This window comes from Picrophilus oshimae DSM 9789 (assembly GCF_900176435.1).
GTDB classification, from domain to species: domain Archaea; phylum Thermoplasmatota; class Thermoplasmata; order Thermoplasmatales; family Thermoplasmataceae; genus Picrophilus; species Picrophilus oshimae.
Genome location: NZ_FWYE01000001.1, coordinates 1 through 57,671, shown reverse-complemented (window position 1 = coordinate 57,671; position 57,671 = coordinate 1). Strand labels below are relative to the sequence as shown.

Below are 57,671 nucleotides of genomic sequence, written 5' to 3'. Positions count from 1 at the left end.
CTGGATTCTGTCAGACTCCATTGATTCATAGCTCAGCGGATAATTTGCTATCTCTGGATACGCGAATATTAGTATCTGACCAGCATATGATGGATCGGTTATGGTCTCTAAATATCCGGACATGGATGTTGTAAAAACAAGCTCACCGTGGGTCTCGCCCTCATAGCCATAGGCAGTTCCTTTATATACAGTGCCGTCCTCAAGTATTAAATATCTATACATATAAACCTTAAAAAGGCTAATTTCTATATTGAATATATTATTTTCCATTTTTAAAATTTTTATATCATTAATGGTAATAATATGTAAATATCAATAATTAAAATAATTTATTACATCAATGATGTTTAATATTTATATGATATTTTATATCTTATTTAATAGTATTATAATTAAATAATTTAATAACTTATATTTATTAAATTTAAATATTGCTACAAAATTCTTTTATAATATATTTTGTTTTTATTATCATGGGATACGAGTTTAAATGCAGGGATGTTGGCATGAACTGTGGTTTTGAGGTCAGGGCCGATAGGATGGAGGATCTAATGCCTGTGCTTGAGGCCCATGCAAAGCACTCACACGGCATGGAAAAGATACCGCCTGACATGATGGAAAAGGCAAAGGCCGCAATAAAACAATTTTAAAAATTTTATATAAATTTTATATTTTACAAAAAGTAAATTATATAACATATACATAAACGTTTATGCTGATTGATTATGATACCATTGTTTTAATTCTTGACAGAATTAAATACATCGTGGTCTCGGCATCGGCAGTAATAATATCTCTGCTATGGATACCTGTTGCGGTATCGTTTTTTACAGACGATGAGAATATTAAATATAAGGCAATGCAGAGATTAAAGAATGCTGCAATAGGGACAATAATATATTTAATGGCAGCCACCGGAACAATATACATAATATTCATGTACATTGTCACTGGGAGGCCATGACATCGATAATAAATATTATAGATAATATACTAAGATCATCACTGGCCGGCGCATGGTATTTAATGGTTTACTATGGCTTAAACCCAAAGATGTCATATGATATTATAATATCAGGCAGATACGTTGAATTTTTAAGTTCAATATACAATATATACTATGATCTCTTTTCGATATCAATAATAATATCGTCTATTATCTATTTATTTTACTACTCACTTGGCATATCAAAAAAGGTTACAGGTCAGGTCATGAGGTATATAATATCTGTTATACTAATAATATCATCATACATGATCTTTCATTATATATTGATAATATCAAAATATATATTCATGTATCTATGGAACGGCACTGACTGGTATTCAATATTTAATGCATCAAAAATCTCAGGATACTCAGGTTTAACACTTCTGTTTTTAAATGGTTCCTATTTTACAGGTATAGTAATACTGGCATTTTCGCTTGTTGTAAGACAGGCAATTCTAATAATCATGGCCTTTATAATGCCAGTATCGCCAATTTTCATTCTGTTTCCTGGTGCGGAGAAATATTTTACAAGGATAATAAAGATAGTCACAGAGCTGTCATTAATGCCTGTTTTAACAATACTCTCACTGTATCTAATGCGATTCTTTCCAGGTGATCTGCCATTACAGATTGGTTTTATCTACGCCTCATTTATACTGCCAGGCCTTCTTTTTAGAACGATTTCAGGCTTTTTAAGGCAAGCATCGCTTTTTGGCATGGACGCATCGATCATGGATTATAATTATTATTCTTTAATTGATTATATCGAGGATAGAATACCTGTTGATTTAAATAACGTCTCAGGTGATGAACCATTTAATGATTACATGGCGGGAAGATGAGGATACCTGTAAATGTCCATAATTTTAAACTGAAAATATTTAGACTAGATGCCCAGGATTTTATCATTTTATTCCTTTCATTGTGCCTTTTGATCTTCATGGTATCAATAAGTGTGAATCTTTTAATACCAGGACTGGCCATATTTTTGATAATAATATTTTTACTAAAGAGCAGGAAATTAATCTCGGTAATTATATCAAGAACAGAAAATAATGATCTTTTATATTTTTATATTGAATACAATAACTCATTCTATAACATTGACAAGAATGAAAAGTTCATTGAGATCTCAAGGGAGCTGAACACTATTGACTGCATATCATTTATCCTAGAGCCATACATTGATGGCGATAGCTATTATTACAGGTTAATAATTGGCCTGCGTAAGGACGATCTTAAAAAGATCAGCTCATTTAAAATATTACAGGAAAAAAGCATAAAAATTAGATCCCCAGATCTTATTAAAAGGCGGTATTATGTAAATGACAGTTACAGATCTGTATTTTATTTATATGATGCAAACTACGGCAGCGACCTGCTCTATGCATCTTTTATATATTCATTGAACATACCTGTTGAGATCTTTATAAATGCCGTTCCCGTTGAAAAAGACACGATTAAAAAAATGCTTGTAACAAGGAAGGCCGAGCTTAAAAGGTTAAGGCACCATGGTATTATATCCAGGCAGATCAATGATTTAAACAATTTTATAAATTCAGATAATAAAATCTTCGACGTTTCATTAAAGTTTATTGTTTCCGGCAGGGATCCACTGGATCTAAGGAAAAACTCCGATAAATTTAAGAATGTTATGGAAAGGCTTGGATTTAATATTAAAAATCTTGATTATTACAATAAAAGATCGGTCTCACCTAATTATATACCATATAGATACATGATGGATTCGATAAGCCTTGCATCAATTATACCAAATAATATTTCAAAGGGTTCCGGGGTTTTAATAGGCACGGACAAATTAAACAACAGGCCATTTTTCCTTGACGTTTTTAATGGCATATCATATAATACAATCATAGCCGGGCAAACAGGTTCAGGGAAAACATTCCTTGCATCAAGGTTCATAGAATACTATAAAAACAGTGCATTTATTTATATAATAGATCCTCTCGATGAATACCATTTTGATGGTTCTGCTGTCTTTGCCGTGAATGATATAAAAGGTTTATCAAAAAGTTACAATCATATAAATATAATAAAAACAGGATATAATATAAACGATGAACTATTAAATAATATATTAAATTATCTCGAAGATCTATGCAGGGACAGATCTGGCAAAAAGATTATAATAATAGACGAGGCATACAATATTATAAAATCAGAGATAAAAGCTGTTGATAATTTAATAAGAAATGCAAGGCACTACAGCACATCAATTATAAATATAAGCCAGAACTTTTCAGATTTTTCAAAAAGATTCTCAATAGTAAACAACAGCGATAATATATTTTTGTTCAGGCAGAAGGAGAAAATAGAACTGATGAACATGACAATTGACTGCTCTGGTCTGGCAGGCGGAAATAACAATAATTACTCTGAGTGCATACTGGTAAAGAACCGGGAGATCATAAAATTAACCATCTAGGCACGGCCGTGGCTTTCACCCCTTATTATCGCCGTGGATATTATATGGGCCAGCCTTACAGGCTCTGGCAGCCTGCCCATGAACGTAAATCTCCTTATTAAGATCCCTGCTTCAGTCAATGAGATTCCGGCAGAGTTTATATAAATATTATCAAGCCTTACCGGCCCATTTGAAAGGGCCTTTAATGCCCGGTCAACCTTCTCAGGGAAGTACCTTGAAACAGCAGATATTATCCTTTGTATGTTTGGCTCCCTTCTTGTTATTGATATTACAGGCACACCCGTGGCCTCATTTATATTTTTTATATCAACAATGTTAAAACCACCAAAGGTTATTCCATCGGTCATGACCGCGCTTATCTCATTTTTAAAACGGCCTTTTATCATGGATATTATAACATCCTCGGCATCAGAGCCGTCCACATCTATGTATTTTATTGATATGCCCTCAATATAAAGGTTTGATTTTAAAATAACGCCCGTGATAACGGTTCTTTTATCACTGTTCTTTATGAACGGGCCGTCATCAATACCAAGGACTCTTATTCCGTGCTTCATCAAACCTTTATCTTCTTTTCAAGGGCATTCTTGATATCATTTGATACAGTTATCCTGCTGTAACTAGTCTCAATAGTATCAGAAACGGATAAATCATCGACGTTTTCCATTATATTCGCCGCACTGTTAAGTGAAAAGACGCCATGAACAGCAGAAACGTAGATTTTTTTTGCGCCAGAGTCTTTAAGTATCCTTGAAGCCTTTATAACCGTGCCACCCGTTGATATCATGTCATCAACTATTAGTATGTTCCTGTTGCGTGAATCTATATCGGGCATCTTCATTTCAACGGTTCTTGAATCTATACGCTTCTTTTCTATGTAATACGCATCAACTTTAAGGTACTTTGCTATTGATTTTGCCCTTTCATAGCCGCCATCATCAGGGCTTATAACATAGTCTATATCGTGGTTTTTATGATAATCGGCAATGGAATCATATACCTTTACATTTGTAAATGGCTTTGCCGAGAACTTTAATGTTTCTTCATCATGTATCTCAACGGCCATTATTGAGTCTGCAAAATTTTCTATTGCCCTTGTAAATACCTTTGATGATACGGGCTCTCCTGGATTATACCTCATATGCTGCCTCGCGTATCCAAAGTACGGTATAACGGCGTTCAATGTGGCAGGCTTTTCCTCGTATGCTGCATTCAAAAGCAATAGATATTCTATTAAATCACTGTCATGGCTTGTGTTTCCAAGGACAATAACGTCCCTGTCCTTTAGATCTGTTTCAATTCTAACATACATCTCGCCGTCAGGGAAGCGCTTCCTTGTTACATTTGCTATCTCCGCGTTCAATTTTGAGGCAAGCGATGATGTCAGCTTCATGCTTGATGATGATGGAACTATTATATACATTAAATATGTATAATTTACTTTTTAAAAAATATTTTGTATCATGGAATGTATCTATTTAATTCAACGCCTCTGGAATCGGTATCAATTATAAAAGGAATACCGCCAGTTCCATCGTAGGCAGATGTTACAAAGAGCTTATCCATGTTAACCGAGCCAAATGTGCATGATGTTACCTTTTTAGCAGCTATTTTTACCTCGTTTAATATTTCATTTTTAGCCGGATCTATAACTGATATTAATGAGCTGCCATGAATGGCAACCCAGAGATTATTATTAATATCAATGGCCATACCGTCTGGAACACCAGAATAATTTTTCAGATCAATGTCATAAAGATGCCTTGTAATCCTTCCCATGGATAGATCATAATCAAATACCTGTACGCTCTTTCTCGGGCTATCAATATAATACATAAATCTTGAATCAAGGGACCATGCAATGCCATTGGATATTGTTACATTGTCAAGAACCCTTTCAAGCTTTCTGCCGGAGAATTTATAAAGCGCCCCCAAAGGCTCCTTTTCGTTCATGTCCATGGTTCCTATGAAAAATCTACCTCTGGCATCGCATCTACCGTCATTGAATCTAATATTCTCAGGGAAATCAAGCTTTAAAAGCGTATTTGTTATTTTATTTTTCCAGTCTATTATTGCTATCCTGTCCCTAAGGGATGCTATTACCTCCGTACCCTTATATGGTGATATCGATGTTATCATATCGTTTACATGCATCTCCATTTTTGCATTACCGTTGTATGAAAATATATCTCCATTGAGTATATCCACCCATAGAAAGGTATCAAGCTCCCTTATGTATATCGGTGACTCGCCAAGCCTCTGCGGCTCAATATTTAACTCCATAATAATGAAATAAAATATTGTTAATATTTTTATTGTATGTTATAAAATTGTTATGGCCTTTACACCAGAAACCCTCTTTATATCATTTAGAAGCGATGATGGTATTAACCCCTGTGTTATAATAAATGCCTTTGGGTTCTCAATAAGATCAGGATCATCGGTTACAACCTGCCTTATGCTTATACCATGATCTGATATTATTCTTATAACACCACTGATTATTCCTGGCCTATTTGCATCCTCAGGTGTGATCTCTATGACACCCATGCCCAGCCTGCTTCCGGTCTCAGATAAATTTGCCATGGATTTTAAATTACTGAAAAATGAGTACAGTGTCTCATCATCAATAATCCTTTTCAGCATGTTGACAACAACGCGCCTGTCGACATGATAGGCCTTGGCAATGGCGTTCGGCTTAATTTCTATGTCATCACAAAAGATCTTTGGCTCGCCGTCTATTAATCTAACGCTAAGTCCGACATTTAGCATCTTTTGTATGACACGTCTTTCAGCAGGATATGCGTAAAACACATTATCTATGTAATTCCACATTAAAACCACATAATAAAAATATAGTTAATATTTTTTATTCAGAGTATTTCCTTACTATCTCTGAGAACTTTTTATAATCATCGGGTTTATGCACATTTAATTCTGAATTTCTCATTGTTTCTATGATGAACTCCCTTGGGAATTTCATTGGCAGCTTTGATAATATGTAATCAGCTGTTTTTTCAGGATCATTTTTTATTAAATCTATGCCATGGTTGTAAGCCTTTATAAAATCATCGCTGTTGTTAAAGACTGCGGCACCACAGCTGCCTGGAACATAAACACCAACGCTGCCCAGATAACTTTCAAGTGTCTCACCACCGCTCATCATTGCCGGGGCAACAACGGTATCTATCTCCCTGCTGTTCAATGCGTCCATCATTGATGACATATCGTTATAATACTTTATCTCGACCGTTTTGCCGGAGATGTCTATGTAGGCCCTGAAAATAACGTCCGCGGCACCGCCTTTTCTTGTCATTCCTATTTTATATCCAATCTTTGGATATACCCTTGAAAGGCCTTTTATTGTTACATAGTCTATGTTAAGATTCCTTTTTACAAGGGAAACCGTGGAATCAAGAACCACATCTGCCATTCCTTCCTTTGAGAATTCTATATCTATGTCCTTTATATCCATCGTGGCCGCTATTATTGGATATGATACCGGTCCGGGTGCAGCTATAACCTTCATATTTCAATATTATTTATATATTAATTAATGTATTGTATTAATAAAAAAACGAAAAGTCTAAATGGTAAATTATTTAGTTATTGTCATAAATCTTTCAATAATCTTCGATGTTCTTTCGCTATTAAATACGCCATTAATGTAAAGGTTTCTTACCATATCGTTTATTATTCTTGATTCATCCCTGTAGCCAAGGTATTCAAGAAGCATTGAGCCTGCCATTATTGATGCGGCAGGATTTGCCATATCTCTTCCGGCAATATCAGGTGCACTGCCATGAACAGGCTCAAAGAGGGCATTTTTATCGCCAATGTTTGCTGATGGTGCATATCCAAGACCGCCCACAAGTGCGGCCCCCATATCAGATATTATATCACCATAAAGGTTTGGTGCAATGATATACCTGTATTTTTTAGGATTTAATATCATATTATATGCAAGTGCATCGGCATACTCAAATGATATATTTATGTTTTTTTCAATTGCGGTTTCCATTGCCGTTGATCTCCAGAGATTGTACATTTTTACAGCGTTTGCCTTGTCGGTTACAGTAACTGTTGAATCACAAATTGAAAATGCTTTGTTAAAGAATTTCTTTAGGTATCTGTATGATAGCATGCCCATCGTGTAGTAAACCTCATCACATGAGGAACCATCTATTTCTATTCTTGTACCGTTTACATTAAATGATCTTTTGCCCGGTATTATTCCACTTATATCTGTGTAAAAATCCTGCGTATTCTCCCTTAATATTGTTATTTTTATTTTATCATCGAAGGATCTTACAGGCCTTATATTCATGTATAATTCAAGCTCCCTCCTGAGCCTTAATATCACGCCCTGCTCCATTATACCGGGTCTTACCCTTGGATCACCTATTGCACCAAATAATATTGCCCTGTAATTTTTTAATTCCTCAAGCTCGTCGTCCTTTATTATAATTCCTGTTTTTATGTATCTTTCTGATGATATATCAAAGGTTACAAAGTTTATACCGGTTATTGATGAAATTGCCGCCGCAACGCCTGGCATGATCTCCCTTCCTATGCCGTCCCCTGGTATTAGTGCAACATCTACCATTTTGATGACCTCACATAGTTTATTAACCCGCCTGCATTTACTATGTTCATTATAAAATCAGGGTAACTTCTAAACCTGTATGATGAATCCTCTGTTTTTATTATGCCGTTTTCCATATCTATTGATATTATTGAACCATTTTTTGCGTTTACCTTTGCCTCTATGAGAAGTAAACCATTATTTATAGCATTCCTGAAAAAGATCCTTGCAAAACTCTCGGCAATTACACAGGATACGCCAAGCGCCTTTATTGTTATAACAGCATGCTCCCTGCTTGAACCTGAACCAAAGTTTTTGCCAGCAACTATAATATCTCCCTTATTTATCATTGATGCCAGTTCTGGATTTGTGTATTCCATAAAATGCGGTGCCAGCTTTTCAGGCTCTGATGTATTTAAATACCTTGCAGGTATTATCTGATCTGTATCTATATTATCACCAAGAATCCATGCTTTTCCTGTTATCATTGTATCTCCTCCGGTGATGCTATTCTTCCCATTATTGCAGATGCGGCAACAACCTCTGGATTTGCCAGGTAGACTCTCGATGTCCTGTCACCCATCCTTCCTATAAAGTTTCTGTTTGTTGTTGATATGCATGTTTCTCCAGGGCCAAGAACGCCCATGTAGCCTCCAAGGCATGCACCGCATGTTGTCCCTGCAAAATATCCACCGGCATCAGTTATAATATCAACAAGCCCCTCTTTTAATGCCTGGTTATACACCTCCTGACTGGCGGGAACGACCATTAACCTTACATTTTTATCTATCTTTTTATCCTTTAATATCAGGGCCGCCCTTCTTATATCCTCTATCCTGCCATTGGTGCATGAACCTATATATGCCTGGTCAATTCTTTCAGATACCTTTGATACGGGTCTTACATTATCCGGTGAGTTTGGAATCGCAACAGATGGCTCTATTTCCGAGGCATCTATATCTATTATCCTTGAGTACTCTGCGTTTTCATCATCTTTATATATTTTGTAATCATCTGTTTTATTTCTTATATAATCCAGTGTTTTTTCATCGGCATTAAAAAATGAGCATTTTGCACCGGCCTCAGTGGTCATATTTGCCATGGTCATTCTTTCATTTATATCAAGGTAATCAATGGTGCTGCCTGTGAACTCCATGCATTTGTATGCAGAGCCACCGTTGCCTATCCTTGAAAGCACGTTTAATATTATATCCTTGCCATAGACGCCCTTTTTTGGTCTTCCATTTATTCTTATTAAATCTGTCTCAGGAACCTTAAACCACATCCTGCCTGTTCCAAAGATGACACCGGCCTCCGTGCTGCCTATGCCAACTGAAACGCATGATAGTGCACCATAGGTGTTTGTATGTGAATCCGCGCCTGCTATTAATCTGCCCGGTGCAGCAAAGCCCTTTTCCATCATGACCTGATGGCACACACCTCCACGGCCAAGATCATAAAAATGTGTGTTATGCTTTAATGCAAAATCCTTTACCTTTTTATACTGTATTGCAGAATTTATATCCTTTGGTGGTACAAAGTGATCAGGTATAACAACGATTCTATCGCTTAATGGTTTATAACCAAGTTCATTGAATGCGTCAATTGCTATTGGGCCTGTTATATCATTTACCATAACATAATCTAAATTGGCTATAACATAATCGCCGGCCCTTGCATCATTGCCTGATTTATCACTAAATATCTTCTCAACTGCCGTTTTCATCATCTCACCATTTTTAATATTTCATTTTCGTCGTAAATATTCATATCCTTTATCCTTACTAATATCCCTGAGATCTCATCATCACTCTTTTTTATGCCATGACTTTCCAGAATATATTTTAAGGATGTTGTCCCGGAGTGCTTTCCAAGCACTATTCTTCTATTTAAACCAAGGATGCCTGGATCTATTGGCTCATATGTCTCCGGATTGTTTATCAGGCCGTGAACATGTATTCCTGATTCATGTGAGAATGCATTCTCACCAACAATGGCCTTGTTTTTTTGTATATACATTTTTGATGCCATTGATACATATTTAGAGATTTTTGGTATCATCCTCATGTTTATTCCGGTTGAGCAATCTGTAAATGCATGTACTGATAGAACAACCTCCTCAAGTGCTGCGTTGCCGGCCCTTTCACCTATACCATTTACTGTTACCTGGGCACCATCTGCACCTGCCATAATGGCTGCAAGGGTATTCGCCGTTGCCATGCCAAAATCATTGTGACAGTGAACACTTATACATGATTTCGTTCTATTTTTTATTTCATGAATAAAATTGTACATGGATATTGGATTCATTATTCCTATTGTGTCAGGTATGTTTATTTCATATGCGCCTGATGAGATGGCTGTATTTATAACATCAATAAGAAAATTCATATCAGTTCTTGTTGCATCCTCAGGTGAGAATAAAACATTTAATCCATGAGATCTTGCATAATCTATCGAGTCAACGATTTTTTCCATTATGTTTTCCCTGGATGTTTTTAGCTTGTACTTTATATGAATATCCGACGTGGCGATAAATAGATGTATATTATCTATTCCAGTATCTATTACACTGTCTATGTCATATCTATTGCATCTTGCTAATGATATGAAATTTCCATCCATTTCATGTATCTTCCTTATTGCCATTGATTCCTCTGATGATACTGCGGCGAAGCCTGTTTCTATCATATCCACGCCAAGGTCAACTAACATACCTGCAATCCTTATCTTTTGATTTATATTAAATGAAACACCGGGTGACTGCTCCCCGTCCCTTAAAGTTGTGTCAAATATCCTTATTCTCTTTTTTACACTGTTTAAGCCAAGCCTGCTGTGCATCCCCGTATGGAAAAATCTGGCATAGCCTCCTCCAAAACAACCCATAATAACTACCTCCAAAAACCAAAAAAATGGAGATAGTATTCACTCAGCCAACAAGAACAGGAGCTGTGTGAATACCATACCATTCATTAGATAGATATTATCAAGCTATTATATAAATATTTTGGAAACCGGTTAATAATTAAAAAATCTTTAAATAACACTTAACAATAATGGTTTAATGCCTCGGTGGTGTAGCGGCCTATCATACAGGCCTGTCGAGCCTGTGACTCGGGTTCAAATCCCGGCCGAGGCGAAAAATAATCATTCATAAATTTAAATTATCATTTTATAATATACAAGATTTATAATTCCAATATTAAACAAATTTTATAAAATCCAGTTTAAATGGTCATTAAAGATCATTTTTGATCATCTTTATAATAATTTAAATCTGTCGAATAGATCGATGTATTTATTATAAAATTCCCTGCCCTTATCTGTTATCTGATATACCAGCCTTGGGCCATTAAGTGTTATTACGTTCCTGCCCTTTATAAAGTCCTCGGTTTCAAGAACATCAAGATGATTCTTCAGGCTGCCCTTACCAATCCTCAATGATCTTTGAAGATCTGTAAATGTAAGCGGCCCATTTATTCCAAGAAGTACAATGATTGCAATCCTTAACGTGGACTTAAAAGTTCTGGAGCTGATCAGATCAACGAAATCGTTAACCAGATCCCTTTTCTGATTGTTAAATTCGTCTATTCTTTTATTCTCCAGATTAATCATCCCCTGTATGTGGGCGCATGGTTATTCCTGATATTATCCAGAGCATTCCCGTAACTGCCCAGGCAATGGCGTAAAGATCTCCAGGACTTTGATACAATAAATAACCTGTTATATAAAAAATTGAAGGGATGATAACCGAGACCAGAAATGAAATTGATGATACGTATCCCTGAACCGGTATCCTAAGAAATGCAGCCTTCATTATTATAAGAAGATACAGTGGTATTATTGCCAGTGCAAGATCTATAAGATTGAATGCAATTTCCACAGGATAATTGATATTATGCATAAATGCCGTGTATGCACTGATAAATAAGATAAGAACTATTAGTGAGCCATAGATTGATAGCCCGGCAACTGTTGAAAATCTCCTTATGGATATGCCAAGAACCCTGTAGCTGAAACGCCTGAATCCGTTAAGTGGTCTGAAGTATCTTGTGCTAAGCACGCCACCAATGATTATTAATATTAAATAAAAGGGCCCAACAACGAAGCCCAGGAGATATGGTGGCCTTATATTAACGTTCATTGAGAAAAAATAAATAGATACAAAAGCCTCAAAGATAAGGCCCCATGAAACAAAATATCTAAAAAACGTATTTTTTAGAATTATCTTCTCTGCATTTTGGACGTATTCAACCGCCTCAATCAGTTCTTCTACAGCAAAGTCATTGCCTTCAGAGTTCATATCTGCCTGGCCTCTTCAACATAGGATGCCTTGATGCTTTTTATTAGTAACAATGCAGCGAATATAAATATAACCATCCAGATTAAAACACTAACCGAGCACAGTAAAATTGAGGCATGCGTGGAGGCATGGTTTAAAATATTACTAAATGGTACCCTGCCAGTAAATGACATCATATATAAATACTCATAAGGTGAAACAAAGTTTGAATAAAGAAGCCAGTGCGGTAATGAACCATAAAGAGCGGAATAGCCAAATCCATATCCAAGAAACAGTGGTATAAAGGCTACAAAGTTTATGTTTTTCAGGCCAAGCCAGTTATTAAATATAACCACGAGGGCCGCAGACAGAGAATAAAAGAAAAGACCGGAGGAAAAGAACAGAATTAATGCAAGCCAGAAAATATGCGGGTATACAATTACATGGAATCTTATGTAGAATAATAATGCCATAAACATCATAAGTACCGTGCCTGTACCTGTAAAAAATAATCCAGTGGCCACAGATGATTCAAGATAATATCTGTATGAAGACAGTTTGCTATTATGGAAAAGATATGCAAGGGAGCTGCTTGAATAGTATATTGAAAATGATATTGAAACGCCTATTGCGGCCACTGAAAGTATTGATGTTAGTGAGTACCACAACGATGCATAATTAATAATATCAAATGAGCTGTTATTAATATCCTGAGGAAAAACGAATACCCCAAGGAAGAGCCAGAATATAATGAAGCCAACAGACCAGAACCATATTGTCCTGCTGGAGAATAATGATTTAATGTATGACTTTAATATCATTATATCACCCCTCAATAACCTGAATAAGCTCATCCATTGAATGGAACGACATGATTGGATAATCGCCAGCGTCCTTATTAATATAAAAGTTCCTTCCCATAACGCTAAATGAAAGAATGGCCCTGCCATTATCTTCCCTGCTTAAATAAAGGTTTTCAAGATCGGCCCTTGGAAGCGGTCCTGCCATTGATCCATTCACCATTAAATACATATCTGAAAAATTTAATTTGTTCAGAACCTGGATATCGTGTGTAACAATTAACAGATCTCTATTAAGATCATTTATCATCTTTATGGCCTCCTCCCTTCTTGAAATATCAAGATTTTCAAAGGGCTCATCAAGCATGGTAAACCAGCCATTAAGGCCGATGGCCATTGCTAATGAAAATAACCTTGCCTCTCCTGTACTTAGCCTTGTTATCCTCCTTTTAAGTATGTATTTTATTTTAAATCTCTCAAGAATGCTGATTATCCTTTCAGGATCAGATTCCATGGCCCTGGCGTATATCTTTATAAGGTCCAGTGCACTGACATTGAGTATTTTATAAACATCTATCAGATTTGTGGTAAAACGTTGACTATTTTTTGGTATATCAATCCTGCCTGTATGGTTTATAATGCCAAGCATTGCCTTGATAAGTGTGGTCTTGCCGGCACCATTATGCCCTATGACAATGGTTTTGCCGTTAAAAGATGCATTCAACCCATTAATTATATTTTTTCCTGAAGATCTTATTGTTAAATTCTCCAATTTTATCATAAATTTATATTATAATGCGATATTTATAATACCATTAAAGTTCAATTTTTGAACTGTTTTTATTACATGATTTAAATATTTTTGTTTAAATTTATGGTTTTTTAATATCTGTGGTTATAATTTTTCAATTGTATGCAAACGATCCGGATAAATATCAATAATAATTTAAATTCATTCTTCATGGATTTTCAAAATGAACTTTATGTAATAATTATATTGTTTGTTAATCCTTTATATTATAAAATCAATCGCTGCGGAACCTAATTTATTAATGATCTAATAATCGTTTTTACTTTTATCCATGCATTTATTAAAATGATATATGAAAAATTTTATAAGGATGATTCATTTTCATAATTATAAATGATTTAAGAAAGTTTATTTATCAATATTTTATATCTATAATGATTATCATGATTCCGATTTATGCAATTACATGGAACTTTAGGGATACCCCGGAGGGGTTTGATAAAATAGTAAACAATGATTATAACTATTTTGAGTCCCTGTGCAAAAAGTCATCAATTGATGAATTCGTTATTTTAATTACATGCAACCGGGTTGAAATTTATGCATACACCAGAAATGAAATAAATAAAGATTTATTCAAGGATTCATTAATATACAATTATCCTGAATCCACAATGCATTTATTAAGGGTTGCTTCAGGACTTGAGTCCATGTCCATAGGCGAAAATGATATCATGAGGCAGGTCAAAGAAGCCTATGAATTATCAATAAAGAGGAAAACCTCTGGAAAGATTTTATCATACATCTTTAAAAAGGCATTGAACGTTGGCAAGGGGGTAAGAACGCAGACTTCAATATCACGTGGCAAGACATCGATACCTGCAATATCCCTTGATATATGCGATAATGAATACGGAATTAATAATAAATCAATATTAATAATAGGAAACGGCAAGATGGCAACAGATTTCTCAAGATATTTAAAAGAGTACAGGCCAGGGAACGTTACCATAGCCGGTAGATCAATAGATCATGCAAGAAATCTTGCCGTTCTTTATGGCTATTCCTATGATTCAATAAAAAATCTTAATAATTTAATTAAAAACTCTGATATAATAATTGCGGCAACATCTGCAGGTAATTATATAGTTAAAGATCTTGGAGATCTTGCAAGGAACAAATATTTTATTGATATATCAAAGCCTGAAAACATTGATCCGGAAATTTCAAAATATGCAAGGTTATTGTCAATAAATGAAATAGGAAAGATATTAAAAAGAAACGAGGATGAAAAGAAAGGCGAGGTTGAGATTGCCGAGGTAATAATAAACCAGGAGCAGAAAACAATAGATGAAAAATTAAAGGAAATGATGCTTGATGACGTAATAGCAATGTTTTATAAATTTGCAAACAATGTTAAAAAGGATGAACTGGAAGAGCTCTTTTTAATTCAGGATTTTAATGATGAGCAGAAAAAGGATATAGATGCAATGACAAGCTCACTTATAAATAAAATACTTGCGCCTTACACAAACTCTGTTAAGCAGTTTATAAAGGAAAATAAGAACTTTGATTACATATTAAATGAATATAAAAAGATGCTGGAGCAGTTTATGGAAAACATTGTTAAAAAATTATAATTAAAAACTTATGTTCATATCCTTTATAATAATGCCAAGGTTCCTGAAATCCTCCTCTATCAACGGCATGTTCTGCAGAACATGCAGTGCTGATGCAGGATGCAATGTTATATAAAATTTCATCCTATCATTTATTAGCTTCCCATGATATAAGGTCACAGAATGCTTTGGAAGAAATGCGTTTACCGCGGTGGAACCCATTAATACAATGAGCTTTGGTCTTATTATATCTATCTCCTTTAAAAGGTATGGCATTGCATTTTCTATCTCATGTTTGTTTGGTGGTCTGTTCTTATACGTCATGAATTTTAACACGTTTGTGAGATAAACCCTGTTCCTTTCAAGGCCCGCCATCTTTAGCAGGGAATTTAGAAAAAGACCTGCCCTTCCGGTAAAAGGCCTCCTTGTTTCATCCTCGTTGAATCCAGGTGACTGCCCTATAAAGATTACCTCTGAATTTAAATTACCCTCACCGGGAACATAATTTCTGCTCATACTCCAGTTATGATCCTTTCTTGGCAATCTTGAATATTCATAGTTTAATTTATTCATAAGATTCTTTTTATTTATGTAATCATTGGCGTACTTAAGCATGCTTTTTTGATTTTCAAATTCAAGCTCCCTGCATGCCTCCTCGTATGATAACCACCTGTATGATACGTGCTCCTCAGAGATCTTTACAACGGAATCATATGGTACAGATGCTATGTACAATGTTATAACCCTTAAAACATCAATATTGTATCTCTTTACATTGTAATACATATCATGTTTAAAGAAGGGATCTATAAATTCAGGCATTATTCCTGTTTCCTCATAGGTTTCACGTTTTGCAGCCTCGATGCAGTTCTCAAATTTTTCAACATGTCCCTTTGGAAAGTCTATCCATCCCCTGGCCCTTTCTAGGAAAAGGTATCTTACCTCATTATTATAATATGAATAAAGTATTATACCACAGCTTTTTTCCTGGATTTCCTCCATGGTAACTCTATCTTTTCAACGTTTTTAAATTTCCCTATTAAAATATTATAAATATCTTATATTTATTATATAAATATTTTAAATAATATCTTCTTTTTTATCTCGCTTCTTGCATCAAGCGTTATTATTATTAAAAGTACTATTGTAAACACATATGTTATTGTTAATGCCACTGAGAATATATTGAATCCATATGATAATATTTTATTGAAATATGAAATTATATAGCCTAATAAATCAACGGTTATCAAGGATATTGAATAGTAATCTATGAATATTGAAAGATAGTTAAACCCCTCCTTAAATCTTTCATATTCACTTTTAAGCTGGTTTTTTAACTGAATATTCATGTATATATTTTTTATATCCATCTCCATTTCTTCTATTGATCTGTCAATGGCATTTTCTATATCATTTTCGTTCATTGTTTTTATTGCCTTAAAGAATTTGCCTGTGTTTGACTTTGCCATAAATGCCATAAAATCCCTGAGAAACTCATAGTCATATGCATTTTTATTCCTTTCAATGATATTTTTTAAATCATTGTAGGGCTTAATGAAAAAGATTCTTAACAAATTGTAAACAAACATTATTAAAACTGGTATTAATATAATGTATATCATAAATTATTATCATTTATATCGCGCAATTTCTTTAAATACTTCGTGCCAAGATCCGTAAGCCTGTATTTTATAATGCTATTGGAGTTCTCGCTTACCTCTATAAATTTATTCCTTATTAGATCCTCTATAATTGATGAGCAGTACTGGTAATTCAGGTTGCATGCATAAACTATTTTTGTTATGTTCATATCACCATTTGTCTCAAGTGATTCAAGCATGCTCATAACTATATTTGTCCTGCTCCTCTTGCTCTTTTTAATAATCTTTTCATTTCTGCTGGAATCAAGATTATCAATAACAAGCGATGAATTATAAACCTTTAGGACCATTATTATCTTCTCCTGCGGGCCTATTATTTCTATATGTTTTGTTAAATCTATGCCGTTTATTGATGCAAGGTCCTTTATTGTATTATCAACCGCACCTGAATATATGCCAATTGTTCTCTTTACCCTTAAATCGGTATTTAGAAATCTATAGGATTTTATAATTGATATCTTCTGCGCTATGTTACCGTAGATTGGTATCACCGGTATTATTGTTTCACTGTTATTTGAAACAAGGCAAACTGATATCTGGTTATTATTCAAAGACTTATTAAACTTCAATTCCCATTCATTATGCTCGAATACAAACTTTTTTGTGTTATTATCCACCGCCATATTTAATCAACCTTCATTGTTATATTAATATTTATTACATTAAATTGTAATTTAATGTCTGTAATTATAACAAAATAATTTTTTATTACATAAAAAATAAAAATATATTTTAATTTAGATCCTTAGTTTTACGGGTCTGAAACCACATTTACTGTTACTGTGAAGCTAAAGTCAGATCCCTGGTAGTGGTTTACATCAGCTCCCGCTGAGTTTCCAAGTCCAACCCATATATCCATTATTGCTGTTCCCTCAGGGCTCAGTGAAGCTCCAAAGCCACTGTTGCTTGTTGGCGTCTGATATGATACGTTGTATATATAGCCTGTTGCACTTTCAAGGTCTGCCATAAATGAGCTTGCTGGAACATTCATATACTTTATTGACTTACCTGATGGGTTGTATGTTGCGTTTGATGATGTGTGGAATCCACCAACTGATGGTGTTGCAACAAAACCAACAGTACCGTTGTTTGTAAGTACCATTTCTATCTCAACGTATTCACCGGGTGCAAAATTCGTTACGTTTATTGTGTATTCCTCTGTTTTCAATGTGTTATAGTACTGGCTTCCAAGCTTCAGGTTATATACTCCATTTGCATGATGATATGGCTCTGCGACGCCTATTTCATATATCATTCCATTGGGTCCTTCAACTGTTATTGGTGTGTTTGTTGCGTTTGTTGCTATCAAATGTCCGTCGAGCTCCCATGTCATATGCCCGGCGGTGCTATTCACTGTTATGCTTGATGAGCCGGAGAATGCTGAAAAGGCAAAGGTGCCTCCCATCGCAATCAGTATCGGCACAACAAGCAATACCGCTATCTTTTTATTCAGGTTTATCACCTATTTATATTATTATTTACATGATAATTAACATGGAATGAAAAAATACTAAAAATTTAATATAATTATTATTGTTACTTAGAATCTATAATTATAATATAAAAGTAAAAGTCATTTTTATGTCTATTAATTAAATTTTATAAATATAAATATTAAGTATAAATTATACTTATATAATTTATTTACTAGTGTTTCCATTTTTTTTAAAATGACATAATTATAATCAATTATGAAAATGATTTATAAGGCAATGGCAATAGCATTAACATTACTACTTGTATTTGGCATATTCACAGTTGTACAGCCACATCAAAAAACACTGGAAACAAAAAACTTTCAGTGCGACGTATCGTCATACTACTATGTTGTGGCCCATTATGATAAAAACTGTCTTTATAATAATAACGTTGCCTACTATCCTGAAATACTATATACAAATATAACCAAGAATCTAACAATATATGACTATGTTTCAATGAATTCAAGGGTAAACACAAGCGTTGAAATAATGCAGCAGGTTTTAATAATATCAAACTCACCAAAATGGGAAAAGATCGTTTATGAAAACATAACAAGGATAAGTTTCAATGGCACATATAATAAGGAAATATATCTTCCTGTAAACTTTACAGAATACCAAAATGTAGAAAATCATATAGATGCTGAGCTTGGCTATCCGGACCCTGGATCAGTTTCAATTGTAATAAACTCCACGATAAATTCTGCCTCTGGCAGCAGTGAGACCGGCATAGGCATATCAAGCTCATCAAGGGAGTACTCATTTAATTACGGCTCACCGGCATACGTTGATTCATATAGTATCAAAACATCAAGGATAGGGTATCCTTATATAAATATTCAGTTAATATACTCTTATATAATCGTTGCCGGATCCGCGGTATCATTAATACTTCTTGTTTCACTGTCAACGCCAAAAAGCGCAGGAGCATCCTTGAAAAAAACACTCTCCGAGAATGATATAATAGAGGTTGATTACGAGGTGAATGGAAGCATGAAGAGATTATCAACGTTTGACGATCTTGCCAAACTGGCAGAGATATATGAGGATCCCATATTTTACAGCAAGCCACAGAACATATTCTTTATAGAGCATGATAATATGTATTATTTTTCAGAGGTTAAGGATGAGGATTAAACCAGAATACATATCAATAATAATTTTTATTGCGGTTTATCAATTAGAGGTTATTATAATACATAATAGCTGGCTTCTGGCATTATTTCCTTTAATTGCACTTATCTATTTTGTTAAAAATATAAAAATAAGCTTTAAAGATTCATACAAGGGTGTTTTATATGCATTGATACTCATATTTATAATACTTGAGCCTGCTATAGCATTCAAAAAGATAAAACTGATATTTATTATAAATGCAATACCAAATATATTATTATATTCACTTATACTTGCCTTTTCATTCTCAATGTTATTTCTTGTTATAACAAGGTCAAACAAAAAGGCCGCGGTAAGGAATATTTTTTTTATCATCGGTAATATTTGCACTATCCTCCGTGCCATACAGTGCATACATGGATGTAAAAAATTTGTTTTCTTTAATACTCTTTGAGCTGCTTTTTTTGATCCTTGCTGGATTTCTATCAGAATTTATATATTATAAAAGTGATTTTAACTTTTTATTATTGTTTCTGTTTTTATTTGTATTCTATTTTTACAGTAATTTAACAATATTAATCTACGTTTCAAAGTATTTTCAGCTTGTTTACAGTGTAATTGCCATATCTGCGGTGCTGTTAATTGTACAATACACATTGAAGGGCAATGTATATATAAATAAAATATTAAAGGAAAAAAGAAAGCCAAGGATAAAGGTAAACAAAAGGATGGAAAAGGGCACAGTCATATTGATTGCATCGATGCTGGCATTTGCCGGCATTGCATATATTATTAACAGTGAGCACTACGTTGTTGCAGATCCAACAGGAAGCATGTACCCTGTTATAAAACCCGGGTCACTTTTATTTGTTGAACCGGTAAATCCTAAAACCGTTAAAATAGGCGATATAATAGAATTCAATGCCCCATGGAAGAACGGTGTTTATTACGCCCATGAGATTATAAGAATATGCTATATAAACGGATCAGAGTACGTGAGAACAAAAGGGGTCGCAAATCCATCGGAGGATCCAATGCCGGTTCCATTGAAAAACATCGTTGGAATAGTGGTTTTTAATTTACCATATGCGGGATATCCGATAATATACAGCAAGCTAACCCTCGCCATAATAATATCAATTCTTATAGTTTTTATATCAATTCCAGAAAAAAGGCGTTATAAACACCATTTTAAATCCCGGTTAAAGTAGGCATTGAAATTTGTCATTAACATAAAGTTATCAAGTGTTTTTGAACTTATTTTTATTATATCGTCCACCTCAGATTTTGTATCTGCAATGAGTTTCATTGAAAAGCCACTGTAAAACTGCCTGTAAACAAGATACCTTTGATTTAGAAAATCTATCTTTTTTAGTTTATTTATTGTTTCATTTATCCTGCCATCAGGACAGAAAACAGTCAATGCTTATTATATTTGATTTTACCATTCTTACGTTAAAGAACAGGGTATAATAAAAGTACTCATTTTTTACAAAGTAGTCCAGGGCACGCTTTGCTGTTGCAGGATTTATATTAAGTGCCTCTGCCACACTCTTTGCTGTAAGGTTAAATGGTTCTTTGTATGATATATAATTTAGTATTTTTCTATGTATATCGTTGATTCTTGCCTTTTTTATATCCATTGGCACATTGTTTATATATATGTAAACAGGGTCTATCACAGCCTTTATTACCTTCATCTCCTCTATGGCCATTTCATAGGAATTGGCTATGATTATTATTGTTGCAGTTTTATCAGGTATTTCTATTCCTGAACTGCTCTCGACCCTTCCATAGTATATTGATTCTATAAAATAAAGATCCATCAATTTTTTAATATCATTATCATTTTCATATGATGACATAACAATGTATCTGTAAAATCCAAGAAGTGAGGATCTAACATTTATTCTTACTGTATTTACAATGCCGTTGTTGCCAAAAACCTTGTTCCATGCATAATATGTACTCGATGGTGATATATTAAGACTCCTTGATATATTATACGGTGTCGGCCTCTCAGAATAGGATCCGGAATTTTCCGGCCAGTTAAATCTTCTTATTATTTCTATGTTTATATCATTTTTAATGGTTCTATGCAAGACTACTCACCGTGCTCAAACTGTCCACCTTCAAGAGCGTCCTCCTCGGCAGCCGCAGCATCCTCCGCTATATCATCGCTTTTTATGCTATTCTTTCTTAACTTCTTTAAAAATTCCTTCTCCTTCTTTTTGTCTTCCTTATCTGCCATAAAAACACCGTATTATAGTATTAATTTTATTCTTCTATATAAATATTTCATTTCCTTTAATATAATAAAAATGCAAAAATGTTTTATATATGGTAATAAATATATATTATGGATGAAATTACAAGAACCATTTTTAGATCCTGGAACTGGCCTAACGAGGAATTTAATACATTTTCAACAAGGCCAACACCATATAATATATCAAAATATAATTATATAAATCCTGGTGCCGTTTACAAATCATGGCATATTCTGGTCGATTCAGGCTATATAAAAAAGCTTGCATTGATTCCTTCGAATGAGATCGTGGCAAGGCAGGTAATTTTAATTCCCGGGAATAGTATAAAAATTTCAAAAATATTTGACCGGTTATCAGGAATATATTTCATAGAGTCAATGCATCTTGGCCATATCTATGAATCATCCGGCATTTTTTCCATTAATGCAAGCTGGGTCTTCATTATTGAGATTTTGAACTCCCCACTGAACATACTGGACAAAAATATAAGAATAATAAATGACATGCTTAATAATGAATACAATATATTAAAAATCACAAATTATGATTATAATTTTTCCATGCCGGATTATCTTAAGGATCTATACAATTCCATAGCATACAAGGATATATACGATATAAATCTAAAGGTGATTTCAGACAGGATAAAAAAATCTGTAAAAACAGTGAACAGATAGATAAATTTCATGCTTCAAAACAAATACTTTTATTTAATGCCTGTAATTGATCAAAGAATGCTTTCAAAAAATCTTTCACAGAATATCTTTGTTGTTACATTAAAAATTGAGGATTCAGAGAAAAATTTAAAGAGAACAATTAATTCAATGCCACTGGTATCACAGAGGTATCTATTATTCAGGTTCTTTGGTGATATTGCCGTGATGCTTTTTTACTATGAAAACGTAGATGAGCTGGATCTATGCCTCTCTGAAATATCAAAAAAATTTAATGATTTTTCCATAGTAACAAGGTTTAATTCATACTTTAACAGAGATTTAATATAAAATTATGGATCAATCCTTTTATTAATGTACTCCGGGTATCTAATATTATACCTGCTTATTGAATATAAAAACACGTTAATGATTGAATCAATGTATTCATTTTTGTTCTCCACGTATTTTATCGATCTTATGTTAAGATCCTTTAAACTTTTAATAAAATCATCGATGCCTATCTCGCCCCTTATCATGAGCTCCATGCATCTGAAAAGTTTTATCTGTGCCTGGTTTCTGTTTTTTTCTGCGATTGACCTTCCCTTAAGTATCATTTTATACGCATTTTCAACATCACCGTAAAGCATGGATCCCTTTATTATATCTATTATATTATTTACATACATAAAAATCACCTAGATTTTCATGGCATAAAGATGCATAATTCCAAAAACCGGTTCCGGATAGATGCCGAAAAATATGGATACAAGGAGCATGGTTAATAAAATCAGGAGTTCGTATCCATTTAAATCATTTAATTTACCAAGGTTTTCATTGTAAATGCCATAGAGTGAACGCTGTACCGCCCATAGAAAGTATCCGGTGGCTATCATTAGTCCTGCAACAATAATTAACGTTAAAAGACCTATCGAATAATAGGATCCAACTATTATTGAAAACTCACCGATGAAACCTGCAAGTGCCGGAACACCAAAAGATGCAAGCATTGAGATCATAAAGAACGACGATGCCATGGGAATATTTCTTTGAATACCACCAAGGCCGTATATCTGAAGCGTACCGGTTCTTTTATAAATGTAGAAAAGCGATGCAAAGGCAAGTGATATTACAAAACTATGCGCTACTGTTTGATACATGCCTCCAGAGAGGTCAAGAACCCTTGGATAACCGCTTGATATTACTGATGTACCAAATGATACAAGAACAAAGGACATCTCTGCAGCGCTTGAATATGCTATCATTCTTTTAAGGTTTGTCTGAAACATTGATGTTAATGAAAAATAAACAATACCAATGATTCCAGTGGATATTAATATGTATATCAAGATTTTTGGGAAAAGGCCTGATACAGGATACAAAATACCAAGAAGACCATAGCCGCCCATGGAGAGCAGGCCACCTGAGAGCATTATGCTTCCAGGAAACGGTGCAGTGTAATGTGCATTTGGCAGCCACTCGTGAAGGGGAAAGGCTGGTAGCTTTATAAGAAATGCAGCAAGGAAGCCGAAGATTATAAAATAGTATCCTGCCCTTGGTATTGTTCTCTGAAAGTACGGATTCATTAAAGTATGTATCTGAAACGTTAATACATTTGTATCAATGAAATAGTAGCCGGACAATGTAAAGATGCTTAAAAGCAAAAATAATGAACCAAGATGCGTATATATAAAAAACTTTAATGATATAAGCCTTTTATTATTGCCGCCGTACCTTGAGATAATTATAAACATTGGAATTATGACGACCTCCCAGAAAACGTAGAAAAACAGAAAATTCATCGATGCAAAGAATCCTGATAATCCAAAGCCTGTTATCATGATCAGACCATAGAATGATGGATTATTATAATCAGAGATCATTAATGCAAATAACGTTACAACCATGGACATTATTATCAGGGCATCCGTGAAACCGGTCAGCCCAAATGATAATGTTATATAAAATGAGAGCCCAGAATTTGAATATGAAACAATATTGTAATTAAATACCGATATTAATGAGCCGTTGTAGTTTATGAATTTAAATATCGAATATAATATAAAAACAAACGTTATGATTAATGTATACAATATTGAAAAGATCCTGGCATTATCCTTGATGAAAAATGCGGCGATTGAACCTGTTAAAAATGATAATAATAATATCTCAAGAATCATAGCATCACCATAAACTCAACAATTGTAAATATTGCAGCAAGGCCACCAAGCAGGAAGATTATATAATATTCTAATGAACCATTTTGAATCCTTTTTAGCATGGTACCGGTTTTAACAATTTTTCCTGCCATATTATCAAGAAAATTATCATATATTCTATCAAAAATGCCCGTAACAAAAGATATTTCAATAAAAACATTGGCTATATAATTATAGAATCTATCAATATAGAACCTGTTTCTTATTATATTGTATAAACCTGAGTTGAAATTTATATTATATATAATGTATGCAATGTAAATACCAGAAAGCGCGGCAATTACCGTTACTACCTCAATGTAGGCAGGTGGTGTATATATATAAACATGCGGATCTATAAATTTATAGAAATTATACCTGAATGGGCCAAGGAACAGTGATAGAAATGCTAATATTATCAACGGTATTAAATATATAAATTTTGGATCTTTGGCATTTTCAGCAGCCTTTGTTTTTGTCTTACCAAGAAAAATATTAAAGTACATTCTAAATATATAAATGGACGTAACAGCCTCGGTTATTAATAAAAGCATGAAGGGTACAATATTCCCGGTTCTTTCAAAGTATGCATAACCAAGGAAAACTATCTCATCCTTTGAATAGAAGCCTGCAGTCGGCGGAATGCCTGCAAGCGTTATGGAGCCTATAAGCATTAATATTGCGGTTGCCGGCATTTTTCTGAACAGGCCACCAAGGGATCTTATATCCCTTGTTTCAAGCGTGTACATCATTACAACGGCCGCGGACATGAATAGCAATGCCTTAAAAACGGCATGGACAAGCAGCTGGTACATTGCAAATGAAACACCGGAATAGAAAAATATTCCGGACATGCCAAGTGCCGAGAACATGTATCCAAGCTGGCTCATGGTTGAATATGCAAGTATCCTTTTCATATCATTTACAGCGATGCCCATTAATGCACCAAGTATGGCTGTAACAGAGCCAATAATGGCTATTGTATACATTGAATATGAATAATAAAACAATGGGAACAGCCTTGCTATTATATATACACCTGCAGTAACCATTGTTGCAGCATGTATCAGCGCGGATACCGTTGTTGGCCCCTCCATGGCATCAGGAAGCCAGACATGCAATGGAAACTGTGCAGATTTTGATAATGCACCTATAAATATAAACATCAATGAAAGTGTCAATGTGTATTTTCCAATTATTTTTGATATATAACCTGAATTTGATATTAGGTATGGTATACTTAAAGGACTGGCCGGATCTATTCTGTTAAGTGATACATATATAATCGATAGGCCAATAATAAAGGATAGATCACCAAGCCTTGTTATTAATAATGATTTCTTTGCAGCATATGCTGCATTAGGCTTAAAGTACCAGAAACCTATTAAAAGATATGACATTATGCCGACAAGCTCCCAGAACAAAAAAGTAAATACAAGATTTGATGAAAGAACAAGGCCAAGCATTGAGGCAACAAATATGCTTATCTCTGAAAAATAGGTTCTATTCCTTGGGTCTTTACCCATGTAAAATACTGAAAAAACGTTTATTATTAATGATACTGACAAGACAATAAAAGCCATTATTAAGGATAGATGATCAATATAAATTCCAAAATCTATGTTATAAAACCATGTGTAATGAACATATATATTCCCTCCATAAATATATGCATCAATTAATATTAACAATGATGCGAGAATTGCCAATGAACTGTAAAGACCTGTAAATCTTTTTAACAGGTATTCTAATGGAAATCCTGCAGCTGGAATGATTATAATCAATAGATAAAGGCTGATCATTATTTCACCATTAATTTTGTTTCAAGCTATAACCTTAAATATTATTAAATATAAATCTTTTTTTATTATATTGAATAAAGGATAAATTTAACCCTATAATATATAATATGATATATTTTTATTTAAAATCAAAAAAATAAAGGTTATATAATAAATAAACATAACATTTTTAATTAAGAAATAATGATACTATATAACATTATTTATTGATAAATATATTTAATACTGGTATTAAACAATCATGGATAAATTTATATTATCGGTACCGATATTATATCGGTACCGATGAAGTTTATCTTTGGCCGTGAGCTTGATTTAAATGAATTATACGACAGAAAGGATGAAATTTCAGATATATTAAAATCATATAAAACCAGGCAGCCTCTGGCAGTTACAGGTTACAGAAGAATGGGAAAATCATCAATATTAAATGCCGCAAGATCAATTCTTGAGAAGAATGACGTCCTGGTTGTAAAATTTAACATAGAGGGCATAACAAGTGTAAATGACTATTCATCAAGGCTGCTGAACGCACTTATTGATTCAATATCAAAAAGATACAGGTTGAAGTATTACAGGGAAGAAATAAAAAGGAAGATAAACCTTTTTCTTGGCGGTATTGAACAGATAGGAATAAGATTTGATAATTTTGAATTTATATTAAAGAGATACAATGATTATCTTGATAATAGATTAAAGGCATCAGAGATTATTGAAAATATTATTGATATGCCTGAAAAATTTGCCGAGGACCTTGGAACAAAAATGGTTTTAATGATCGATGAGTTCCAGTACATAAGAATGCTAAAGGAGCCTTTTCCAGAAATATTAAGAACAATGCGCTCAAGATTTAATGAACATAAAAATGTAAATTATATTATATCAGGATCTGAAACAGGAATACTTGATGAAATGCTTAATAACCATGACGAACCGTTCTATGCCTTTTTTAAAAACATTGAAATAGGCCCATTCAACCATGATCAATCCATTGATTTTCTGTCAGCTGGATTTAAAGATATGAATTTAACATGTGATATAGAAACACTTGAAAAGATATATATTATAACAGGTGGCATACCTGCCTGGCTTAACCTTGCAGGCATCGATCTCTCATGGAATAAATGTTCAATAGATTCATTCCTTCAGGATCCAACGTATAAAAATATTATAAATCATGAACTATCAATGCTTACAAGGAATGAACTATCATTAATCAAAATGTTATCATCAGGCAAGGGCTTTAACGAAATAAAAATTTCAAACAAATATCGTGTTGTAAAATCACTTATAAGGCATGGCCTCGTGAGGAAAATAAATAATGAGTATAAAATATCTGATAACCTTATTAATTATTATCTAAGAATTCAATAATAAAATCAAAGCAATCATCTTAATGAAAGGGCAATGCCTATTAAAAATACGATGCCTATAAATGAATTCAATCTAAAAAAGGTCATTATTTTATTTATATCATTCCTTATAATTAAATGCTCTTTAATCATTATTGTATATATTATTAAAAGAGCTGTATAATAGTATAAAGAATTTATTATTATACCGGAGATAAAAAACAAAACAGCGGATGAAATATGAAATAAATCTGATGCATAAACCCCGTTTTTTATTCCGTAGGTATTAACAATGGTTTTAAGCCCATTTATTTTATCGTATTCAATGTCCTGTATGGTATATATAATATCAAAACCGGCAACCCATAATGCAACTGAAACCGATATTATATATATTAATGGATTGTATGTAAAAGCCGGTTTTACCGCGAGATAACCACCGATGACCCCAAGGCCTATGATTCCACCCATGAAAATATGCCTGATTGCTGTATACCTTTTCAAAAATGGATCAATTATAAACATTATAACAACAAAAAATGAAAGATAGAAAACAAGGTAATTTAAAAGAAATGTGCATATTTCAAATATAACAATGAAGATTAATGTAAATAAAATTGCATCCTTCATTTTTATGTTACCTGAAACAAGGGCCCAGTCTTTTTTTCTTGGATTGATCATATCGTATTTTTTTCCAATTATCCTGTTTATTGACATTGCAGAGGTTCTTGCAGATGCACCTGCAATTAAAATTAAAAGAAATTTTATATAATGAATATAATGGGATGCTATTAGCATGCCTGCCAGAATGAATGGAAGATCAAATAACATGTTTTCAATTTTTATATAATCCAAATATTTCTTTAGCACAGTATGTCATTAAAAAAACAATAAAAATAAATATTCATTTCATTAAAAATGTTCATTTAAGATCTTAATTGATAAATAAATATATGTATAATTATAAGGCATAAATATGGCCGTATTAAAATTATAATAAATGTGCAGTCACTGTATGTTTAAACCCATCATTTTATGACTTTTTATCAATCAATTTAAATTATGCAATAGAAAAAGCTTTTTAAAAATTTAATTTTACCATTAATAAATGAACCTTTATAATAATGCGGAGGGTCGGATTTGAACCGGCGAACCCCTTCGGGAACAGATCTTGAGTCTGTCACCTTTAACCTGACTCGGTAACCTCCGCTCAATAGTGTATTAAATACTTTCTTATAAACATTTAACATTGACAGGCATTGTACATCAATTTTAATATTTTGCATGTCAATTTCAAATAAAAATCATTTATAACATTTATAAAAACATTGATAAGGCAGTATTATATATTTTCCTATTCTATACTATTATTACTGATAAATAAATTTTTATACATGTAATATTTTAAAAGATTATGGAGGACAATTTAAAAAAATCAGGCCTAAAAAGGGGATTCTCTTTGCATGATGCCGCCATGTTTGGCATCGGTGGGGCCATAGGTTCAGGTATATTATTTGCAGTTGCCGGTGGAACAACGTATGCAGGTCCTGCAATAATAATATCATGGATCATTGCGGCCATCATGATCGTCATTGTAACAATACCATATGCGGAGTTTTCGGCGATGGCCCCCAGGGGAGGGATCAGCGCCAGGATCTCATACTATTCATATGGCAGTTACGGCGGCTTTATGTCCGGCTGGTCCCTCTTTCTCTGGGCAGTTTTAATTCCACCCATAGAGGCCGTTGCCGTTTCAGAATATGCATCATATTATATAAAGGGGCTTTACAGCTCTGTTACCGGTTTTCTTACACCAGAGGGCATTGCACTTTCGATAGCGCTTACAATACTATTTGTCTTCATAAATCTGTTTGGCATAAGAAAATTCGGAATTGTAAATAATGTATTAACGTGGTTCAAGATTCTGGTTGTTGTTGCAATAATTGTTATAGTGCCACTGTTTGTTTTTAGGCCATCAAATTTTACAACACCATCATTCATGCCATCAAACGCATCCGGAATATTAATAGCAATACCTGCCACAGGCATATTGTTCTCATTTGGCGGCTACAGGCAGGTGGCAGATATGGCAGGCGAGATAAAAAATCCAAAGAGGAACCTTCCAAGGGCAATAGGCATAACACTGGCCGTGCAGAGCATATTCTATATATTAATGACAATAATTGTTGTTGGTTCTGTCAACTGGACAGGTCTTAAAACGGCTCCTGGAAGCTGGTCTGTTGTTGGCAGCCTTGGATCACCAATAGTTACAATAATACATTCAAATATAGCATATTTACATGGTTATGCGGTTCCGGTTCTATCAGGATTGATAATACTTGCACTTATATTTGCTATTTTTTCACCAATGGGCACATTTGGCGTCTATCTTACAGGAAGCTCAAGAATCATATTCGGCCTTTCAAGGGAGGGCGCAATACCATCATTCTTTGGGAGCACAACAAAGAAGGGCACTCCATTATATGCAATAATACTTGTTGCCGTCATTGGGGACCTGTTTTTAATACCATTTCCGAGCTGGTACACATTAACAGACTTCGTTGTTGTTGCGGCAGTGGTAAACTTTGCAATAGTTGCAGCCTCTTTACCTGTTATAAGGAAATTATACCCGGAAATAGAAAGGCCATTTAAGGTGCCATTTGCCACTGCCTGGTCATTTGTTGCATTTATAGCATCATCAATATTAATTTACTTTGCAACATATCCGGATACGCTTTATGCATTGGGTGCAACCCTTGCCGGCAGCGTTGTCTTTATTTACCAGGCCTATAAAAAGCATTTTCAGGAGCTTTCAATAAAAAATTCACTGTGGATCCCTGTTTATATAATAGTTATGATTATAATATCATACCTTGGCAGCAGTTCAACCGGCGGTATAAACTTAATAAAGTATCCATATGACATAGTATCTGTCATAATAGTAGGCATTGTTTTCTGGTTTGTATCACAGGCATCAGCTCCAAGGTCCGTTAAGGGCGATATGGAATCATTAATAAAAAATGCTCCTGAGGACGTTTAAAAATCAATTTTTTCTTTTAACTATGTATTTTGTTATTGTTTTATAAGATTCCTCTGTGAAAAACGCCCTGCCACAATTTGGGCATACATAGGCCTCATAATCCCCAAGAGATGTTCCCTTATATATAAATGGCGCATTTTTTAACTCCATGTTAATATTGCAGTGCGGGCAAACCTTTACATCCATGTATTATGATTGCGAATATGCATATAATGATTTTCCAATAAAAATTTTACCTGATAACAAAGTTAAAATTAATTTATTATATGCTTGTTCATGGAAATCAGAAGAGAGAAGGTAACAATAAATAGAAATGAATACATATACTATCCATTAAGCCAGCTTGGTCCTGAGGTTAATAATCTTCCATACTCAATAAAAATATTATTAGAAAACGTGCTAAAAAACTACGATAATTCAGAAATTAACGATAAAACAATAGAGAATATATTAAAATTAAGGTATGGTTCAGATATAGCGTTTAAGCCCTCAAGAGTTGTCCTTCAGGACTATACCGGCATACCATTAATTGTTGATCTTGCAGCATTAAGGGAGTATTACAAGAAGAAATCACTTGATCCAGAAAAAATAAATCCTGTAACAAAATCAGATTTAATTATAGATCATTCAATAATAGTTGATTCATTCGGAAACGGCGATTCCATAGTAATAAACATGAAGGATGAGTTCTCAAGGAACATAGAAAGGTACAAATTTTTAAAATGGGCAATGGAATCATTTAAAAACCTTAGCATTGTACCTCCAGGTCACGGAATAATACACCAGATAAACCTTGAATATCTTTCAAGAGTTGCATTTTCAGAGAACAATGTAATGACAGCTGAAAGTTTAATAGGAACGGATTCGCATACAACAATGATAGGCGGCATAGGCGTCCTTGGCTGGGGCGTTGGCGGCCTTGAGGCAGAAGCCTCCATGCTTGGAGAGCCATATTACATGGTGCTTCCGGAGGTAATCGGTGTAAAAATTATTGGAGATATTAAAGAGGGTGTAACCACAACAGACATTGTTCTTTACATAACAAATAAGTTAAGGGCAAGAAACGTTGTTGGCAAATTCGTTGAGTTCTTCGGGGATATTAATAAATTAACAGTTCAGGATCGTGCAACGATATCAAACATGGCACCTGAATACGGTGCAACAATAGGCTATTTCCCTGTTGATGACGAAACCATAAAATATATAAATAATACAAACCGCGACGGTGAAACTGTTAAGGAATTCTTTAAACTTCAGGGGCTATTCTACGATGGCCCAAAAAATTACAGCGATGTTGTTGAAATAGACCTTGGTGACATTGTTCCATCCATGGCCGGTCCAAAGAATCCTGATGAGCTTGTTACACTGGATCATTTAAAGGAAAATGTGGAAAAGATTATCGAGGGCGGGCATGACGGCGACGTTGTAAAAAATGGTTCTGTTGTAATCTCTGCAATAACAAGCTGCACAAACACATCCAATCCAACGGTTTTGCTTGGCGCAGGCATACTTGCAAAGAAGGCATACAATCTCGGGCTTTTCCCGCTGGATTATGTTAAGACAAGCCTGGCCCCTGGATCACAGGTTGTCACAGAGTATTTAAAAAATACCGGCCTGCTTGAATACCTTGAAAAATTAAACTTCTACGTTGTTGGCTATGGCTGCACAACATGCATAGGCAACGCCGGTCCCTTAATACCTGCAGTTGAGAACGATATAAAAAAGAACAATGTAAAGACATTCGCGGTGTTAAGCGGAAACAGGAACTTTGAAGGCAGGATAAATCCATACATAGCGGGCGCCTACCTGGCATCTCCAATACTTGTTGCGGCCATGGCAATTGCAGGAAGATTAAATTTCGATCCATATAAAGAGCCAATAGCAAAGGATAAAAATGGAAATAATGTATATTTAAAGGATATATGGCCAACACTGGATGAGATCAAGGAATACATAAACATGGCAAACGATCCAAAGCTTTATAAAGAACGCTATAAGGATGTCTTCTCAGGGGATAGTAACTGGAACTCATTGTCTTCAGTAAATGACGTTTTATACAATTTTGATGATAAATCCACATATATAAAGATACCCCCATGGCTCTACCTTGAGCCCGTAAAGGATATAAAAAATGGCAGAATTCTTGCAATCTTCGGCGACAAGGTAACAACGGATCATATATCACCGGCAGGCCCAATATTAAAGGAATCCGTTGCGGGAAAATATTTAATGAGCCTTGGTGCAACTGAAATGAACACCTTTGGTGCCAGACGTGGAAATCATGAGGTTATGCTCCGTGGTGGTTTCTCAAACCCAAAGCTCAGAAATTTAATGAGCGATGAGAACGGTTATACAATACATTATCCGGATGGCAAAAAGATGACAATATACGATGCCGCAATGAAATACAGGGATGAAAATGTACCACTTGTAATCTTTGCAGGAAAACAGTACGGTTCTGGCAGTTCCAGGGACTGGGCGGCCAAGGTTACAGCATTAATGAATATAAAGGCCGTTATAGCAGAGAGCTTTGAAAGGATACACCGCAGCAACCTCGTTGACATGGGCGTTGTTCCAATACAAATAGATAAAAAGCCCGAGCTTAAGGGCGATGAAATCATAGAAATAAATGGCCTTGAGGATCTAAAACCAGGAATGGATATAACAATAAAAATAAATGGAATGGCATTAAACGGGAAGGTCCGTGTTGATACCGAGCAGGAGGTAAAGTACATTAAAAGCGGTAATATTTTGAAATATATAGCAGAAAAAAATTAATTAATAAACATTTTGATATTTTAAATAAATACTAACTTAACATTTATCAGTTTATTATCTGTATTTTTTGCTTTCTTTTTAAATAAGTTCAATAATGTAAGTTTTATCAAATATTTGATTTGATTGCTAATTAAACCTTAAATATTTCGAAAATATATTATTATTATGAATTCCGTAATTCTCACATCGGATCGTGGAACATTTACAAATTTTGGTGGGATGTCCACATTGGGATATGTTGCCTGCCTGCCTTACAGGGTGGTTCCAAGACCGCTGATGAATTACATATTCGCACCAGAGGTAAGGATGAAAAACGGCGAGCCTGAATACGTTCCATACGCACTCAGAAAGGTCGAGGCGGCATTGCACGCAAATGGAATAACCGATGTATCAATAATACCACCGCAGCTGCTTGAAAAATATGTAAATGAAAATACAAAGGTTCTTGGAATAAACGTTCATGACCCTTACGGACTAAGCCCGGTAACATTTAAATTAACGATGCTCTTCGGCGGTGGTGAGAGCTGGACGGCTAAATTCTTCGATGAGCTTTCTGAAACTGTGTCCAGATTGAAATCAAAATATCATTTTAAGGTCATAATAGGCGGGCCGGCTGCATGGCAGATAGGTCTTAAAAAACCAGACTGGGTTGATACAGTATTCAATGGTGAGGCCGAGCTTGATTTTCCATTAATTGTTAAAAAGGCACTTAATGGCGAGGAATTGCCAGGAAGCATAACCGGAAGGATGCCAAAGGTAAATGAAATACCGACAATAATAAAGCCCGCAAGATTCGGCGAGGTTCAGGTTACAAGGGGCTGTCCCAGGGGATGCCAGTTCTGTTCAATAACACCTGAGACATTTAGGAGCATACCATACGAGGACATAGAAAAGGAGGTAAAATTAAACCTTTCAACAGGCTACAGGGATATAGAGCTTGTATCAGACGATATACTTCTTTATGGCCAGAAAAAGCTGCAGGCAAACGAGGAGGCGCTTGTAAAGCTTTTCACAATGGTGAAAAACCTTGGTGCAAGGTACATAACATTTCCGCACATATCTGCACCCGGGGTTTTAAGTGCTCCAAAGGTCGTTAATGAAATATCAGAAATAGCAGGTTTAAAGGAATACATGGCGGAGGCGCCCGTGGTTGGTCTTGAAACCGGCAGCGTAAAAATCATGAGGCATTACATGAATGCAAAGCCATTCCCGTGGAAACCGGAGGACTGGAAATATGTTATAACAAATGCAACACCGATAATGAACGATGCTGCAATATTCCCATGCTATACAATGACCATAGGATATCCCGAGGAAACAGATGATGACCTTGACCAGAGTATAGATATAGCCTTATCAATAATAGATAATAAATTCAAGGCATGGGTCTTTCCATTGCCGGTTATACCAATGACATCATCGCATATAAAGGACAATCCATTTCCATACATGGATAAATTACCATCAAAGTACTGGGATCTTTTATACATATCATGGAAATACGACCTTTACATAACAAGAATCATGATGCCGCACATGAGCAAAAAGATGAATCCTGTGCTAAGCGGCATAGTAAACATGATGACAAGCAGCATATTCTCGCACATAGAGGACGTCTTCAGGGAGCTTGCCGAAACACACGGACACAAGGCCGAGGACTTTGCAAACATAAACCTTAACACTGTTACCGGTTTTATAAAATCCATGTACTGGCTTACCAGGGCAACCGTATCAACATCGGCCAGCAGGAATCCAAAAAAGATAAGTTCATGAATTTTTTAAAGCATTTTTTATTATAATAAATGTGTTTTTTAATGAATATATGTAAAGCCCGTAAACACCGATGCTTATTATTAATATTGAATACTTGAATAACTGAAGTCCAGTTTCAATGTAAAGTAAATAGTTTGCAAATGTTGATATGCCGCTTGGAAAGACATAGGCCCAGGTCGCAACTGATGGTTTGTTCCTGAAATGGAAAATGGCCATGACCAGACCGGTTAAAAACGAAAGAACCTCAAAGCCCCAGAGCATTGTTGAAACATCAACAGCAAGGTACTCTGGAACATAGAATATTTTCAGCTTATTAAAGATCGGCATAAATAATAAATTTATCGCAATCATGCTGGATGCACCCAGCGGTATCATTGTTGCCGGGGCCTTCTGCCTGCCATTGTTCATGTGTGCCATTATTGATATGTTCCCTATAAAGATAAATTGAAGCACGGCTATGCCGGTTCCGGCCATTATTAACATGTACATTGAAATTAATATATCCCTGTAATTTATAAAATAATCAAGTGTTGGCGGCATTAAAATAGAACTTAAAATGATGTTTCCGGCAAGTGATATAATTGGTATCAAACTGGTGTATGCTATATTTTCATATTTTATTGCGCCAGTATAAATCCTGTATGATAAAAGCAAATTGAGTATTACCATATATGCATAAAAAAAGTAATAAAGGTATAGCATTATAAATGCTATGTCTCTATTAATTCCAATGTATGCATAGAAAAAGAACGCCAGTGCAAAGTAAAGTATGCCTATAAAACCAAAGAATGGAAACTTCTGTATATTAAACGAATCATCTATTATATTTCCGTTTCCAGATATGTAATAATAAAATAAAGATACTAAAACAAAGAAGAATATGAATAAATCCAGGTAATAAACGTAGCTGCCTATTCTAAATATTATGCTATTATTATAGACAAGCGAGATCAAATATAATGTAAGCGAAACCGACAGAGTTCCAACGACAGGCCCAAACCATTCAGGGCCGGCTCCCCTATATTTCATGGATCGTTATTAAAAATTATTATTTATTTTTTTAATTTTGAGGATCTTTTAAAGAATTTCCAAGAAAAGCCCTTAAACCTTTCCTCGTTTTCTATCTTCCCGCGCTCATGGTATCCGTACATTTCCCAGTATCCATCCTCGTAATCATGCATTAATCTTATGCCCGTAAGCCACTTTGCGCTCTTCCAGCCATATAATGACGGTATAAACGGCCTTGCCGGGAATCCCTGCTCAACACTTAAATATTCGTCGTTCATTTTTATTGCTATTATCGATTTTTCATCAAGTGCATCCTCCAGTGGCACCGGCGTGTCATATCCATCAGCGCATTCAAACATAACCCATGTGCATTCATCATCAGGCATGGATGCCTCTATTATCCTTTTTAATGATGGCCCCTGCCATTTAACATCCCTTATACTCCACTTTGTAACGCAGTTAAAATCGGCAATGTAATTTTCCTGCGGCATGCTTTCAAGATCATTAAATTTGTAGATTATCTCTTTTTTAACATGACCGTAAACTTTTAAATCCCAATCATCCTTTTTTATTACAGGCTCCCCGAGTGCCTCGTATATAATAAAATTCCTTGCATAGACCTGGCCCGGGTTTTTTATCTCAATCTTCTCCATATTAAAATATTAAAAACACAGAATTAAATGTTTATCAAAAATTGTTTTAATATTAATCAAAGCATGATTTATCAATGGTTTTTATGCTCATGTCCTCTGGATAATTTATAACGCATATGAACTCCAGATCAGTATCGCCAGGATTCATTATCTCATGTTTTTCCATGGTATCTACAAAGATGTAATCTCCACGTTTTAGATCCATCTTTTTATTTTCAACACATATTCTGCAGGTTCCATTTAATATTATAAGTGTTTCAACGTATTTATGATAATGATGCGATATCAGACCATTTGGTTTCACAGTAAATTTTCTTACTGCATAATCTTTTACATCATCTTTTGTCACAAGCCATCTTATCTTTACATCATGCGATGTGCCGAATTTAACATCGTCAGCCTTAACATCTTCAATTGCTCCACTGCGCATGATTTTATATTTTTATTATAATAATAAAGTTTTCTAGATTATAAGAAGTATGCCGGCAATACCGCATAGCAGCGGCCCTATTACAAAGCCCCCGCCCAGAACAAATACAAGGACCGCAAGGACTATAATTGCAAAGCCATTTGCAGCCCTGCCATGTGAACCACCGGTGCTTGCTATTCTATAAATTATGTATGCAAGAACTATCCATATTACCGGTATTATCGCGGAGATTATACCTGCACCTATCAGTGGAAAACCTGCAGGATTAAACGTTATTAACTGGGCAAAGCCTGCGAATCCGGCAATGAATATGCCAAGAAGTGTTATCAAAGCCGATATAATGATTATCAATGAACCAAGTATTGCAATACCGTATCTTAACCTGGCGTCTGCCACGATGGTGTATTTATAATAATATTATAATCTTTGGCTTTTTCACCATTAAAAAAATTATTTATTCAATATATTTAATATACGTTATGGATTACATAAGATTTGGTGACAGCGGTTTAAGGGTTTCAAGGCTATGCCTTGGCACCTGGCATCTTCCGGTAAAAAATGAGAATTTTAAGTACAACGTTGACAGGGACTTATCAATAAAAATAATAAAGAGGGCATACGATCTTGGCATAAACTTCTTTGATACGGCAAACGTTTACAATGGATCAATATACCCTGAGAATGCAGGCCTGTCTGAGGATATACTTGGTGATGCACTTTCCGGTTATGAACGTGAGAGCCTTGTAATATCAACAAAATTTATGGGCAAAATGGGTAGTTTCCAGAATGCATCAGGATTATCAAAGAAGTATCTATTATGGCAGATACATGAATCATTAAAGAGGTTGAAGACTGATTATATAGATATACTGCACATGCACAGGCCGGATCCTGAGACGCCAGTAGAGGAAACAATATCGGCATTTAAGATTATAAATGATGATTCCATGGCCCTTTACTTCGGGGAAAGCTATTTCCATTTTAATGATATTGAGGATATTGCCCGGATGTTCAAATCATTAAACATGAAGCTGCTATCAATGCAGGAGCCTTACAATTTAATAGAACGCGACATAGAATCTGAAAAATTTGATATATCAAGAAACTACGGTATGGGCATAATGGCATACATACCAATTGCCCAGGGCATATTAACAGATAAATATTTAAAAGAAGGCGGTGAAAATTCCAGGGCTTCATTTGTACCTGAATTGAGGCAGAGGTATTTATCAGATAAAAACAATATTAAGGTATTATCAGAGCTGAATGAATATGCAGTGGGAAAGGGCGTTAAGCTTGCACAGCTTGCCCTTGCCTGGATGATTAAAAAATCAGAGATGAAGAACATATCGCTGGTACCAATAATAGGTGCAACAAAGATCGAGCAGCTTGAGGATGATGTATCCGCCCTTGATATAAAATTAACTGAAGATGAGGTTATTGAAATTGAAAACATTGCTTCAGGGTTTGTTATAAACTGGAACTCACCATATACCAGGATAAGGCATTCAATATTTTAATTTTTTAAATTAGAAATAGATAAATATTATTATTGAATTAGGTAGTATCTAATATCTCAGGGATCAACATGGCTAGTATTGGAATAATCGGCGGCAGCGGTCTTTACAACATCATGGAAAATGTTAAAACGATTGATGTTGAAACACCATATGGAAAACCCTCGGATAAGCTCGAAATTGGTGAGATATCCGGTGTTGAGGTTGCCTTCCTTCCAAGGCATGGTAAAAGGCATACAATACCGCCGCATAATGTAAATTACCATGCAAACATATGGGCGTTGAAAAGCCTTGGTGTTGAAAGGATAATCGGCCTAAATGCCGTTGGCTCATTACGTGATGATTATAAACCAGGTGATATTGTAATACCGGATCAGTTTATAGATTTTACAAGGAAAAGAAGATTAACATATTATGATGGCCCTGACGTTTATCATATCTCCATGGCGGATCCATTCTGCAGCGAGATATCAAGCGCTTCATACAATGCCGGCCTTGATCTCGGTTATAAAATACATAATTCAGGAACCTATGTTTGCATAGAGGGCCCAAGGTTCTCCACAAGGGCAGAGTCAAGGATGTTCAGGCAGTTTGGTGATATAATAGGCATGACTCTTGTGCCAGAGATAAATCTTGCGGACGAGCTTGCAATGTGCTATGGCATGATTGCAACCGTAACGGACTATGATGTTTGGTCCGAAAAACCCGTTGATACAAACGAGGTTATTAAAATAATGAAGGAAAACGAGGAGAAGGTTCCTAAAATGTTATCTAAAATCATTCCTGAAATTCACGGTCAAAGAAAATGCAAATGTTCTTTGAGATTAGAAAATGCAAAGGCGTAGGTGATTAATACGAAGGTAAAATTTTTGGGAGGAGCCGAGGAGGTTGGAAGGCTTGCAATAAAAATAGAGGACAAGAACGATAAAATAATGATAGACTACGGTGTTGAGCCGGATAAGCCACCGGAGTATCCGTTACCGCCTGAACCGGTAAACGATATTTTTATAACACATGCACACCTTGATCATACAGGTGCGCTTCCGGTATATTATCATAACTACAGTGCAAAGCTTCATGCAACTGCAATGACGGCAAACAGCGTGGTTCCAATAATAAACGATTCACTAAAGATCATGAGGCTGGAAAACTACGTTGAGAGGTTCAATGAGGACGATGTTGAAAACCTTTTTAGGTCTCTTGTAACTGAAAGGTACAATACGGATATAGAGCTGAACAATCTTACTGCTAGGGCCTACAGTGCCGGTCATATACCAGGATCAAGCATGTGGCGCTTTGAGGATTCTTTCTCATTTATGATAACAGGTGATCTATACACAAGGGATACAAACCTTTTAAAGGGGGCAAGGCCTGTAAAAACCGATGTTTTGATTATGGAAAGCACATATGCAGGCAGGGACCATGAGGACCGTGATGAGGTAATAAAGAGATTAAAGGACAGCATAAAGGAAACAATAGACAACGGCGGCAAGGTTATACTTCCGACCTTTGCAATAGGCAGAACACAGGAGATGATCATGATTCTCAGGGACATGAATTACAACATTTACGTTGATGGCATGGGCAACGATATATCAAGGATATACCTTGATACACCAGGATTCCTGAAGGATTATTCCCTGTTCAGAAAATCCCTCGGCAGGGTTATAAAGGTAAGAAACAAAAGAATGAGAAAGGAGGCCCTGGAAAACGGCGATATAATAATAACAACATCAGGCATGCTTGATGGCGGCCCGGTTCTTGGATATATAGACTCATTATCAGACGATCCAAAGTCTGCAATATATCTTACAGGATACCAGGTGGAGGGCACAAACGGAAGAAGCTTAATGGAGAATGGCACAATTAAAATAGCCGGTGCAACGATAAAACCCTCAATGAAGATAGATTTCTTTGATCTATCAGCCCATGCCGGACACAGTGATCTTGTTAAATTCATAAAGGATATAGATCCATGGACAGTGGTTTTATGCCATGGCGATCAGAGGGAGAAACTTAAGGAGGCACTGCCAGAATACAATTTTATACTTCCATACAATGGGCATGAGTTTGAAATAACAAATTAGTTTTATAATATTCGTTAAATTATATAACGAATATTTATATTAAAATACAATTTTCCATCATGACATTGGTATTAAAACCAGATGATTCAGGTATAAAAATTGCCGCAGATATTATAAGAAAGGGTGGAACCGTTGTTTTTCCCACAGAGACTGTTTACGGCCTTGGTGCAAATGCACTATCATCTGAAGCCTCAGCAAAGATATTTAGGGCCAAGGATAGGCCCGCAGACAATCCTTTAATAGTAACGGTATCAAATTTTAACATGGTAAAAGATGTATCATACATTGATTGCAAACTATTAAAAATCATGGAAGGTGTGTGGCCGGCCCCGCTAACACTGCTTTTAAAAAAGAAAAGCATAGTTCCTGATATAGTAACAGCAGGCATGGACACAGTCTGTGTAAGGTTTCCAAAGAATGAGATAGCGCTCAGGTTAATATCGGAGGCTGGTGTTCCGGTTGCAGCTCCAAGTGCAAACATTGCAACAAGGCCATCAATAGTTGATTCAAAGGATGCAATAGACGAGCTTGATGGCAGGGTTGATGCAATAATAGATGCAGGACGTGTTGAATACGGTGTTGAATCAACAATAATTGATGCAACTGTTGAACCATACAATCTTTTAAGGCCTGGTGCCTTTCCAGTTGAGGAAATAGAAAGACTCTTTGGAAAGATAAATATAAACCCAGTTGCACGTGGCTACAAGGAATCAAATATTGCGCTGACACCTGGCATGAAGTACAGGCACTATGCACCATCAAAGAAATTAATATTAATAGAAAATATAGATGATTTTAGAAGCTTTGTTTCATCAGATAGGGCAAGGGACTTTCTTGCACTATGCTCATCTGAAAATTCAAAATATGTAAAATACGATAAAATAATTCTTGGCAGGGATGCTTACGAGGCTGCACATAATCTTTTCTATGATTTCAGACTGCTGGACAGGAGCGATAAGCAGTACGGCGTAATACAGGCATTCCCGGAAACAGGTATTGGCTTTGGTCTCATGAACAGGATAAGAAAGGCATCATGGAAGATTATAAAGGATGGCGAAAAGATTGAGATTTAAATAAATATTTATAAAACCCTTTAATTTTATGGCATGTCAGATATCAGATGGGATCTTGTTTTAAAGCCGGAGATAGAGTATTTGTCAAATCTTTACAGGGACATCGATATAAAAAAGGAGTTTGTTCCTGTAATAGAAATGCTAAATAGGAATATTATAAAGTCAAGGATAATTGTAAACGGCAATAAATTAATAGCCTATGCATATGCAATAGAATCAAAAACATTATTGGATACAATATACGCCGATGCCGGTTTTATAGACAAAAATGATATAAATGATATAAGACTTGATTATATATTTAACTGGATTGATGCAATTTCAGGAAACAGAAAGGTGCTCATGAACAGAATATATAATTCAAGCGATGGACTTGAGGATTATCTAATAAGGCACGGTTATAAAAAGGCCGTCAGGTACAGGCTTGTATCATCAATAAATAATTCAAATTCTGTATGTTCTAATGAGTTTTTAACTCTTGGAAACATTGATTATGATCAATTTTCTGATGCAGAGTACAAAGCCTACGTTGATGGCCCTGACGGCTTTTTATTTTCAAAAATACCGTCCTGCAGGCACAATGCCACAAGGGAAATGTTTAATGGTAAATACGGAGATATTATAAATAAAGCATCATTCTTAATGGTTGGCAGTGAAATAGATGCCGCAGTTATAGCGTCCAGGAAGGACGACGAAAGTGCATTTATAGACACAATCTTTGTAAAAAAGGATTTAAGATCAAAGGGCCTGGGTAGAAAGCTAATGGAGTGCTCGATGATGGCATTAAAGTCGCTGAATTATGATAAAATATACCTTTACGTGAATTCAGAGAACACTGCCGCATTAAATCTTTACAGGTCACTGGGCTTCATAAAGGATGATTATCCAGAGGATATAATATACTATAAAATAAAATATTAAGCTTAATAGTATAAATCATCACAATTTATTGTGAATAACAAAATTATCTTTATATAAATTAGCTTTTTAAGTTACACAACATTTTTAATTAATTAAGAAATGTTAATAATACCATGATTCGGTCAAGACTGAAAAGAAATTCAGTAGGTCTGCTTCAGGGCACATTTCAGTCCCTGGGACAGGTGGCTCCTGCAGCCGATATAGCAATTCTGCTTGTTGCATCATTTTCAATCGCCGGTGCCCAGACAATACTTGCCGTTATTTTTGGCTGGTTGATCTATGCCCTATGGATGGTAACACCATACCAGCTGTCAAAGTTCAAATCCAATGCCGGCAGCTACTATGCCTATGCCGCATCGGCAACAAAAGGCGGAATACTTGGAACGCCAACGGCACTTAGCTTTCTTTACTATGATATAACCGGTGCGGCCTTTGGAATCCTTGGTTTATCAAGCTTTATATTTTTAATATCGCCTGCAATAACACATTTAAGCTATATATGGATATTATTTGCCGCAATCTTCACAGCATATATTATAATAATAACGTACCTCGGCATAAGGCCGTCATTAAATTATACGGCAATAACAGGTCTCGCTGAGGTTCTATTTCTGCTAATAGCAGCGATAATTATAATAATAAAGGTTGGTCCTGGAAACAGCACAATACCATTTGATATATCAGGAAAGTACAGCGTTGGCTTCGCATCAATAATGTTCGCATCTGTTTTCTCGATACTTGATTTTACAGGCAGCGGTGTTGTAACAACAATATCTGAGGAGATCACGAAGCCAAAAAAGAACATAGGAAAATCAATAGTATTTGCAATGATAATGACCGCAATAGCCCTGATACCGGCAACATATGCACTGACCGTTGGCTGGGGCATAGGGCATATAGCAAGCTTTGCATCAACCAGTGATGCCGGTCTTGTCGTGTTTTCAAAATATCTTGGCCCTGTTGGCCTTGTTCTGTTAATTATATTTACAATAAACAGCTATGCATCAAACGGCGTTTCAAAGGCAACGGCGGTAAGCAGGTGGTGGTATTCAGCTGCCAGGGATAAAATAGTCTTTCCAGAGTCGATAGGGAAGATCAATCCAAAGCACAGGACACCTGCCAATGCAGTTATAGCATGGGCCCTAATATCCTTCGTCCTGGATGTTTCAGTTGGTCTCATCTTTGGACCTGAGGATGCCGCATTCGTTCTCGAGGCCGGTACTGGCATATCAATTATAGCGGTTCATATGCTTGCAAACACATCACTAACACTGTATGCAAGACGCATAAACCAGTTTAATTTCTGGAAGCATAGTGTTGCGCCCTCGGTTGCCACCATAGTCGGCCTGGTGGTACTTTACTTTACCGTTGATAATATAATAACAAGGTGGGCTTCAAATCCCACAGGGGTGAATGATGCCTACCTGGCATCATTTATAATAACAATAATATGGATAGTCATTGGCGGCTTTGCATTTACCTATCATTACTACAGAAAGATGCCACAGAGACTTATAAACGCCGGTGAATTTGACATAGAAAAGGATGCATACTAATATAAATCGTTTTCTCATAAACTATAATTTTTTATTTAGATTCTTTATATTCATTTAATGGTTACAGCCGATGATGTGGCCTCATATTTTCGTGAGAAGGCGTTTCAATGGATTATAGCAGATGACAGCATTGAAAACCATGTAAGGATCCTTGGCAGGGATGGCCTTTCAATGGAATTTGAATCAGATCCAAATTTTCATATAGTATGCCAGTTTGTTGAGGAATACAACAAGCTAAGGCTAAGATACACAATAAACAACGCATTTCAAAAAAATGTGAACTTTGTTTTTGGAATACCGCTTGTCGGTGCAATGGATATAATTATTGGTGCCGTTGACGATGCATGCAGAAAGATGTACATATCATGCTCCGTCCTGAGAAGCGATGCTGGACTATTAATATCCGGAATCGTTATGGGCGTTGTAAAATCCATGAGCAACATGAGCAGGGATGATATATACATTATTAAAAAATCTAATACCAAAATTAATTAAGTGAAAATTTATCTTATGTCATGCGCAGATTGATACTTTTAAGTTATGGAAGCCCTGAGAGCATAGATGAGCTTGGTGAGTATCTTTCAATGGTGTTCTATGGCGATCCTGTTCCAGAAAGGATTTACAACGAGAACAGGAAAAAGTATGAGCTTTACAATGGAAGATCGCCATCAAACGACATATTAAAATGCATAGAGGAAAAGCTTAAAAAAGCCCTGCGCGAATATGATTTTGATGTAACACAGGCATACAAGCACTGGAAGCCGGGGATAGAAAACATCGTTGAGGATTCAAAAGACTTTGATGAGATCTTTGCAATTCCGTTATTCCCATTTAGCACAAACAATGTTAAGAATTCATACGAGAAACCATTTAATGAGGCCTTAAAAAAGTATAATGTAACTGCAAGGGTTAGATTTTTAAACGGCCTTGAGGATCAGGAGCTATTATACTCTGCATGGATAGAAAAGATCTCCGGCCACATGTACAATGAATCGCCGTTCCTGTTTGCAGCCCACAGCCTGCCTCTTTACAGCGATGAGAGCACATATGAAAACCTTATAATAAACACTGCCAGGCGCCTTTCTAATACATTTTTAAAGGATGACTACTTCTATGGATTTTACAGCCAGGGGGAGCACGGAAAATGGCTTTATCCGTCAATATACGATTACATTGATAAATTAAAGGAGTACAATTCAGTTACGGTGATACCAATAGGCTTTATATATGAGCATCTTGAGATACTTTACGATCTTGACATCGAGTTTAAGAACAAATTAAAAGATTATGGAATATCATATGACAGGGTTGAAACGCCGTCATGCAGTGATACACTGGTAATGGCCATAAGAAATAAAATTATATCGAATATTAAATAAAATATTTTATTGAAAAGGATATATATGCATTAAAAATAACCAAGAATGAGCTCGATAAATATATTCTCTTACAATTCAAAGGATTTTATAAAGGATATTGCAAAGTCAGGCACAAAAAGCGATATAGAGATATATCATAGAAAGGATAATGATATATTTACAATAATGGAACCAATTAGATATCCAGACAAGGTTTCATCGTTAACAGATTCAATATATCCGGCCCAGGCTGCAATTATAAACGGTGATATCATAGATAAAAATCTTGGCGAGGTTCTTGTGGCACTTGAGCTTATGGGCAAAAAAAGACTGTTTGTAATATCAAATGAAAATAAAAACAGGATATCAAATTTATTAAAGTCAACAGCTTTTGATTATACTTTATTTGATGGAAGGCCCATGGAGCTTCTTGATCATTTAAGGCAATTAAAATATGCATCAGAAAATGAAACATATGTTTTAATAGATCATTTCTTCAAGGTTCGTGGTGTCGGAACCGTTGCACTTGGCTTTGTTTTATCCGGGAAAATAGAAAAACATCAAAAACTGATAATATCAGACCTTGACCGTGAGATCGAGATAAGATCAATACAGATGAACGATGTTGATCAGGATTATGCAGGCCCGGGATCAAGGGTTGGCCTTGCATTAAAAAATATAGAACCTGAAGAAATGTCACGCGGCATGATCCTTTCTGACAGACCATTTGAATATAAAAATGAGATAGACGGCGATATAATTTATCATAATGCTGTTAAATCAAGGTTAAACGAAAACAGCGAGGTATTCGTATGCACAATGATGAGGTACCAGCGTGGCATTTTTAAAAATAAAAAGATAATACTTGAAAAGAGGTTACCTGTAATAGAAAATTTTACCGTTCTTTCCAGCAATAACATATTTCCAAGGGTCTTTGCAAGGATCAATTTTTAATCTTTTTTCTTATATCACCTATGTCATGCCTTACATAGAATTCACCATGAATGGCGTTTAGATCGGACTCGCATTTTAGATATGCATCCTCTATGGAATCGCCGCGTGCAATAATTGCAATGGATCTTGATCCAAGGGTTTCAACATCATTTAAAGTTCCTGAAACAGAGGCATAGTAAACATCTGAATTCAATGTTTTATCTATTTTGATTCTTACCTTTGATGGGTTTTCCGGATATCCTGGCGGGACTATGTATTTAAGAACAGTTGCCTTTCTCATGTATTTTATACTCCTGTTAACGTTCCCTGATAAAATATCATGGAATATAATGCCCAAATCATCATCGAGTATGTAATTAACATTTATCGCCTCAGGATCGCCAAATCTTGCGTTTATCTCTATTACCTTTACATCATTATCAGTTTCCATGAACTGGCCGTATATAATTCCTTTAAATGCATTATTCTCATCCTTCATGGCCTCTATAATTTTATTAAGTATTTTTTTGGCCCTTTCAGGCGTGTCCTTTCTTAAAAAGGGCAGGCTGAAATCCCTATCTGAAATGGAACCCATGCCGCCGGTATTTGGTCCATGATCGCCCTCATACAATCTTTTATAATCCTGGACCACAGGCATAAAGGATAGATGTGAACCATCGGAAAAGGCCTGAAGTGAGAACTCCTCGCCGGTTTCCTTTTTTTCTATTAAAACCTGGCCGTCCCTATCGATTATATCACAGGCATATCTTACTGCCTCATCGGAATTTAAATGTATGCCGGTAACCTTAACGCCCTTGCCACCGGTTAATCCAATGGGTTTAACAGCAACGTCTTTCATTGATGTTATGTAATCCCTTGCGGCATCCTTGTTATTAAAAGTTGCATTTTCAATGTTTCCAGGTATATTGTACTTTTCCATTATGTATCTCATATATGCCTTCGATGTTTCTATCATTGCCGCACTTTTTACAGGTGATGCTGTTTTTATCTTATTTTTTATAAGATCATCGGCAAGGCCATTTGCCAGTATGCCATCAGGGCTGACAAAGGCGATATCTATATTATTTTTTAATGCAAAGTCTGCTATGAGGTCGTGCCTTTTTTTATCATAAAAAATGTATTTTTTACTGTTTTTAATTATGGACGGGTTCTCATTGGTTAACACAGAATAAAGCTCATGGTTTAATGCAATGTTTCTTGCTATCGAATCCTCCCTGCCGCCGCTGCCAACAAGCATGATCTTCATTTCTTATCATCCTTGACATTGAAGCGTACATAAAAATTTTTGGTAACATGGTACTTAAATGTATTCCTATATTTATGTGATGTTATTAATTTCTCGGCCTTGAGTTTTTTAACAGATTCCATGAAGTTGTAACCAAAGTTCTCCCTGAGTTCACCTGCTATGACACCGGGCTTACCATATATATAAGAGAGCATTGCAATGTCCTTTTTGTCAAGATCCTTTTTTACAAATGGATAAACAACATCATTGAAATCGTTTGAAAGCTGGATTTTGTATTTATTACCTATCTTTTTTATTTCAAGTGTTGAATTTATCTCGTTATATGATCTTGCTATTAATTTCATGGCCCTTATTACATCATCGTTGCTGACCTTTAGGTAATCTGCGATATCTGAAACCTTTAATGGCTCCTCGCAAGAGTAAAGTATGGCCTCAACCTTCCTTGAAAGATCATCCATGAAATTGTAATATCTATTAATTTTTAATTCTTTGTTTTTTGGAAAGCTTATTATTATTCTTTTAAATATTGATCCATGGAATTCGCCGGTGAGCTAAAGTATGAAAGGTTTTTAAAGCCATCATTTAAGGATTCATCTGATTATAATATAAATATAGAAAGGAGGCTTTTATCGTATAAATTTGATATCATGTATGAAAAGGAGCTTTCAGGATCAATAATTAATATCAATGGAAATGATGTATCAATAGAAACGAAGTTCTATTTAAACCCTGCACACTGCGGCCCGGTTGACAGGCTTTTCCTTCCATCTGCAACAGCATTAAAAATAAATGCATTTCCTGGCATGCCTATTAAGGTATTAATAGATGTAAAAAAATAATCTGGGTTAAAGATATAAACAATATTGAAATTACATATTATGTACAGCATATCAGGCTCAATGTATTCTTACGGCATAGGAAATACACCTCTTTTAAATCTTGATGGAATCTATGCAAAGGCAGAGTATAAAAATAAATTTGGCTCGATAAAGGACAGGGCCGCATTTTTTATGATCTCATCGGTTATGGATAAAATCGGAAATAAAATTATAGTCGAGGCATCATCAGGCAACACAGGCATAGCAGTTGCAGGTATTTCAAGGGAGCTTGGCATAAAAAGCATTATTGTAATACCCGAGGGTGCCAGCGATGGAACCAAGGCCATGCTTTCAAGAATTGGTGTTGATTACATAACAACGCCAGGCAATAGCACGGAACAGTCAATAAAATACGTTGAAAATCTTATAAAAAGTGATCCCCAAAAATATTTAAGGTTGAACCAGCACAGCAATGATATGAATTATCTATCACATTACATGACAACAGCACCTGAGATAGAACATGACATGGGAAAGCCCGATACAATAGTCATTGGCATTGGCACCGGTGGTACAATATCAGGAATATCAAAATACTTTAAGGAAAAGTACCATGATGTTAAGGTTATAGGAATAATACCTGATGAAAACTCAAGGATCTTTGGACTTAGAAATCCATTTTTATCCGTTAATCATGGAATAATAGATAAAAATATTAATTATATAGATGATGTGTTTATAATAAGTGAGGATGCAGCCTTAAAGGGCGTTTCAGAGCTTTTAAGCAAATACAATTTATTTTGTAGGCCCCTCGTCGGGTGCTAACTACATTGCAGCAAAGACCTACAAAAGGGGAAAAACTGTAACAGTATTTCCTGATGGCGGTGAAAAATATATATACTATTACAAAAATAAATCAATCATTTAAATTAAATTTTGGCTCCCTCTTTTCAAGGAATGCATTTATGCCCTCTTTTGAATTGTATTCATCAAAGAGGCCTGCGAATCTCTCCATCTCAAGATCCAGCGATCCCTGTCTTAAAAGGTATTTTATGGCGGATACCGCCTCATGTGATTTATTGTATATGCTTGAGGCCATGTCAATGGCCCTGTTCATGTAATCGCCGCCGATATAATTTAATATTCCAAGTGAAAATGCCTGATTTGAATCTATTATTTTTCCTGTCAATATCATCTCCATTGCCCTGGTCTCGCCTATTAATGGTTTTAATCTCTGGGTTCCGCCCCAGCCAGGTATTATGCCAAGTTTTATCTCGGGGAAGCCGAATTTTGCATCCAGATCTGCAAACCTGAGATCGCATGCCAGCGCAAGCTCAAAGCCACCACCAAGGGCGTAGCCCTTTATTGCAGCAATAACAGGCATGTTGTTCCCGGTTATCTTTAAAAGCATTTCATGTGCCTGCCTGCTTATATTATATGCATCGCTCTTTGACAGGCCAAGGAACTTTTTTACATTTGCACCTGCAGAGAATGCCTTATCATTACCTGTTATAATCGTCGGCTTCCTTTTTGATATATTATCTGTTATCTCCTTTATTGCATCAACATCCAGTGTGTTCAGTCCGTTATCCATCCTTATAATTAGGTATTCATCATTCTCATCAATTATCATAATACTTGTATTATGTTTTCAATTATAATCATTCCCTTATTATTTTCCCCTCATAGATGTAAATCCTTGTATCAGGTCTTCTGTAGCATTCAGGCTCAATACCGGCCTTTATGCAGGTCTGTCTTAAAAACTCTATTGGCGTCATGTTGTACTCAACTGCAACCTGCGGCAGCAGTATTCCGGAGTAAATGCCGGATTCTATATAAATTCCATGCCTGCCTATTATTATCGTGTTTATATCATAGTAGCTTATCTCCTTCATATCACCAAGTATTGTAACTTCAAGGTTTATCTTGTTGATCTCGGAGCTTCTTAACGGCTCGAACCTTGGATCGGCAAAGGCAGCCTGAATTGCAGCATTTTTTATGGCAATGTGAAGTGGAAGCACCGGCATTGGATAACCAATGCAGCCCCTGAGCTCAGATCCATTATTAACAGTAACAAAAACGCCCTTTCTTACCTTTAATTTGCTATTGATCTGCGGCTCACTGCATGGAAGCCTGAATTTGTTTAATATTGCGCACCTTGCTATATCTATAATAATCCTTTCATCCTCTGGTGAAAGACCTGATAGATATGCATCATCAAACACCATCATAATATAGTATAAATGCAAAATTTATTTATTTTTTTATCATTGAATAAACACTGACCAGCTGGTGATATCCAAGTTTTTCATAGAAATTTGCAGCAATTGTGTTCATTGTTGGAAACTCTGCGGTTATGAAATTTATATTTTTATTTTTAAGAATTTCAGTTAACTTTGAGATCATATTCCTTCCAAGGTTATTGTTCCTGTACTCAGGCATTATGTAGAACTCCCTTATCCTGGCCTCGTATTTTGGATAATAGTATATCCTAAAAAGTATATCAACCATTAATATTCCGGCTATCTTTCCATTGTCATCGGCGACCAGCAGGACATGATTCTCATCCTTTAATATCTTTTTTATATAGTTTTTTATCTCATCCTCTGATTCAACAGACACAAGAAATGATTTGTCAAATTCCGCGTTCAACCTTTTTAATCTCAAAAGCCTATCCATTACCTGCTCTATATCATCTTCCTCCATCAGGCGTATTTCCAAGCTATCACCTCATTGCAATCTTAATTATGTTCTTTTCTATTAATGTATCGTAAAGCCTTCTGTTTTCCTCTATAATATCTGTGGCCCTCTTTAAAAATGTATTATAATCGCCGGCCTTTCTTGCAAAGCCAAGCTCGGAACATTTGGATGCAACTGCAGCCGCAACCCTTGGATATAACTCCCAGTTTGACATATCAGGCACAATATGGTTTTCATCAGGATTCTTTACAGCATTTGCTATTTCATATGATGCTGAGACCATGACCTTAAAGTTCACCTTCCTGGCCCTTGCATCAAGAATGCCACGGAACACCCCGGGAAAAACAAGGCTGTTATTTATCTGATTGTTAAAATCACTTCTGCCGGTTGCAACAATTCTTGCACCTGCATTTATTGCATCCCTTGGCCATATCTCAGGTAATGGATTTGCCAGTGCAAAAACTATCGGGTCACGATTCATTAATTTTATATGTTCTGGTTTTATTATGCCGGGCTGAGATTTTGAGGCCGATATTATTATATCAGCACCATTAACCGCATCCATCAGGTTACCCTTTAACCTGTCCTCATTTGTATCAATGGCAAGCTTGTACTTTAATGGATTGTTTAGCATGAGCCTGTCCATATCAGGTCTTTCAGGCTCAAGTATTCCAGAGGAATCTATCATGACCATGTTCTTCATTTTAAAACCGGCCTCGTTGAAAAGGTATGCAGCGGCTATATTGGCAGCACCAGCCCCATTGAAAACAACCCTTACATCATCAATCTTCTTGTTTACCACCCTCAAGGCATTTATAACACCGGCAAGAGTTATCGATGCTGTGCCAAGCTGGTCATCATGCCAGGCCGGTATTTCAAGGGTTTTTTGTAATTTTTCAAGTATTGAAAAGCACTTTGGCGATTCTATATCCTCTAAATTAAAGCCACCAAATGATGGCTCAAGGGCCATGGCAACCTTTATAAAATCATCCTCTGAAGCCGCACGCACAGGTATCGGCACCGCGTTTACACCACCAAGATAATTAAATATTAGGGATTTACCCTCCATAACAGGCATTGCCGCCTCGGGGCCTATGTTTCCAAGGCCAAGCACCCTTGTGCCATCTGTTAATATTGCAACAGAATTCCAGCGTCCTGTAAGCTCAAAGGATAGATCTATGTTCTCAGCTATCTTTCTTGCAACAGCGGCAACACCAGGCGTGTACCATACAGAAAAATCATCTAGACTTCTGACCGGAACCTTTGGAACAATGCCAACCTTGCCTTTATAGAACTCTGAAAGCTTTAAAGCCTTTTCGTTATACTCAAGAGTTCTGGACTCATCATCTATCATATATTATTAATTATCATAAATTATTAAATGTTTCCTTTACATATTGTCGAAATAATATAAATATACAATCTTTATATAAAATTTAGCAATGCATAGATATGATAAGGGATCCATACGTTGCAGGTGCCTTCTATCCGGATTCAGAATCAGAACTGTTGAATTATTTTAAAAATCTTGAACCTGAAAGATTCGATATAAAATTTAATAAAATCCTCGGTGTTGTCGTTCCTCATGCAGGTTATGAATACTCTGGCAAAATTGCATGGGCATCATACAGCATATTAAAAGAATACAATGCAAGGCGCTTTCTTATTATAGGTCCAAATCACTATGGATATCCATTTTATCCGGCAATATACAGTAACGGCTCCTGGAGAACACCACTTGGCGATTCCATTATAGATAATGAGCTATCGGAACAGCTTATAATGAAATCCGGAATAATAAAGAGCGATCCTGAAACGCACAGTACAGAGCATTCCATTGAGGTTCAGCTGCCCTTCCTGCAGTATATATTTAAAAATCAGTTCACCTTTGTGCCATTAATACTTGGGGATCAGAGCTATGAGATATCCAGAGACCTTGGCGAGACCATACTCTCGCTGGATAGAATACCATTAATAATAGCATCATCAGATCTTAACCATTATGAAAGCTATGATAAAAACAATGAAAAGGATGAAATAATAATAAATGACATAATAAATCTGAGGATAAAGGATTTCTTCAACGATATATATAAATACAGGATAACGGCATGCGGCTTTGGTGCAATAGCCGTTTTAATGTATATAACAAAGAAGAATCATGGTAAGATTGCACTGCTTAGGCATGCCAATTCCGGGGATGCCAGTGGTGACAGGAGGAGGGTTGTTGGCTACGCCGCAATGCTTGCATACAGCTAAAAATAATTTATTAATAATTTAAAATAAAAATTATTGATTAAGTATATATATAGATATTATGATATTTTACCATGCTTTCAAGAACCGAGGGAAACAAAATCAGGTGCCTTGCATGCTACAGGTACTGTCTCCTGGCGAATCATCAGTCCGGGTTCTGCGGTGTAAGGAAGAACGAGGATGGCCTGAAATTAATGGTTGAAAACCTCCCGATGGGTATAAACATAGATCCAATAGAGAAAAAGCCCGTTCTTCACATGCTTCCCGGATCAAGAATACTATCTTTTGGCACATCCGGCTGCAACTTTGCATGCAGGTACTGCCAGAACTATGAAATGAGCCAGAGAAAAAAGCCTGAAGGCTATTACATGGAACCCGAGGACGTTGTATCAATGGCAATTAAATACAAATGCGATGGCATCGCATATACATACAATGAACCGACAATATTCATGGAGTACGCAAGGGAAATAGGATTAATAGCACATAAATACGGTCTTATAAATATATTTGTAACAAATGGTTATGAAACGCCGGAGGCTGTTGAAGAGGCATCAAAATTCCTCGATGCAATGACCATAGATTTCAAGGGCAACGGTAATGAATCATTTTATAAAAGTTATATATCAATACCAAGGCCGGATTATATTTATGATACAATTAATCTTGCATTTAAAAAAAATATACATGTGGAAATAACAGATCTAATAATACCTGAAATAGGTGATGATCTTGAATCAGCAAGCTACATGCTTGAAAGAATAAAAAATATATCGGATGAAATACCGGTAAGCTTTTTAAAGTACCATCCAGATTATCTATTAAAAATACACGAAACTGATTTTAACACACTTTTAAGGCATTATGAACTTGCAAGGTCCATTGGCATGAAGTATGTTTATATAGGCAATGTTCTATCAAGATATGAAAACACATACTGCCCAAACTGCAATAATCTATTAATAAAAAGGGAATGGTTTTCATCATATATAAAGGGCATAGATTTAAATGGTAAATGCAAAAAATGCGGTTATGATACAAAGATAATATTAAAAAAGAGACCTGTAATAGTAAGGTAAATTAATTTCGATTATGTTCTTTTTTGACAAAGACTTCATATACTTATATGCCTCTGCAAATTCCCTCGAGATGTAATAAACACCAGTGAAATCAAGATATACATCATCATCTTTATACATTGAGGCGAATATTATATTACAAACGTATCTTGACGTTAAATATTTTGAAATCTTCTTTACATAGATGTACATAATCACCTTAAATTATTAAGCTGCTCAAGAAGCGGCATTTTTTGCCTTACATCATTTATTCTTTCCTTTTTTACATCATAGAATATCATGGTTTCTGATTCGCCTGCCCTTTCCGATATAATGCCGATTGGGTCTGCAACTGCACTTATGCCTGTAAAATCACCGTAAATCTGGTTGGAGCTTGCAATGTAAACGGTATTCTCAAGGGCCCTTGCCCTTAAAAGTGAAAGCCACTGCTCTTCCTTCACAGGGCCGGAAAACCAGCCTGATGGTATTATTATCATATCAGCGCCATTTTTTGAATAATTGCGGAACAGTTCAGGAAATCTTATCTCATAACATATTAAAATACCGAAGCTTATATCATTTATCCTGTAAAGGTTGAATGGACCATTTCCGGATTTATAAATATCTGATTCCCTGTAACCAAAGGCATCATAAAGCATTTTCTTTCTGTAGTAACCCTTTACATCACCTGATATGTATACTGCAGTATCAAAGACGTTATTATCATTTAATTCATTTATACATACTATGCCGCTTATGGAATTTTCATTGAATATTTTAATAACATTCTTTACCCAGATACCGTTAATAGGTTCCGCGTTTTCATTTAGATATTTTTTATCATTGCTATAAAACATAAAATATTCAGGGAAAACTATTAGGTCTGCACCGTTGCTGGCTGCAATCTCCGTGTATTTTCTTAACTTTTCAAGATTACTTTCCTTGTCCATTGAACTATGGATTTGGGTTAATGCTATCCTTATCATAATTAATTATATAAAATATGAATTTGTTTTTTTCCATTCTAAAAAAGTTTAGTATAGAAATTTAAATATGATTTTTGTATATTCAACCATGGTTTCTATAAGGGTTGGTGCCCTGGCTGATTCAGGAGATTTATACCCGTTCATACCATTAATAAAGGGCTGGGTTAAATCAGATATTGACATAGATTTCGAGTTTGTTCCAACGGTTCAGGAGGTAAATGACAGGATCGTTAAAAAGGAGCTTGATGTTTCAGTTCCATCGGCCGCGCTTTATCCATATATACAGAACGATTATTATATACTTGAAAATGCGGTTGCATCTGCCACAGATGGTATAACAGGCATGCCAGTTCTATCAATATCTGACATAGATAAAGAGGATATTCAGAACAAAAATCTTGTTGTTCATGGCATGAACACAACGGCATTTACACTTTACAAACTTTTCTTTCCAAGGTATAAAAAATTAATTGTTGTTCACAGGGTTCTTGATGAGGTTAACGAGCTTGTTAAAAATGACGGAGTCATGGTTGCAGTTCATGAATTAAAGGCAATGTACCAGTTAAAAAAGCTTGGCATAAATGTAAATAGGATAATAAGTATGTGGGACCTCTGGAAGAACGCATCAAATAACATGCCAATGCCAATGGGTATGGTTGTTATAAGCTCATCAATGGGACATGAAAACGCAATGAAGTTCAAGGAGGCATATTTAAAAAGCAAGAAGTACGCCGAGGCCCACATGAATGAGGTCATACCAGAGGACGTAAAAATTATGAGGGATGTCCAGAACGCCGATCTTGATGAATCGGTAATAAAAGGCACAATAGGCGCAGATATAAGCGAATACAATGTAAATCTTGATGATGTAAAATCAGGTCTAAAGTTCTTCTACAATTTTGCAGCCGAGAAAAACGTTCTTCCTAAAGTTTCATCCCTAAACTTTATATAATTTTATATTCTTAATTTTATTAACCATTTATAAATTAATCATGCATAGATTTTTTAATTTATATTTAAACAAAACATTTTTATTAGAAAACCTGTAAACCTCTATTATCCTTTAACAATTATTTAAAAAAATTGTTAGAAAAAGATATATAGTAAAATTACTTAATAAAATTTGATAGATATGCAGACACTTGGTGTAAAAACAGAAGAGGGTTTAAGAGAGCTCCTAACTGCCAATGCAGAGGACCACATGAGGCTTATGCTATCGGCAGAATTCATGGAGAGACTTGGCAGGCCAGAGGAGGCAAGGGAGCTCAGGGACAAGGCAATGGTCGAGCTGGGCCATGCAAAAGCAATATTCTCAACACTGGTAAAGTACCAGGGACTTGATGCACTCATAAATGAAATGGCAAAGGAAGAAACAGAGCAGCATGTATCAGAGTACTCAAACGTTGCAATGAACGCAAAGTCCGAGGGTCATGACGACATAGAGGC

The 57,671-nt window shown here is 35.4% G+C and carries 66 protein-coding genes, 2 tRNA genes and 1 pseudogene (1 of these 69 running past the window's edge); 30 read left to right on the top strand and 39 right to left on the bottom strand.

Features of this window, described 5'->3' with window-relative positions:
- Positions 1-270, bottom strand: partial view of a glutamine-hydrolyzing carbamoyl-phosphate synthase small subunit gene (gene carA / locus B8780_RS00340; RefSeq protein WP_236719333.1) — the 5' end (the start) only. 822 nt of this gene lie to the left of the window's left edge; only the first 270 of its 1,092 coding nucleotides appear in the window; the start codon lies at positions 268-270; its stop codon lies beyond the left edge, outside the window.
- Between the two features lie 203 nt (positions 271-473).
- Between carA and B8780_RS00335 the strand changes: the two genes are divergently transcribed.
- The 4 genes from B8780_RS00335 (at position 474) to B8780_RS00320 (ending at position 3,440) form a co-directional block, all read left to right on the top strand.
- Positions 474-650 (top strand): DUF1059 domain-containing protein, encoded by a 177-nt coding sequence (locus tag B8780_RS00335; RefSeq protein ID WP_011177702.1) that lies wholly within the window; start codon positions 474-476, stop codon positions 648-650.
- A 62-nt stretch (positions 651-712) separates the two neighbouring features.
- On the top strand, positions 713-964 hold the full coding sequence (locus tag B8780_RS00330; protein ID WP_084272274.1) for a hypothetical protein: 252 nt from the start codon (positions 713-715) through the stop codon (positions 962-964).
- Complete coding sequence (locus B8780_RS00325) at positions 961-1,833, top strand: hypothetical protein (RefSeq protein WP_084272273.1); 873 nt, start codon at positions 961-963, stop codon at positions 1,831-1,833. Before B8780_RS00330 ends, B8780_RS00325 begins: the two co-directional genes overlap by 4 nt.
- Entirely contained in the window at positions 1,830-3,440 is a 1,611-nt protein-coding gene (locus B8780_RS00320; protein WP_011177705.1) for a type IV secretory system conjugative DNA transfer family protein, read from the top strand. The genes B8780_RS00325 and B8780_RS00320 overlap by 4 nt, the downstream gene beginning before the upstream one ends.
- On the opposite strand, the gene B8780_RS00315 is transcribed toward B8780_RS00320, so the two are convergent.
- The 9 genes from B8780_RS00315 to B8780_RS00275 form a co-directional block, all read right to left on the bottom strand.
- Positions 3,437-3,997, bottom strand: a complete 561-nt coding sequence (locus tag B8780_RS00315; protein WP_011177706.1) for an endonuclease dU — start codon at positions 3,995-3,997, stop codon at positions 3,437-3,439. The two genes, B8780_RS00320 and B8780_RS00315, sit on opposite strands and share 4 nt — an antisense overlap.
- The gene (locus B8780_RS00310; protein WP_084272272.1) at positions 3,997-4,863 is read right to left on the bottom strand and encodes a ribose-phosphate diphosphokinase; all 867 of its coding nucleotides are present in this window, start codon (positions 4,861-4,863) and stop codon (positions 3,997-3,999) included. Before B8780_RS00310 ends, B8780_RS00315 begins: the two co-directional genes overlap by 1 nt.
- A gap of 38 nt (positions 4,864-4,901) precedes the next feature.
- Positions 4,902-5,723 carry an SMP-30/gluconolactonase/LRE family protein gene (locus tag B8780_RS00305; RefSeq protein WP_084272271.1) on the bottom strand — a complete coding sequence of 274 codons (822 nt, stop codon included), beginning with the start codon at positions 5,721-5,723 and terminating at the stop codon, positions 4,902-4,904.
- A gap of 39 nt (positions 5,724-5,762) precedes the next feature.
- The gene (locus B8780_RS00300; RefSeq protein WP_084272270.1) at positions 5,763-6,275 is read right to left on the bottom strand and encodes a regulator; all 513 of its coding nucleotides are present in this window, start codon (positions 6,273-6,275) and stop codon (positions 5,763-5,765) included.
- A 34-nt stretch (positions 6,276-6,309) separates the two neighbouring features.
- Positions 6,310-6,969, bottom strand: a complete 660-nt coding sequence (locus tag B8780_RS00295; RefSeq protein WP_084272269.1) for a DUF3834 domain-containing protein — start codon at positions 6,967-6,969, stop codon at positions 6,310-6,312.
- Positions 6,970-7,038: 69 nt separating this feature from the next.
- Positions 7,039-8,046, bottom strand: coding sequence for an isocitrate/isopropylmalate family dehydrogenase (locus B8780_RS00290; protein WP_084272268.1), 1,008 nt, complete (start codon positions 8,044-8,046; stop codon positions 7,039-7,041).
- Positions 8,040-8,513 (bottom strand): 3-isopropylmalate dehydratase small subunit, encoded by a 474-nt coding sequence (locus tag B8780_RS00285; RefSeq protein WP_011177712.1) that lies wholly within the window; start codon positions 8,511-8,513, stop codon positions 8,040-8,042. The genes B8780_RS00290 and B8780_RS00285 overlap by 7 nt, the downstream gene beginning before the upstream one ends.
- Positions 8,510-9,751 (bottom strand): 3-isopropylmalate dehydratase large subunit, encoded by a 1,242-nt coding sequence (locus tag B8780_RS00280; protein WP_084272267.1) that lies wholly within the window; start codon positions 9,749-9,751, stop codon positions 8,510-8,512. The genes B8780_RS00285 and B8780_RS00280 overlap by 4 nt, the downstream gene beginning before the upstream one ends.
- Complete coding sequence (locus tag B8780_RS00275) at positions 9,751-10,911, bottom strand: homocitrate synthase family protein (protein WP_084272266.1); 1,161 nt, start codon at positions 10,909-10,911, stop codon at positions 9,751-9,753. The genes B8780_RS00280 and B8780_RS00275 overlap by 1 nt, the downstream gene beginning before the upstream one ends.
- 180 nt (positions 10,912-11,091) lie before the next feature.
- Between B8780_RS00275 and B8780_RS00270 the strand changes: the two genes are divergently transcribed.
- A tRNA-Asp gene (locus tag B8780_RS00270) sits at positions 11,092-11,164 on the top strand.
- 122 nt (positions 11,165-11,286) lie between these two features.
- On the opposite strand, the gene B8780_RS00265 is transcribed toward B8780_RS00270, so the two are convergent.
- From B8780_RS00265 to B8780_RS00250, 4 genes are read right to left on the bottom strand one after another with little or no spacing between them, the layout of a single operon-like run.
- A complete protein-coding gene (locus tag B8780_RS00265) occupies positions 11,287-11,640 on the bottom strand; it encodes a transcriptional regulator (protein ID WP_011177715.1) in 354 nt (117 codons plus the stop codon).
- Complete coding sequence (locus B8780_RS00260; protein WP_011177716.1) at positions 11,633-12,328, bottom strand: hypothetical protein; 696 nt, start codon at positions 12,326-12,328, stop codon at positions 11,633-11,635. The genes B8780_RS00265 and B8780_RS00260 overlap by 8 nt, the downstream gene beginning before the upstream one ends.
- Positions 12,325-13,128: a hypothetical protein gene (locus B8780_RS00255; protein WP_084272265.1), complete on the bottom strand. Its 804-nt coding sequence runs from the start codon at positions 13,126-13,128 to the stop codon at positions 12,325-12,327. The genes B8780_RS00260 and B8780_RS00255 overlap by 4 nt, the downstream gene beginning before the upstream one ends.
- Positions 13,129-13,132: 4 nt before the next feature.
- Positions 13,133-13,888 carry an ATP-binding cassette domain-containing protein gene (locus B8780_RS00250; protein WP_084272264.1) on the bottom strand — a complete coding sequence of 252 codons (756 nt, stop codon included), beginning with the start codon at positions 13,886-13,888 and terminating at the stop codon, positions 13,133-13,135.
- A 413-nt stretch (positions 13,889-14,301) separates the two neighbouring features.
- Here B8780_RS00250 and hemA point away from each other — a divergent pair, with 413 nt between their 5' ends.
- The gene (gene hemA, locus B8780_RS00245; protein WP_161939657.1) at positions 14,302-15,498 is read left to right on the top strand and encodes a glutamyl-tRNA reductase; all 1,197 of its coding nucleotides are present in this window, start codon (positions 14,302-14,304) and stop codon (positions 15,496-15,498) included.
- On the opposite strand, the gene B8780_RS00240 is transcribed toward hemA, so the two are convergent.
- The 4 genes from B8780_RS00240 to B8780_RS00225 form a co-directional block, all read right to left on the bottom strand.
- Positions 15,499-16,479, bottom strand: coding sequence for a uracil-DNA glycosylase family protein (locus tag B8780_RS00240; protein WP_084272262.1), 981 nt, complete (start codon positions 16,477-16,479; stop codon positions 15,499-15,501).
- A 65-nt stretch (positions 16,480-16,544) separates the two neighbouring features.
- Complete coding sequence (locus B8780_RS00235; RefSeq protein ID WP_084272261.1) at positions 16,545-17,102, bottom strand: hypothetical protein; 558 nt, start codon at positions 17,100-17,102, stop codon at positions 16,545-16,547.
- Positions 17,099-17,764, bottom strand: a complete 666-nt coding sequence (locus B8780_RS00230) for a winged helix-turn-helix domain-containing protein (RefSeq protein ID WP_084272260.1) — start codon at positions 17,762-17,764, stop codon at positions 17,099-17,101. The genes B8780_RS00235 and B8780_RS00230 overlap by 4 nt, the downstream gene beginning before the upstream one ends.
- Before the next feature lie 128 nt (positions 17,765-17,892).
- Positions 17,893-18,603 (bottom strand): hypothetical protein, encoded by a 711-nt coding sequence (locus tag B8780_RS00225; protein WP_084272259.1) that lies wholly within the window; start codon positions 18,601-18,603, stop codon positions 17,893-17,895.
- Positions 18,604-18,832: 229 nt separating this feature from the next.
- Here B8780_RS00225 and B8780_RS00220 point away from each other — a divergent pair, with 229 nt between their 5' ends.
- From B8780_RS00220 to B8780_RS00210, 3 genes are read left to right on the top strand one after another with little or no spacing between them, the layout of a single operon-like run.
- Positions 18,833-19,759, top strand: coding sequence for a hypothetical protein (locus B8780_RS00220; protein ID WP_084272257.1), 927 nt, complete (start codon positions 18,833-18,835; stop codon positions 19,757-19,759).
- Entirely contained in the window at positions 19,749-20,192 is a 444-nt protein-coding gene (locus B8780_RS00215) for a hypothetical protein (protein WP_084272255.1), read from the top strand. Before B8780_RS00220 ends, B8780_RS00215 begins: the two co-directional genes overlap by 11 nt.
- On the top strand, positions 20,155-20,949 hold the full coding sequence (locus tag B8780_RS00210) for a signal peptidase I (protein ID WP_084272253.1): 795 nt from the start codon (positions 20,155-20,157) through the stop codon (positions 20,947-20,949). The genes B8780_RS00215 and B8780_RS00210 overlap by 38 nt, the downstream gene beginning before the upstream one ends.
- On the opposite strand, the gene B8780_RS00205 is transcribed toward B8780_RS00210, so the two are convergent.
- The 3 genes from B8780_RS00205 to B8780_RS08045 are packed head-to-tail and all read right to left on the bottom strand — an operon-like array spanning position 20,916 to position 21,989.
- Positions 20,916-21,161 (bottom strand): hypothetical protein, encoded by a 246-nt coding sequence (locus B8780_RS00205; protein ID WP_084272251.1) that lies wholly within the window; start codon positions 21,159-21,161, stop codon positions 20,916-20,918. The genes B8780_RS00210 and B8780_RS00205 overlap by 34 nt on opposite strands.
- Positions 21,142-21,840, bottom strand: a complete 699-nt coding sequence (locus tag B8780_RS00200; RefSeq protein WP_084272249.1) for a hypothetical protein — start codon at positions 21,838-21,840, stop codon at positions 21,142-21,144. The genes B8780_RS00205 and B8780_RS00200 overlap by 20 nt, the downstream gene beginning before the upstream one ends.
- 2 nt (positions 21,841-21,842) lie before the next feature.
- Positions 21,843-21,989, bottom strand: coding sequence for a hypothetical protein (locus B8780_RS08045; protein WP_011177727.1), 147 nt, complete (start codon positions 21,987-21,989; stop codon positions 21,843-21,845).
- Between the two features lie 108 nt (positions 21,990-22,097).
- Here B8780_RS08045 and B8780_RS00195 point away from each other — a divergent pair, with 108 nt between their 5' ends.
- Positions 22,098-22,685, top strand: coding sequence for a hypothetical protein (locus tag B8780_RS00195; protein WP_084272247.1), 588 nt, complete (start codon positions 22,098-22,100; stop codon positions 22,683-22,685).
- 9 nt (positions 22,686-22,694) lie between these two features.
- Positions 22,695-23,012, top strand: a complete 318-nt coding sequence (locus tag B8780_RS00190) for a hypothetical protein (protein ID WP_153274192.1) — start codon at positions 22,695-22,697, stop codon at positions 23,010-23,012.
- 2 nt (positions 23,013-23,014) lie between these two features.
- Here B8780_RS00190 and B8780_RS00185 read toward each other — a convergent pair whose 3' ends face one another.
- From B8780_RS00185 to B8780_RS00175, 3 genes are read right to left on the bottom strand one after another with little or no spacing between them, the layout of a single operon-like run.
- Positions 23,015-23,350, bottom strand: a complete 336-nt coding sequence (locus B8780_RS00185) for a hypothetical protein (RefSeq protein WP_084272243.1) — start codon at positions 23,348-23,350, stop codon at positions 23,015-23,017.
- 9 nt (positions 23,351-23,359) lie between these two features.
- Positions 23,360-24,841, bottom strand: coding sequence for an NADH-quinone oxidoreductase subunit M (locus tag B8780_RS00180; RefSeq protein ID WP_084272241.1), 1,482 nt, complete (start codon positions 24,839-24,841; stop codon positions 23,360-23,362).
- Positions 24,838-26,661 (bottom strand): NADH-quinone oxidoreductase subunit 5 family protein, encoded by a 1,824-nt coding sequence (locus B8780_RS00175; RefSeq protein ID WP_084272239.1) that lies wholly within the window; start codon positions 26,659-26,661, stop codon positions 24,838-24,840. Before B8780_RS00175 ends, B8780_RS00180 begins: the two co-directional genes overlap by 4 nt.
- A gap of 285 nt (positions 26,662-26,946) precedes the next feature.
- Here B8780_RS00175 and B8780_RS00170 point away from each other — a divergent pair, with 285 nt between their 5' ends.
- The gene (locus B8780_RS00170; protein WP_011177732.1) at positions 26,947-28,035 is read left to right on the top strand and encodes an AAA family ATPase; all 1,089 of its coding nucleotides are present in this window, start codon (positions 26,947-26,949) and stop codon (positions 28,033-28,035) included.
- Positions 28,036-28,049: 14 nt separating this feature from the next.
- Here the strand turns inward: B8780_RS00170 and B8780_RS00165 are convergent, their stop codons facing one another.
- A complete protein-coding gene (locus tag B8780_RS00165; RefSeq protein WP_269087900.1) occupies positions 28,050-28,883 on the bottom strand; it encodes a UbiA-like polyprenyltransferase in 834 nt (277 codons plus the stop codon).
- Between the two features lie 255 nt (positions 28,884-29,138).
- Positions 29,139-29,223: transfer RNA gene (locus B8780_RS00160), tRNA-Leu, on the bottom strand.
- 204 nt (positions 29,224-29,427) lie between these two features.
- On the opposite strand from B8780_RS00160, the gene B8780_RS00155 reads away from it, so the two are divergent.
- Positions 29,428-31,053, top strand: coding sequence for an APC family permease (locus B8780_RS00155; RefSeq protein ID WP_084272237.1), 1,626 nt, complete (start codon positions 29,428-29,430; stop codon positions 31,051-31,053).
- A gap of 3 nt (positions 31,054-31,056) precedes the next feature.
- Here the strand turns inward: B8780_RS00155 and B8780_RS00150 are convergent, their stop codons facing one another.
- Positions 31,057-31,239: a DUF7479 domain-containing protein gene (locus tag B8780_RS00150; RefSeq protein WP_011177735.1), complete on the bottom strand. Its 183-nt coding sequence runs from the start codon at positions 31,237-31,239 to the stop codon at positions 31,057-31,059.
- A 90-nt stretch (positions 31,240-31,329) separates the two neighbouring features.
- On the opposite strand from B8780_RS00150, the gene acnA reads away from it, so the two are divergent.
- Both acnA and B8780_RS00140 read left to right on the top strand, forming a co-directional pair.
- On the top strand, positions 31,330-33,831 hold the full coding sequence (gene acnA, locus B8780_RS00145) for an aconitate hydratase AcnA (protein WP_084272235.1): 2,502 nt from the start codon (positions 31,330-31,332) through the stop codon (positions 33,829-33,831).
- Between the two features lie 165 nt (positions 33,832-33,996).
- Positions 33,997-35,604 carry a B12-binding domain-containing radical SAM protein gene (locus B8780_RS00140; protein WP_011177737.1) on the top strand — a complete coding sequence of 536 codons (1,608 nt, stop codon included), beginning with the start codon at positions 33,997-33,999 and terminating at the stop codon, positions 35,602-35,604.
- Here B8780_RS00140 and B8780_RS00135 read toward each other — a convergent pair.
- From B8780_RS00135 to B8780_RS00120, 4 genes are read right to left on the bottom strand one after another with little or no spacing between them, the layout of a single operon-like run.
- On the bottom strand, positions 35,599-36,633 hold the full coding sequence (locus B8780_RS00135; RefSeq protein WP_084272233.1) for a TDT family transporter: 1,035 nt from the start codon (positions 36,631-36,633) through the stop codon (positions 35,599-35,601). The two genes, B8780_RS00140 and B8780_RS00135, sit on opposite strands and share 6 nt — an antisense overlap.
- Before the next feature lie 23 nt (positions 36,634-36,656).
- Entirely contained in the window at positions 36,657-37,265 is a 609-nt protein-coding gene (locus B8780_RS00130) for a sulfite oxidase-like oxidoreductase (protein WP_084272231.1), read from the bottom strand.
- 52 nt (positions 37,266-37,317) lie between these two features.
- Positions 37,318-37,695 (bottom strand): cupin domain-containing protein, encoded by a 378-nt coding sequence (locus tag B8780_RS00125; protein ID WP_084272229.1) that lies wholly within the window; start codon positions 37,693-37,695, stop codon positions 37,318-37,320.
- Positions 37,696-37,728: 33 nt separating this feature from the next.
- Entirely contained in the window at positions 37,729-38,091 is a 363-nt protein-coding gene (locus tag B8780_RS00120) for a hypothetical protein (protein WP_011177741.1), read from the bottom strand.
- Between the two features lie 83 nt (positions 38,092-38,174).
- On the opposite strand from B8780_RS00120, the gene B8780_RS00115 reads away from it, so the two are divergent.
- The 9 genes from B8780_RS00115 to B8780_RS00075 all read left to right on the top strand — a co-directional run bounded on the left by B8780_RS00115 (position 38,175) and on the right by B8780_RS00075 (position 47,161).
- Positions 38,175-39,215, top strand: a complete 1,041-nt coding sequence (locus tag B8780_RS00115) for an aldo/keto reductase (RefSeq protein WP_236719332.1) — start codon at positions 38,175-38,177, stop codon at positions 39,213-39,215.
- Between the two features lie 68 nt (positions 39,216-39,283).
- Positions 39,284-40,057: an S-methyl-5'-thioadenosine phosphorylase gene (locus B8780_RS00110; RefSeq protein WP_084272225.1), complete on the top strand. Its 774-nt coding sequence runs from the start codon at positions 39,284-39,286 to the stop codon at positions 40,055-40,057.
- Positions 40,058-41,299: an MBL fold metallo-hydrolase gene (locus tag B8780_RS00105; protein ID WP_236719331.1), complete on the top strand. Its 1,242-nt coding sequence runs from the start codon at positions 40,058-40,060 to the stop codon at positions 41,297-41,299.
- A 59-nt stretch (positions 41,300-41,358) separates the two neighbouring features.
- Positions 41,359-42,372 carry an L-threonylcarbamoyladenylate synthase gene (locus B8780_RS00100; RefSeq protein ID WP_011177745.1) on the top strand — a complete coding sequence of 338 codons (1,014 nt, stop codon included), beginning with the start codon at positions 41,359-41,361 and terminating at the stop codon, positions 42,370-42,372.
- 33 nt (positions 42,373-42,405) lie between these two features.
- Complete coding sequence (locus B8780_RS00095) at positions 42,406-43,293, top strand: GNAT family N-acetyltransferase (protein ID WP_084272222.1); 888 nt, start codon at positions 42,406-42,408, stop codon at positions 43,291-43,293.
- Between the two features lie 113 nt (positions 43,294-43,406).
- Positions 43,407-44,849 carry an amino acid permease gene (locus B8780_RS00090; protein WP_084272220.1) on the top strand — a complete coding sequence of 481 codons (1,443 nt, stop codon included), beginning with the start codon at positions 43,407-43,409 and terminating at the stop codon, positions 44,847-44,849.
- Between the two features lie 57 nt (positions 44,850-44,906).
- The gene (locus tag B8780_RS00085; RefSeq protein WP_084272218.1) at positions 44,907-45,344 is read left to right on the top strand and encodes a hypothetical protein; all 438 of its coding nucleotides are present in this window, start codon (positions 44,907-44,909) and stop codon (positions 45,342-45,344) included.
- 20 nt (positions 45,345-45,364) lie between these two features.
- Positions 45,365-46,228 (top strand): ferrochelatase, encoded by an 864-nt coding sequence (locus tag B8780_RS00080; RefSeq protein ID WP_084272216.1) that lies wholly within the window; start codon positions 45,365-45,367, stop codon positions 46,226-46,228.
- Between the two features lie 45 nt (positions 46,229-46,273).
- Positions 46,274-47,161, top strand: a complete 888-nt coding sequence (locus B8780_RS00075; protein WP_084272214.1) for an EF-Tu/IF-2/RF-3 family GTPase — start codon at positions 46,274-46,276, stop codon at positions 47,159-47,161.
- Here the strand turns inward: B8780_RS00075 and purD are convergent.
- The gene (purD, locus tag B8780_RS00070) at positions 47,151-48,407 is read right to left on the bottom strand and encodes a phosphoribosylamine--glycine ligase (RefSeq protein WP_084272212.1); all 1,257 of its coding nucleotides are present in this window, start codon (positions 48,405-48,407) and stop codon (positions 47,151-47,153) included. The two genes, B8780_RS00075 and purD, sit on opposite strands and share 11 nt — an antisense overlap.
- Complete coding sequence (locus B8780_RS00065; protein ID WP_084272210.1) at positions 48,404-48,865, bottom strand: SMC-Scp complex subunit ScpB; 462 nt, start codon at positions 48,863-48,865, stop codon at positions 48,404-48,406. Before B8780_RS00065 ends, purD begins: the two co-directional genes overlap by 4 nt.
- 75 nt (positions 48,866-48,940) lie before the next feature.
- Between B8780_RS00065 and B8780_RS00060 the strand changes: the two genes are divergently transcribed.
- Together B8780_RS00060 and B8780_RS00055 are read left to right on the top strand one after the other, a co-directional pair.
- Positions 48,941-49,246, top strand: coding sequence for a hypothetical protein (locus B8780_RS00060; protein WP_084272208.1), 306 nt, complete (start codon positions 48,941-48,943; stop codon positions 49,244-49,246).
- A gap of 39 nt (positions 49,247-49,285) precedes the next feature.
- Positions 49,286-50,050, top strand: coding sequence for a pyridoxal-phosphate dependent enzyme (locus B8780_RS00055; protein ID WP_011177754.1), 765 nt, complete (start codon positions 49,286-49,288; stop codon positions 50,048-50,050).
- A 91-nt stretch (positions 50,051-50,141) separates the two neighbouring features.
- On the opposite strand, the gene B8780_RS00050 is transcribed toward B8780_RS00055, so the two are convergent.
- From B8780_RS00050 to B8780_RS00035, 4 genes are read right to left on the bottom strand one after another with little or no spacing between them, the layout of a single operon-like run.
- A complete protein-coding gene (locus tag B8780_RS00050) occupies positions 50,142-50,858 on the bottom strand; it encodes an enoyl-CoA hydratase/isomerase family protein (RefSeq protein ID WP_084272206.1) in 717 nt (238 codons plus the stop codon).
- 28 nt (positions 50,859-50,886) lie between these two features.
- Positions 50,887-51,456 (bottom strand): AmmeMemoRadiSam system protein A, encoded by a 570-nt coding sequence (amrA, locus tag B8780_RS00045; protein WP_011177756.1) that lies wholly within the window; start codon positions 51,454-51,456, stop codon positions 50,887-50,889.
- 25 nt (positions 51,457-51,481) lie between these two features.
- Positions 51,482-51,946, bottom strand: a complete 465-nt coding sequence (locus B8780_RS00040; RefSeq protein ID WP_236719330.1) for a GNAT family N-acetyltransferase — start codon at positions 51,944-51,946, stop codon at positions 51,482-51,484.
- 4 nt (positions 51,947-51,950) lie between these two features.
- A complete protein-coding gene (locus B8780_RS00035; protein WP_084272204.1) occupies positions 51,951-53,279 on the bottom strand; it encodes an NAD(P)-dependent malic enzyme in 1,329 nt (442 codons plus the stop codon).
- Between the two features lie 98 nt (positions 53,280-53,377).
- Between B8780_RS00035 and B8780_RS00030 the strand changes: the two genes are divergently transcribed.
- Together B8780_RS00030 and amrS are read left to right on the top strand one after the other, a co-directional pair.
- On the top strand, positions 53,378-54,184 hold the full coding sequence (locus tag B8780_RS00030) for an MEMO1 family protein (protein ID WP_084272202.1): 807 nt from the start codon (positions 53,378-53,380) through the stop codon (positions 54,182-54,184).
- 71 nt (positions 54,185-54,255) lie between these two features.
- Positions 54,256-55,260, top strand: coding sequence for an AmmeMemoRadiSam system radical SAM enzyme (amrS, locus tag B8780_RS00025; RefSeq protein WP_084272200.1), 1,005 nt, complete (start codon positions 54,256-54,258; stop codon positions 55,258-55,260).
- Here amrS and B8780_RS00020 read toward each other — a convergent pair.
- On the bottom strand, positions 55,231-55,452 hold the full coding sequence (locus tag B8780_RS00020) for a hypothetical protein (RefSeq protein WP_048059487.1): 222 nt from the start codon (positions 55,450-55,452) through the stop codon (positions 55,231-55,233). The two genes, amrS and B8780_RS00020, sit on opposite strands and share 30 nt — an antisense overlap.
- A gap of 2 nt (positions 55,453-55,454) precedes the next feature.
- Entirely contained in the window at positions 55,455-56,225 is a 771-nt protein-coding gene (locus B8780_RS00015) for a carbon-nitrogen hydrolase family protein (protein WP_011177761.1), read from the bottom strand.
- An 88-nt stretch (positions 56,226-56,313) separates the two neighbouring features.
- On the opposite strand from B8780_RS00015, the gene B8780_RS00010 reads away from it, so the two are divergent.
- Entirely contained in the window at positions 56,314-57,177 is an 864-nt protein-coding gene (locus tag B8780_RS00010; protein WP_048059488.1) for an MqnA/MqnD/SBP family protein, read from the top strand.
- 180 nt (positions 57,178-57,357) lie between these two features.
- A pseudogene (locus B8780_RS00005) lies at positions 57,358-57,671 on the top strand (rubrerythrin); the annotation flags it as partial.

Bases quoted from the DNA above. Each gene is read 5' to 3' on its own strand.
- B8780_RS00335 (WP_011177702.1), top strand. From the start codon at position 474: ATGGGATACGAGTTTAAATGCAGGGATGTTGGCATGAACTGTGGTTTT.
- B8780_RS00330 (WP_084272274.1), top strand. From the start codon at position 713: ATGCTGATTGATTATGATACCATTGTTTTAATTCTTGACAGAATTAAA.
- B8780_RS00325 (WP_084272273.1), top strand. From the start codon at position 961: ATGACATCGATAATAAATATTATAGATAATATACTAAGATCATCACTG.
- B8780_RS00320 (WP_011177705.1), top strand. From the start codon at position 1,830: ATGAGGATACCTGTAAATGTCCATAATTTTAAACTGAAAATATTTAGA.
- B8780_RS00315 (WP_011177706.1), bottom strand. From the start codon at position 3,997: ATGAAGCACGGAATAAGAGTCCTTGGTATTGATGACGGCCCGTTCATA.
- B8780_RS00310 (WP_084272272.1), bottom strand. From the start codon at position 4,863: ATGTATATAATAGTTCCATCATCATCAAGCATGAAGCTGACATCATCG.
- B8780_RS00305 (WP_084272271.1), bottom strand. From the start codon at position 5,723: ATGGAGTTAAATATTGAGCCGCAGAGGCTTGGCGAGTCACCGATATAC.
- B8780_RS00300 (WP_084272270.1), bottom strand. From the start codon at position 6,275: ATGTGGAATTACATAGATAATGTGTTTTACGCATATCCTGCTGAAAGA.
- B8780_RS00295 (WP_084272269.1), bottom strand. From the start codon at position 6,969: ATGAAGGTTATAGCTGCACCCGGACCGGTATCATATCCAATAATAGCG.
- B8780_RS00290 (WP_084272268.1), bottom strand. From the start codon at position 8,046: ATGGTAGATGTTGCACTAATACCAGGGGACGGCATAGGAAGGGAGATC.
- B8780_RS00285 (WP_011177712.1), bottom strand. From the start codon at position 8,513: ATGATAACAGGAAAAGCATGGATTCTTGGTGATAATATAGATACAGAT.
- B8780_RS00280 (WP_084272267.1), bottom strand. From the start codon at position 9,751: ATGAAAACGGCAGTTGAGAAGATATTTAGTGATAAATCAGGCAATGAT.
- B8780_RS00275 (WP_084272266.1), bottom strand. From the start codon at position 10,911: ATGGGTTGTTTTGGAGGAGGCTATGCCAGATTTTTCCATACGGGGATG.
- B8780_RS00265 (WP_011177715.1), bottom strand. From the start codon at position 11,640: ATGATTAATCTGGAGAATAAAAGAATAGACGAATTTAACAATCAGAAA.
- B8780_RS00260 (WP_011177716.1), bottom strand. From the start codon at position 12,328: ATGAACTCTGAAGGCAATGACTTTGCTGTAGAAGAACTGATTGAGGCG.
- B8780_RS00255 (WP_084272265.1), bottom strand. From the start codon at position 13,128: ATGATATTAAAGTCATACATTAAATCATTATTCTCCAGCAGGACAATA.
- B8780_RS00250 (WP_084272264.1), bottom strand. From the start codon at position 13,888: ATGATAAAATTGGAGAATTTAACAATAAGATCTTCAGGAAAAAATATA.
- hemA (WP_161939657.1), top strand. From the start codon at position 14,302: ATGATTCCGATTTATGCAATTACATGGAACTTTAGGGATACCCCGGAG.
- B8780_RS00240 (WP_084272262.1), bottom strand. From the start codon at position 16,479: ATGGAGGAAATCCAGGAAAAAAGCTGTGGTATAATACTTTATTCATAT.
- B8780_RS00235 (WP_084272261.1), bottom strand. From the start codon at position 17,102: ATGATATACATTATATTAATACCAGTTTTAATAATGTTTGTTTACAAT.
- B8780_RS00230 (WP_084272260.1), bottom strand. From the start codon at position 17,764: ATGGCGGTGGATAATAACACAAAAAAGTTTGTATTCGAGCATAATGAA.
- B8780_RS00220 (WP_084272257.1), top strand. From the start codon at position 18,833: ATGAAAATGATTTATAAGGCAATGGCAATAGCATTAACATTACTACTT.
- B8780_RS00215 (WP_084272255.1), top strand. From the start codon at position 19,749: ATGAGGATTAAACCAGAATACATATCAATAATAATTTTTATTGCGGTT.
- B8780_RS00210 (WP_084272253.1), top strand. From the start codon at position 20,155: ATGGATGTAAAAAATTTGTTTTCTTTAATACTCTTTGAGCTGCTTTTT.
- B8780_RS08045 (WP_011177727.1), bottom strand. From the start codon at position 21,989: ATGGCAGATAAGGAAGACAAAAAGAAGGAGAAGGAATTTTTAAAGAAG.
- B8780_RS00195 (WP_084272247.1), top strand. From the start codon at position 22,098: ATGGATGAAATTACAAGAACCATTTTTAGATCCTGGAACTGGCCTAAC.
- B8780_RS00190 (WP_153274192.1), top strand. From the start codon at position 22,695: ATGCTTCAAAACAAATACTTTTATTTAATGCCTGTAATTGATCAAAGA.
- B8780_RS00185 (WP_084272243.1), bottom strand. From the start codon at position 23,350: ATGTATGTAAATAATATAATAGATATAATAAAGGGATCCATGCTTTAC.
- B8780_RS00180 (WP_084272241.1), bottom strand. From the start codon at position 24,841: ATGATTCTTGAGATATTATTATTATCATTTTTAACAGGTTCAATCGCC.
- B8780_RS00175 (WP_084272239.1), bottom strand. From the start codon at position 26,661: ATGATCAGCCTTTATCTATTGATTATAATCATTCCAGCTGCAGGATTT.
- B8780_RS00170 (WP_011177732.1), top strand. From the start codon at position 26,947: ATGAAGTTTATCTTTGGCCGTGAGCTTGATTTAAATGAATTATACGAC.
- B8780_RS00155 (WP_084272237.1), top strand. From the start codon at position 29,428: ATGGAGGACAATTTAAAAAAATCAGGCCTAAAAAGGGGATTCTCTTTG.
- B8780_RS00150 (WP_011177735.1), bottom strand. From the start codon at position 31,239: ATGGATGTAAAGGTTTGCCCGCACTGCAATATTAACATGGAGTTAAAA.
- acnA (WP_084272235.1), top strand. From the start codon at position 31,330: ATGGAAATCAGAAGAGAGAAGGTAACAATAAATAGAAATGAATACATA.
- B8780_RS00140 (WP_011177737.1), top strand. From the start codon at position 33,997: ATGAATTCCGTAATTCTCACATCGGATCGTGGAACATTTACAAATTTT.
- B8780_RS00135 (WP_084272233.1), bottom strand. From the start codon at position 36,633: ATGAAATATAGGGGAGCCGGCCCTGAATGGTTTGGGCCTGTCGTTGGA.
- B8780_RS00130 (WP_084272231.1), bottom strand. From the start codon at position 37,265: ATGGAGAAGATTGAGATAAAAAACCCGGGCCAGGTCTATGCAAGGAAT.
- B8780_RS00125 (WP_084272229.1), bottom strand. From the start codon at position 37,695: ATGCGCAGTGGAGCAATTGAAGATGTTAAGGCTGACGATGTTAAATTC.
- B8780_RS00115 (WP_236719332.1), top strand. From the start codon at position 38,175: ATGGATTACATAAGATTTGGTGACAGCGGTTTAAGGGTTTCAAGGCTA.
- B8780_RS00110 (WP_084272225.1), top strand. From the start codon at position 39,284: ATGGCTAGTATTGGAATAATCGGCGGCAGCGGTCTTTACAACATCATG.
- B8780_RS00100 (WP_011177745.1), top strand. From the start codon at position 41,359: ATGACATTGGTATTAAAACCAGATGATTCAGGTATAAAAATTGCCGCA.
- B8780_RS00095 (WP_084272222.1), top strand. From the start codon at position 42,406: ATGTCAGATATCAGATGGGATCTTGTTTTAAAGCCGGAGATAGAGTAT.
- B8780_RS00090 (WP_084272220.1), top strand. From the start codon at position 43,407: ATGATTCGGTCAAGACTGAAAAGAAATTCAGTAGGTCTGCTTCAGGGC.
- B8780_RS00085 (WP_084272218.1), top strand. From the start codon at position 44,907: ATGGTTACAGCCGATGATGTGGCCTCATATTTTCGTGAGAAGGCGTTT.
- B8780_RS00080 (WP_084272216.1), top strand. From the start codon at position 45,365: ATGCGCAGATTGATACTTTTAAGTTATGGAAGCCCTGAGAGCATAGAT.
- B8780_RS00075 (WP_084272214.1), top strand. From the start codon at position 46,274: ATGAGCTCGATAAATATATTCTCTTACAATTCAAAGGATTTTATAAAG.
- purD (WP_084272212.1), bottom strand. From the start codon at position 48,407: ATGAAGATCATGCTTGTTGGCAGCGGCGGCAGGGAGGATTCGATAGCA.
- B8780_RS00065 (WP_084272210.1), bottom strand. From the start codon at position 48,865: ATGGATGATCTTTCAAGGAAGGTTGAGGCCATACTTTACTCTTGCGAG.
- B8780_RS00060 (WP_084272208.1), top strand. From the start codon at position 48,941: ATGGAATTCGCCGGTGAGCTAAAGTATGAAAGGTTTTTAAAGCCATCA.
- B8780_RS00055 (WP_011177754.1), top strand. From the start codon at position 49,286: ATGTACAGCATATCAGGCTCAATGTATTCTTACGGCATAGGAAATACA.
- B8780_RS00050 (WP_084272206.1), bottom strand. From the start codon at position 50,858: ATGATAATTGATGAGAATGATGAATACCTAATTATAAGGATGGATAAC.
- amrA (WP_011177756.1), bottom strand. From the start codon at position 51,456: ATGATGGTGTTTGATGATGCATATCTATCAGGTCTTTCACCAGAGGAT.
- B8780_RS00035 (WP_084272204.1), bottom strand. From the start codon at position 53,279: ATGATAGATGATGAGTCCAGAACTCTTGAGTATAACGAAAAGGCTTTA.
- B8780_RS00030 (WP_084272202.1), top strand. From the start codon at position 53,378: ATGATAAGGGATCCATACGTTGCAGGTGCCTTCTATCCGGATTCAGAA.
- amrS (WP_084272200.1), top strand. From the start codon at position 54,256: ATGCTTTCAAGAACCGAGGGAAACAAAATCAGGTGCCTTGCATGCTAC.
- B8780_RS00020 (WP_048059487.1), bottom strand. From the start codon at position 55,452: ATGTACATCTATGTAAAGAAGATTTCAAAATATTTAACGTCAAGATAC.
- B8780_RS00015 (WP_011177761.1), bottom strand. From the start codon at position 56,225: ATGATAAGGATAGCATTAACCCAAATCCATAGTTCAATGGACAAGGAA.
- B8780_RS00010 (WP_048059488.1), top strand. From the start codon at position 56,314: ATGGTTTCTATAAGGGTTGGTGCCCTGGCTGATTCAGGAGATTTATAC.